This window comes from Methylophaga sp. OBS1, from assembly GCF_026319365.1.
Genome location: NZ_JAPDMS010000003.1, coordinates 115,344 through 173,014 on the forward strand (window position 1 = coordinate 115,344; position 57,671 = coordinate 173,014).

A 57,671-nucleotide genomic window follows, 5' to 3' on the forward strand; every position below is an offset into this window, starting at 1 on the left:
TTGTCACACTATTGATTTTGTCGTTGTCCTGGCCTATTCCTGCGCCACTCAATTGCGGCTCGCCACTCTGGGTGCCCATCGCTATAGTCATGGCTTTTGCCTCAGCATCATATTCGGCTTTGTTTTTAAGATCTAACAATGTCAGAGTCCCAGTCTCAAAGCTGTTATTTTCTTGCTGGATTGCTTCTTCAGTACTGGCTATCACGGCTCCAGTCAGACTAGTGTTTCCCTCTACCTCGACTTGAAAGCCTTTATCACCTGCTTTTATTCCACTTTGCTCTATAACACTCACATAATCTGATTCGATATCACTGGTGCCGAAATTTAAACTTCCTCCCATCCTCCCTGCACCCATGGAGATACTAACGCCGATGTTTTTTTGTTCACTTTGATACTGACTCGTGTCCTGCAAGCTCTGAATGGTCAGATCATCTCCTACATTAGCAGTAACTTGATCACCGCTAACTATCGCACCTTTAAGCACCGTGTCAGCACCTGATTCCAGAGCGACTTTTTCTCCGGCACTAACTGTGGTTTCTGTCCAGCTTCGATCCTGGCCATTTTCTTCTCCTTCGCCTTTGGACATTCCGGCGGTGAAAAGCAGACCATCCGTGCCGATACTGAAACCTATGCTGCCACTGCTGGAGTCGTTTTCAGATCGCAGTGTTCTGGTATTCTTGGCGGCGAGAAGCTTCACATCACCATCTGCCTCTAAACTTACAGAATCAGCGGCCTGAATCTCACTACCTTTGACTGTAAGATCTGAATTGTCACCCTCCCCAACAGCTGAAATAGTGATATCACCTCCCGCAGCCAGCTTACTGCTGTGAGCCTGTTTAATGGTCTCTTTGCGTTGACTGCTACTCTCACTTGAACCGATACTGATAGCCAGATTGATACCGCCCACATTGTCGGCCGCGTTAGCGTCACGACTACTGGGCTTGCCATTCGCATCCAGTGTCGGGATCTGGTTTGGTTTGCCATTAATTGTGGTGCCCTGACCTTCCAGTACCTTGTTATAGGCATTGTTTGCATTGAGTCCAATCGTAGCCGCTGCCAACGCTTTCATTCTGGGGTCGCTGGTTTCTCTGGCAGCTTCCACCATCTGGTCAGCCGCCTGAACCGCGCTGATGACCGGGTTGGTAATGGAGATACTCAAGCCGCTTTGACTGAATTCCGTGTTGTGTTCTCGATTCAGAATTTCAGTGCCTGATTCAATATCAACTTTTGCTGCAGTGATATTGATATCGCCCTGCACGGCTATCAGATCGCTGGCCCTTTGGACATAGTTCTGCCCTGCTGAGAGTGTGACATCGCCTTCCAGGCTACCCAGTTCACTGCTCATCTGCCGAGTCTGCCTGGCAATATCAGTCACATCGAGTTGTTGTGAGCCAATGGTAAAGCCTATCCCGCCACTACTCAGCAAACCGGATTCTTCCTCATTGACGTATTGCTCGTGTTCATAACGCTCTTCGGCAGCAGTGACATTAATATTATTTGCTGCCTCAAAAGAAAGTGCTTTATCCGCCACGAGCTGACTGCCGGTGATATTGATGTCGGATTGAGACTCAATTTGGATCGATTGACCACTCACTACCGAGGCGACGGCGGTGGATTCATTGAATATATCTCGCTGATCTTTGGATTTTGAACTGAAGGTGCCATCGCGCTCGGTATGCGTGGCGATATCTGACAAATAACTCGCGGTGGCATTTTTGATTTCAACCTGCTCCGCTTTGATTCCAATTTCGCCTTCCTGGCTGTTGATATTTGCACCGCTGAGCTCAAGCTGATTGCCTGCTGTTAGACTGATATCGCCATTTGTTGAGATACGTGTGCCGATATCTCTGCGCTCGCTGTGTTTATTAAAGTCCTTCGCATTCAGAATGCTGTTGTTAGTTTCGCTGGTTTTGACCGTGCCCAGCTCCAAATCATTTGCTGCAGTCAGAGTGACTTTCCCGTCTTCGCCTGTATGCCGGATGTCGGCAGCGGCAATGTTCATATTGCGTCCCGCAGTTACATTCAACTCAGCGCCTTCACCGCTCACATAAAGGCCCGCCACCCGTTTGATATTACTGCGACTGAAGTGGCTCTTACCTTCTCTACTCGATGTTTCAGATGTGATGCTGGCGATATTAATATTCTCCTCTACAGTAACGTTGAGAGCGTCGTCTGCCTGGATTTTACCGCCCGCAATCGCCACATTTCTGGCGTTGACCTCGACTCCTGCAGCCTGGATATGGCCACCATGCTGTACAAAGTCACTGTTAAGATTAACAACGTCACGACCTGCGATACTGCCGGTGTTGATAATGTCATCAGTGGTTTGAATATCCACCTGCTTACCTGCAAGCAGGCCCGTTTCAGGCTGGAAATCTTCAGGCCGGGCTTTGACATAGACTTTGGGAACCAGTGCTGACACGGTTTCACCACTCGCGAGTTTCACTTGCTGCTGTTCCAACCAGACAATATCGCTGGTCAGCATTGCCATCTGCTCTGCACTGAGCGAAACACCGGGCGTGAGCTCATGCGCCTCTGCAAAACTGACACCAGCATCCATCAACGCCATAAACTGGGCTTCATCATTTTCAAAACCGGATAAAAAGCGCTGCCCTGTGAGCTGTGCAATCTGTTCGTTCACAAGACGCTGCTCGACAAAACCATCTCCCAGTCTTTTCATGGTGAGGCTCGGATCCATCGCCAGCTTTTGCAGCATATAATCCGAGCCTAGCCAGTCTCTGTAGTCAGTAAAACGTGGATCGGTCTCGATATAAAAATGATCACTGGCGTTGGCTGGCTGCTGGAACCAGCTTGCAGATAACACCGGAATATCACCGCTGCTGTATAGGGTTTGCTGGCCGCTGGTGTCAGATTGGGATTCAACCTGCGTAGTGGCCAGGTTGAACTCTGTCACTTTCGCTGCCGGACTGTAAGCGGTCCAGGGATAGAAATCGAGTTCTTCATCATTACCTTCCCAGTCGCGAAACTGGCGTCTGCCCCGGTAACTGATGCGCTGCTGACCGACTGTGGTCTGATTGTTCAGGCTGCCACCAGTCACAGTTAAATTGCCGCCCGCCAGTATCTGGCTGTCTTCATTAAGAACATTACCATGAATGCTTAAATCGCCACCCGCGATAAGTTTGGCTGGTTTTGAAGAAATCAGATGCGTGCTTTCGGTAGTCGCGTAGTAATCGTAGTAAGTGTAATCTTCGAAATAGCGCGTGACTCTCCCTTGCGCATTCACATATGGCTGCCGCTCAACATAGTGATTATGAATTTTGGGAAAGCGGCTGACATCGTATTTTCTGGACCAGCCTTCCGGCTGTACTTCTATGATTCGTTTAACGCTGTCCTCTTGCCATTCCGTGATGACTTCTGCATTCAGATTTTGTAAGTCCAGTACAGCTAAATTGAGATTTCTCCCAGCCTCAATCAGGCCACCGGTATTGGTGAGTCGGGCCATATCTGCAGTTGGGTTTTCCTCATCTCCAAGATCACCGGCAATTGTCATATCTCCAGCACTGTAGATGACGGCCGCTTCGTCATTAGTCAAATTCTGTGCCGCCACTGCCATCGATTGCCGGGCTGCGATAGTTGGGGCCTCTAGCAATCCCTGGTCTGATAATTCTGACTGGTTATGAATATCCATGGCCTCAAGAACCATATCATCAGCATAAATGGCGCCCGTCGCTTTATTGTTGATACTGGCCGCTTTGATCAACGACTGTTGTCCATCGATCACGCCCTGATTAACGAGTTCGGCCTCAGCCGAGATAGCTAAATTATTCGCAGTGAGGGTAGCTCCGGACTGATGATTGAAACTGGCTACATTCGCTTCAAACTGTTCAGCTTCGACCACACTGTCCTGCTCGAAACTGAGATGACCTTGCGAATTCAGTGTCAGCGTCTGGGCTTGCATATCGCCTGCATGTCTGACGCCCACCCCATTCTCGGTTCCAATAAGGTGAATCGTGTCAGCATACATACCGCCCAGCTCAGCGATATCGATGCTAAGCGTGGGAGTTTGAGTTTTTTGTTCACTGTTAATCACCTGGTTGCTGCGACTAACCTGATTCAGCCCACTGGTGAAGTTGAGCTGATTAGCCCAGATATCAGCATTGATTTCGACGGTTCTGGCAATGATGTCGGAATAGGCTGTATCTCGGTCATCCATGCCTACACCGGAAATTGATATGTGCCCTTGATTGACGTCGAACCCGCTGAGATTGCCATTGTTAAATAACGGGTTACCGGTAGTTAAAGTGGAGCGATGCGCATTTATAAAACCACAGCCATCACAGCTGATTCCTGCTGGATTGGCCACGACCACCTGTGCCCGACTACCCGCTATTTCCATCGGGCCATGCAATAAGCTCGGGTTTTGTGAGTTCACTTCGTTAAGAATAATTTTGGCGGTTCCGCCTGCAAGCAGACTGTTGCCTTGTACCCACCCTCCCAGTTGCGTTTGTGTATGCTGGGCACTGTTATTGAGGATGACGCCGTCTTTATCAACATCAAACTGACGGTATTGATTACGAGAAACGCCCGCAGAATTAGGCGTTTGAATGTTCACCTGTGTGACACCATTCGCCGTCTCGGTAATGATGGGTTGTTGATGCTGGGGCGCTGCACCATCAGCCACTATGTCTGCTGCCAGGCTGTTCATTGAGGTGGCACTGATGAGCCCTGACACGTAGACGACACTTAACCGTCGTAGAAAATATTTCGCCTTTCGATCATCCATAATCGATTTCCTATTTTCCTAATATTGATAAGTCAGGCTGAAGCCCAGGTGCCTGCCTGATTCAAATCCTTCTGGTTTTTCCAGTGGTATACCCGCGAATAAATCATAAAACAGGCTCTTCCAATGGCCTTTAAGCCCCACTACCCAGCCAGCTAGCGTCTGTCCGAGCAGTAAATGAGCCGATTGACCACTGACATGGCCGACGTCAATACCGGTATAGAGTTGGTGTTGAGTTTGGCCCAGGCGCATGCTGAGCGTGTTCTGACTGAACCAGCCGCGTTCAGCCAGTAAAGTCATACCACCATCAAATCCTCTCACAGTGTAACGACCTGCTATCGACAAGCGATCCTGAGGCACCAGCGTGGTTTTATTCCACTGCGCTTCCCAGTAGCTGTTGAAGTTAAAGCCCTGTCCCAGAACGTCAAAGGGGTAGTTAAGATTGAGATTGGCCGTAATAATTTTAGGTCTTGAAGTGCCTTCATCAAATGCAGCTTCCGGCGCCGGCATAGCATCAAAGGCACCGGTACCACGCTGGTAAGCCAGGCCGATATCTAACGCAGCCTGTCTGATAAATAACTGATAGTTAAGTGATGCTATCCATCCAGACATGCGTCGATGCTGAACTTCAATTTCAGTGTCTTCAATAAAATTACGCGAGGATGTTTTATAGGCTTTCAGCCCTAGCTTCAGCCTGCTGCGGCTGTCTCTGTATACGACCCGGCTCAATCCAGCCTCAGTCCTTCGACTCTTACCACTGTATTCGTATGTCTGGTTCAAGCCTGCAACATTCTGTCTGTATTCAGACTCGCTCGTGTTTGCTGACAAGTGCCAGTAACCAAGCGGGACGGAATAATGAAATGAATAGCCCTCAGTCCCACCGTCGTTCTCAGCATCGCCAAGATCGGTATGAACACTGGCATAGAACAAATCACTCAAGCCAAGCGGGTTATCGAAAGATAACGTCGTCGCGCCCTGATAACGACCGGTAGCATCGTAACCACTGTCATTGACGCTCAAGGTGAGACGAACCGATTTTCGCTGTGAGTGATGAATAACAAGGTCGCTGAAGCCGGGCAGGGCTTTTTCATCTTCGGATGGGACAATGTCGACATCAGCTGAAACTGTCGGCACTCGCCGCATAGTCTCGACAGCTTGCTCTATATCTCTGATATTAAGCAGGGTGTCCTCCTCAAGCGGTAAAGCGGCACGTCCCGGTCTGGATAGCTCGGTGCTATCGCTAAACTGGATATTACTGACAATCCCAGGAATCACTGTTAGCTGCAATCTGCCGCCGGTCATATCCTGTGGCTGAATCAGTACTCTGGTCGTGACATAACCTGCCTTGATAATCTGATTCTGAACCTGTTTGATTACGGCATTAACACCATTCACCCCAAGACATCGACCGATTAAGCCGGTGTGTTGCTCTAAGACTGCCTGCAACGCAAAGTTGAACTTCCCAGCCTGCTCTCCCACCAGAACAAATTCATCGATCACAAAGCAAGGCTCTTCGTCCTCAATCAAGGGTGCTGACACATCAGGCGCTGGTTGCAACCTTAATCTGCTGTCCTTTTGCTGCTGTTGCTCCAAAAGCTCAAGTCGACGTTTTTCCTGCTGCTGATATTTTGAATCGAATTCTTCATTGGCCAATGGCGCTGCCTGACACAGATGAGAATAAGCCAAAGTTGAGAGCAAGCATGCCAGCAACATGAGCGGCAACTTTACACCGAGTCGCATGATGCTATCAGTGAGCTAGAGAGCGGAGTTTTTTCTGATCAGAGTGATCAGCAAGACAAGTCGATAAAAGTGAATGGTTAGAAACAAATAAATCCATGTAGCTATTGTCCTCCTTGACATTGCCGCATCCCCAGCGACCTGCTAACCCATAAAAACGCGCACGTTCCTGTGCACTGATTAACAAAAATAGAGGACTAAATTCACAATTACTACAGTTTCGTGACGTTTTTTATCAATAGTGTGAAACAGCTCACATCACTATCGCTTTAGCCATAAAGTTATGACGGAATGATGCTCGACTTCTCCTAAATGTGATGTTAACGCCACCAAAAATCTAAGCTCCGCTAGCCAGGGTTAGGTTGCTAGTTGGCGCTTTGAGTCAAAAGAATGTGTCAGGAACCGGGTTGATAAGCGACGACTTGGTTTCTGCCATTCGCTTTCGCCGTGTACAAGGCCCTGTCAGCTTCGTGAACAATTTCCCCGACAGATTTATCTGCTTCAAAGTCGGATACACCAATAGAAGCAGTAAAAGTTATCTCTTTGTCTTCGTATTGAGCGCGAAGCTGGCTTATTTCTTTACAGACTTTCTCCAGAATCGCCAACGCGCTGTCATGCCCCGTATCTGGCAGCAATATCAGAAACTCTTCTCCGCCATAGCGACTGACGCTGTCAGAGTGTCTGAATGCAGAAGATAAATAATCTGACAAGACTCTAAGCACCTGGTCACCAGCCTGGTGGCCGTAGTTATCATTGACCGATTTGAAGAAATCGATGTCCAGCATGGCAATGCTGTAAGGCGTGCGATGACGCATCGAGTATGAGTGATTCTTTTCGAGAATCAATCCGATAGACTTTCTGTTGATCAACCCCGTCAATGGATCAAAAGAATGTTGCTGATTGATCAAGTTATCACGCAAGGTGACCAGGGATTTCATTAATTTTTCTTGTTTGTGGGATACCCGTCGGTAGTCATCCAAATTCACTTCGCGAGTGCGTTTAAATGTCTCAACCAGCTTCCTGACTTCGTCATGCATGGTTTGATGCGTTGTCTCCAGCGTCTTGAACTCGGGATTGTCTCGAATCTCATCGCTGGAATGACTGTAAAACCAACAACCAAAATCGCACTTCCTGTGTGCATCCCCGGCCGTGATCGTGACCGGAAAATCCTGTTTACAAAGCAAGCCTTCATGGAGTTGAACATACCAGGCGCGATGGTTTTCAATTGCTCGTTCCATGATATTTAACGCCTCTTCAATTTCCTCTTGAGAGAAGTTATTGCGGTTAACTATCTGGTTAAAATCAAGCTCGCTGGTCATTGTTATTTTGCTATTACCTGTTTTTACCATTACAACAGAGTCCGGCAGGTAACGACAGTCATACAACTTACAATTTCTTTATTTCATTTTCCTTTAGCTGATTTTCGAGGCTCTTTAAATCACCCAGCACCCAAACGTCACAGATCCGCTCACCTTCAAAAGTGAACAGGGCGCAGCCAGTCCAGCTTACACGTTCATGCGAGGGTAAATAGCCCATCAATTGATCTCTGTGAATGCCGGTAAAGGTCATCTTGGCAAAAACCTTATCTCCCTCTTCGACGAGTTCTTCAATAATGCATTGGTAATCGCCCAATGCTTTGTGGACCATATCGACATAGTCAGAGAAACCCTGGTAGCCTTGTTTCTGCTGTCCCAAAGAGCCTCTGAAGGAGAAGTTCTCATGCAGGATCGAGGGCATGGCTGTCATATCATTAGCATCCCAGAGAACTTCATAAAATCTTCGGACTTGGTCTTTATGCATTAACTGCGCTCAAAATCATTACGCTTCATCCAGCCGACGCGTCAGCGGTCGCCTGAAGTGATTTGTCAGGCACTATCTCCATCTTGATTGTAGAACCATTTCTTACAACCACTCTAAATCCCAATTTTTCATAAAGACGTTTGGCCGGATTATCCACAAACGTTGTGAGTCTGATTAAAGTATGTTGATTTTGAGTCAGAAAATCAGTGAGAAGCTTTGTCCCAATACCTTGCCCCTGAAATTGAGCAGCAAGTTGAATGTTGTCGATATAGAGTGAATCTTTGTTGCTTACATGACTGAAGTATCCGACTGCTTTATCTCTAACGCTTATTATTTGAATATTGTCTACGACAAAGCCATTTCGGAATTCTGAGTCGAGCCAACCACCCCAGTGACGACAAAATAGGTCGTACATATTCTGTTTTGTGAGCTCGTAGCAAAATTCATAATCACCTTGATTCGCTCGTCGGAGGTCATATTTCATATGTTGAGCTTCCATGTCACAGTCTAACGCTGCCATGCACGCTCTTGTCGCGTGCATGGCTTTGTTAAAACTAGTTCTCCCCTTCATCTGAATCTTGATCAGGGGAAGGCAATTCCTTGGATTGAGAGTCCGGTGAGTAACCAATGCTCGAAGTAGTGCTGCCCACCTCTAGGCTCTTCTGAACTTCTGAGCCGACTGACTGAGTTTCTCCATTGATTGTAAGGGAGCTTTGTCCGCCGACTAACAGGTTTACGTCCTTTGCTATGTGTACTGCTGAGGCTCGGAGATGATCTTCAATTTCGTCTGTGTTTACTCCCTCGGCCTTTAGCCGGTTGGAAAAATCCATAACAGAGTTAAGAGCATCCAGCTTTTGTGGAACAACCCCGAGTTGCCCCTCTTTCGTGTAATTCCGATAAATAAATGACGCCGACGATCGAAGACAATCAACGATAAGTCTAATGACACGTGAATCTCCAAAAACTTCGGACCAAAGGCTGCCTGACTCCACTTTTTGTAGCCTGAGCGGTGCTTCAGTTAAATCAACGCCAATGATCTGAGCAAATTCTTCATATAACCTATGTATCGCAAGAAGACGTTTGGCAAACTGATCCAAAGGCATTGAGTCCGGCAGGTAGATCGTCAGGGTCTGCCCTTCATGCCCAGAAGGCCCGCCCTCAAGATTCACGTATGCCAGTTGCACGGCCAAATGGAATCCGTTTAGCAATTCCAAAAGCGTTCTTGCTTCGACAATCAAAGGGCCTGCCGACTGAGCTGTATAGTGCTTGATGTAGTGCTCATAATGTTTTGCAAAAGCATCAATGCGAGAAGACACCTGCTTGATAAGTCCCAAATCCTCAATTCGAAGATTGGTCGCAACTGAAAGTTCGCTTTGAAACTCTTCCATTGAGGCAAAAAACTTACGAGGGCTAATCGGAGATACCTCCTTACGAAGCTGATTCAGATGACCTCGCAAGTTGTTCGCCGCTTCGTTCCCCTTAGTACCAGACTCGCCAATCTTGCTCAGCAAATCGTTAAAGCCAGGAAATGACTCATTAATCAGTCTCAAACCTTCCCTGAAGTCCTGGGCTTTTTCATAAGCCCCAAGCAGGATTTTCAGTTCTTGTTTTAGCTGAAATGACAGCATTAGATTTATCTCCTGTAGACTTTAACGAAGCTTAGGGGCACCCTTGGACTAGAGGGGAAGCCGCAATGAAAAGGCAGTCCGGCGGCCGCGTACTTCAGCGACTTGTTAAAAAGAAGTCCTATTCCTCCGCACTTGCGGCGGCACATAGTTGGCGTCAGTGAAGGTGTTCTTGCATGACCTACAATTCCAAGTATTTCTGCCACCGCCCTGTAAGCGCACCAAGCGCTGTTCGACATCGTAGCACCGTTGGCAATATGGCCCATCGCGAAGCTCGCCATCTTCGAGCCAGTAATAAGGGTTTTCCCAAATTACTCTCTGTTTGAGCGCAAGCTGTTCATTGAGTGATGCGATCACATTGTCTTTTTCGATTAAGTCCGATTGAATCCCCGCAATTTCCAGCTTTGCCTCAGCTAGAGAGCTGATCAATTCCGCGATCTGAAGTTTTACTTCGGCCTGCTCGAGAGAAGAGCCACTGTCCTTGATAAGCTTGGCAATATCTGTAGCCGTTTTAAGGCTACCAAGTGCCGCCGCGATGGTTGCTATATCTGCCATAAACTCCTCTTTTTTAACGCTGCCAACACGCGCAGCTTTGTATTGTAGGCGCAGCCGCAACGGAAAAGCTGTCGCTGTGCGTGGCCTTGTTAGATGCTAGTACTCAGTGTAGCCAACGACAAATCCGTCAAGACCAACTGAATATTTATCTTGTCCTCTATCAATCGAGGAGTACTCTTTTAGCCGCTTGGAAATACTTTCAGAAAAGTCATATTCTTTGCTTCGGATTAATTCCGAAATTTCACGATCAAGTCCAATACTTAGCTTCCTCTTGGCCTGTTGTAAATCGAAGAAATCAACCTCAAGGCCATCAATCCGTTCTGTCCGGAATGGGCGATCCAGTATTTTATCGGCAAGCAAGAATGGCGAGTAGTAAGAGTCAATGAATTTTTCTCTGTTGATTTCGACTCTCTTGCCTTCATCGCTTGGTGGGTCTTCTAGGTATGTAAGTATTCGGTCGCGCCCAATATATGTGGCACAAGCACTGCCTGTTGAGGGCGCGACGCCATGAATAGTAGCAACTTGTTGAATCTGGTTCTTTGCCTCAGAGATTTTACCGTTAAGCTGGGATGTAGATGATGAAACACCCTTCGCCTCAAAAATATGCCAATTACCATCGGCGTCTTGCCCAACTAAGTCCGGCTCCTTCGGGCGAATATTGCCTGCTTGTTGAACAAAAGTTACCGCATTCTGCTTCTTAAGAAACTCAATGTGAACCAAGTTTGGTATATCTAGTAGCTTTTCAGAATACAGCTTAGCAAAAGCCATCCCCAAGTTGTAACTGACAATTCTTTTTTCATCAGAAACATAGGTATCAAATATTTGATGGCGCCTGATGCCAGACAAGTCTGATTGGATGTTGCTTGCAACAATGGCAACCTTTTTTAATATTGAGTCATAAAGTGCTCGTGCAAATCCATGATCGCGAATATTTTGAAGGGAAAAAAACGATGGATTCCCAACGGTGATAATGCTGCGGTACAAGTCAAGCTTTCTGCATCGTAGTGTAGTCTCACCAACTGTATTTATCGCAGAAAATGGAGGCGGATAATTCTTAACAACTCGATGAATATTTGGCATATATCTAGTGTCTATTTTTTATGGATAACTCGAGCATCTAACGCCCTGAATAAGCCGCCAATTTGGAGCGGCAGCGGAAAATTGGTCGGCTTGATTCACTTGTTATGAGCTACTTGTACTGAGCACCGTCGCATAACTATTCCAGTCGACTGCAGGCACGGTGCCCATTGACTGTAACTGTTGAAGCAAACGAAACACGAAATAAATAAGTGAATTTTCCCCATTCTTTAAAATTAGATCTCCGGAAAATGAGTCAAACGCCCCAGATATTAATCCAACCCCACAATCGATTGCCTCCTTATCCTTCAAGGCTTCAAGCGCACTGCGAAAAGCTTTAGCGTCGAGACCACCTCGCCAATCTACAGTTGGAGCGACAATACCAGCCACTATTGGGAAGTGGGCTTTCGAAGGGTATTCCCCTCCAGCATGTCGAATAGGTACTGACGTCCTACGCAAAGTTCGAACTGACTTAGCTTTGCCTGCTGCGTACTTTAGGTACGCCTTATCGATTTTCGGTTTTACTTCCAATACTGCGTACACAGCTTCGGCGGGTACGAACCTATGGTTTTTCTGGTCTAGTAAAGTAGGCGTATATTGGTTATCGAAGATTACGACATCTATTTGGTCACTAGTCTTGCCTTCACTATCAATCACAGTAGCGGAGTCGACTTCGTAACGTTTTGGAAGGTATCTTTTCAGCAAGTCAATGAAGTGCCTTTCATTTATGGAACCTGCCGTAGCACTATGCGGAATAGAAGATGCGGCTAAGCTGATTTCAAGTGAGAGGACTTGCTCTTCCGCTGCGAATGCCTTTCTTAGAAATGACGCGCCGTCAGCCATCGATTCTCTTTTAGCAGGATTGTTTGTCATTACCAAATAACCTGATCATATGTTGATTTTGCACGAGATAGTGCGGCTTGTTGTGCTATCGCTTGTTTTTGAGCCAAGTTAAGATCATCTGAGATGATATTATTTGTGTTTGCTGGATCGACGAATCGAGCACCCACGAAATTATCTCTTAAATAATCCAAGACCAGGCTCAAGTTGCTGGCGACATTTCCAACCCTAGCGTTACGGAGAGCCTCAATCACTGCTAATTCAAGATAGATGGAGGGGAATTCAACTCCATGGAGGCTACGCCATATTTTTACCGCGCGAATTTCTTCCGTTCGTCCGCTGTTGCTACTAGACCTATATGAGTACGAATATTGGTTTTTGTCCAAGTTTTTGACCGATCTTTCCATAAACTATGATCATTCCCGTTGGAGGATTGCCTGCGCCCTGGAACCAGGTCAATTTTATAGCCGTTTACGTTGGTCCCCAGAGATACGTTCTGCCGTTTTACTGGGTAGCCAGCCGATGCCACAGCAGTAGCGAGAGTATTGTAGATATTTTCAAGAGTGTCTGGAGTGGCAGAAGAAAGAGAAATGAAAATGTCCGCATCCGTACTAAGCGTAACCGCAGTCCCTTTGCATAACGAGCCGGAAAATTCAGCGCGGACCAAGAACTGTCCAGCCCAATGCTGAAATACGGGATATAAGAGGTTTCCTGCAGTTTCAGCACCCGAAACATTAACTGCGTATTTGGCGAGCACACCTCTTACATAATCATCTGCTGACATCCGTTCCTCTCAGACTAAGCTTGTCTTTGCTCATAACAGCCTGTTAATGAGGCCAACGGCCTCATAATATTTATTATCGGGCGGCCTTTTAATTTCATTGCCACCACATACACATAAGAAGCAATTTATTGTTTTATCAGTAAAAAATCAAACTATGGCTGATACGTTTAAACAAAAAAAAGCCGTTGAGATAAAGACAGCTTTATTTTTCAAGCTGGTTTTTCAACCCACTCTCCCGCTGATGCCGAGTGTGGATGGTATGTCTTAAAACCGGCTCGGTTGCCAGAATATTGAGTGTTTTTCTGGCACGGGTGATGGCGGTGTAGAGCAGTTCACGATTGAGAATCGGGCTGATTTCATCGGGCAACAATATGCTGATGGCATCAAACTCGGAGCCCTGGCTTTTGTGCACGGTCATGGCAAACACCGTTTCGTGCGCTGGCAGGCGGTTCAGGCCGACCCATCTGAGTTCTTCACCGAAATAGAAGCAGGCTTTGAGTTGACCGCTTTCATCTCTCAACATCACACCGATATCACCATTAAATAACTGCTGGCGATAGTCATTCTGAGTAATCATGATCGGTCTGCCGGGATAATAGGTCTGCGCGGTTCGCCAGCCTCGTTGGGCTAGGTAGCGGGTCATCATCCGGTTGATTGAGGTGACTGATTGCGGGCCTTGTTTTAGTGCCGCCAGGACGCGGAATTCATCAAAGGCCTGCAGAATGTCTTGCGGCTTGGCCTCATTTTCGACGGCATCAATAAAGCGCTGATAGCCATTCGAAACCGTGTTGAGCAAACTGCGTTCATCGGGTGGCAACCAGGTCGATTCGGGTTGTGCCTGTAGCAGACTGATAGCGTTGTCACTGTGACCGGCATTGACCTGCGCTGCCAGTTGACCGATCAGGCTGTCTTTGTCGAAACGGTAGCTATGTTGGAGGCGGACGAAGCTGTCAGTTAATACCGCTTCTGATCTGTTTTCTGCTGACGGGCTGCTGTCATCAGTTTCAGCCTGGTCGCTTTGTTGCGCTTCGGGACTGGATTGCTTCACTCTCGTTCGCAATGACTGGGAAGTAAGTTCGAACAAGGGAAACTGCTCAATGAATTTCTCAGAAAATTGGCCCTGCTCGGCTTCACTGAGGTTTGCCAGTACCGCGCCGGATTCCACTGAGGCAAGCTGCTGGCTATCACCCAGCAGAATCAACCTGGCTTTCTGCGGCATGGCCCGCATCAGCTTGGCCATCAGGCTGATATCAATCATCGAGGCTTCGTCGATGATGAGCACATCCAGTGGCAGTGTTCGCTCGGCGTTGTAACGACCCTGCTCATTGTGTTCGGTAATACCGAGCAGACGATGCAGGGTTTTGACTTCCAGATTCTGTTCACGGCTGATGGATTGTTGCAGCCGGGCAGCGGCTTTGCCGGTGGGGGCGGCCAGGCCGATGCGGAGTTTTTCACCCCCACCCTGACCCTCCCCCGTCGAGGGGGAGGGAGTGTTATGTTTATATTGGCTTTGCAAGCACTGCAGGATTTTTAGAACGATGGTGGTTTTGCCGGTGCCGGGGCCACCTGAAATGATGGCGATATGCCAGCTTAGGGCGATGGCAACAGCGACTTTTTGCCAGTCGACACCTTCAACCGGATTGTGCCAGTCGGCTAAATCCTTATTGAGTTGAAAAACATCCAGGTCTTCCACCTGATGTAAGCGCTGGCGGATGGCATCAGCCACATCACGTTCATCCAGCCAGTAACGATAGAGATACAGCAGTCCCTCATCAGTCAGAATCAGGGGTTTATATTCACCGGGCTCTCCAACCGACTTACCTGCCTTAAGTGCGGCTTGCCAGTCTTCAATGCTACCCGGCAACAAGTCAGTCATAGCTTGCAGGGTCTCCGGGATATGAGCCAGATTCAGGCAGACATGGCCCTGTGCCATCGCTTCGGTGAGCAAACCGGCCGTGAGACTGATAACAGGCTGTTCGCCCTGCTCTTTGCGGTCTATAAAAGCAGCAAACTGACAGGCCAGTTCACTGAAACCGTGTTGACGCAGCAGGTTCAATGGCTCAGTCATCGGCCACCTCAGTCATCGCTTTATCCAGCGCTTCCAGCAAGTCGGAGGACGGCCTGTCGTAATAGACACCGGCCTGTCCCCACTCTGGTTGCATGCCCCGGATAAACAGATAGTAAACACCGCCAAAGTGGTTTTCCGGATCGTAGTCCGGTAAACGGGTTTTGAGATAGCGATGCAAAGCCAGGCTGTAGATCAAATATTGCAGCGGATAACCGTGCATGACCATCGCTTCATCCAGTGCCGCCGGGTCATACTGCGCCGCTTTATCGCCCAACCAGTTGGATTTGTAGTCGGCCACATAGAAACGGCCCTCGTATTCAAACACCAAGTCGATAAAGCCCTTCATAAATCCCTGGATATCAGCAAAGCTGAGTTGTTTCAGCACGCGTTCCAGTACCGGCATTTTTTGGATGAAGGGTTGCAGAGCTCGTTTTAAAAGACTGACGGTGAGGTCATTGACCGGGAAGTAAAAGGCCATTTCGTCCAGGCGTTTGTTGGGGCTGATCATCTCCAGTGTGAGGGCAGGTTGGGATGGTTCATTCAGCTCGGGGCTGGATTGCTTCACCCCTGCAGGGGTTCGCAATGACATAGTGTTATTTTGGGTTCGCAATGACGAGACATTGTGAGGGGTTGGCGATGACGTGATGTCTTGAGGAGGTTGCGATGAGGGCTCCTCGTTTTGCAGATCCGGATCACGTAATGGTGTTTTCACCACTGCCTGTAGCCAGTCCATGACCACCGGCGTCCAGTCGCTATCGATACCGTATTGGTTCAGTGTTTTCTCTACCAGTTGCTGCCATTCGGGGCCGGTAGTCTGAAAGTCCCAGTGTTCAAACAGGCTGTGCAGATAGGTACCGGCATTGGCGCCCCGCGGGAAGCCGAAGCGATCCATTCTGTGCTCTGGTGTTTGCGCCCACTCAAGGGTGACTGTCTCGGCATCATAATCAGGTTGTTCGACGCTATGGCCGCGGGTGAGACCACTAAAGCTGCTGACCTGCCAGACTTTTTTAATCTCAGCGTCAAACTCTCTCGCCTGTAGCTGTGCACTGTTATCAGATTGAATCATGCGCTGTGCGGTCGTCGTTGCTTCTGATTTCTGAACACGGATGTTGTCCGAAGCCTCGGCTGCAAGCTGGCTGAGATCCTCCAGCATACCGGCGACATCAGGTTTGTCTTTATTACCATGCAACAGGCTGAACAAGGCCGTTTTCTGAACTTCCTTGGCGGCGCCCCAGTTGATGATGCACCGTTCACGGGCGCGGGTCAGCGCGACATAGAGCAGGCGCAAATCTTCTGCCTTTTCTTCCTGCTCGACCACCGGCTCTGCCAGAGTAAATCCGGGTTCACCAAAAGCGACACAGGCTTCATTATCTTCACCGCGATGGAAGGTCATGATCGCCGGCTTTTGCGGTGGTTTGCCGTAATGCCAGAGAAAAGGACAGAACACCACCGGATATTCCAGCCCTTTACTGGTGTGAATGGTGATGACTTTGACCAGTTGTTCGTCACTTTCCAACCGGATTTGAGCGGCATCCTGCGTCGCTGCAGTGGACTGACGCTGGGCAGCGAACCAGGTCAGGATCGCTTCGATACTGCTATTGCGTTTGCTGGCATAGGCCTGAATCAGTTCTGCGAGGTGCATCAGGTTGGTCAGTTGCCGCTCGCCATCAGGCTGCGCCAGTAAGCGCCGCTGTACATCCAGTTCCACTATCAGGGATCGCAGCATGACGATAAAGCCTTTCTGCCGCCAGCGCTCATGCAGCGTCACAAAGGCATCGGTCTCTGCCAGCCAGGCATTATCATCCTGTTGCAATTCGTATATCTGCAGGGCGGTTTTAGCAAACATTGGCGTCGCCAGTGCTGTCGCGATCAGGCTGTCGTTGCCGGGATTGGCGATGGCCATTAAAACCCGTTCCAACATCACTGCCTGTATCGACTGGAATACGTTATCGCGGGACTGCTGCACGCTGTTCACACCGCGAAGACGCAGCGCCTGCTGAATCGATGAGGCCTGAGTGTGACTGCGAACCAGCACGGCGATATCGCCGCCGTTAAGCGGACGGCTGTTGTCGTGTTTGTCAGTCAGCATGACCTTGCCCGCGTTCGACTGGGCGATGAGTTCGACGATTTGATCGGCCGTATTGGCGGCAGCCCAGGCATGCATATCGCCTTTGTTGACCGGGTCCTGCTCTGCGTCCAGCCAGACAAACTCCAGCGGTGCAGCGGCCTTGCCATCAATCGTCAGCGCTGGCTTATTGTCGCGGGAGGATTTAACCGGATGAAAAGGAATCTCATCATAGATAAAGGCCTTTTCAACCCGCTCGAACAGGCTGTTAACGGCTTCCACCAGCAGCGGATGCGAGCGCCAGTTGGTATCAAGATTAAACTCCTTCTCTGAAGCCCGCTTGGCATTCAGGTAAGTGAAGATGTCGGCACCGCGGAAGCTGTAAATCGCCTGCTTGGGGTCACCGACAAAAAACACCGGATGGCCGCTACCGTTGAACAGGCGATAAAAACAGTCGTACTGAATCGGGTCGGTGTCCTGAAATTCATCGATCAGGGCCGCACGAAACTGCTCGCGAATCCGGGCGGCCAGTTTATCGCTCTGACTGCCATGTAAGGCCTGCTGCAGGTTTAACAGCAGGTCATCAAAAGCCTGCATTTTATTCTGCAGTTTGCGTTTGGGCAGTTCCTGACACAGATACTCAGCGAGCTGACAGCGCAGGTGCTGAAGCTGCAATTCACGGCTGGCAATGAGCTTCTGATGCGATTCCAGAAAGCGCTGAGCATGGGACCAGAATGGATGGTCCGGTAGGGTCTGATTTTTCTTCAGCGCCGGTTCCAGCCGCTCCCGGGTGAAGCGATTCAGTTGCTCAAACACCTGATCCGGCAGGCGCTCCTGATTCAGCATCTCCACCAGCATTTGCAGCCAGTTCTGTACCCAGTCTGAGCGATAGCTGGTCGCTTTGAGCAGATTATTGTCAGTGATGATGGCGATGACTTCGGCACTGTAGTTGAGCCAGCACTGCTTTAATGACTCAAAGTCAGTTTCCGCCTGTAGCCGGGCATTGTCAGGGTCGATTTCAGGCAATGGCAAGTAATTGAGATAAGGTTTACCGGGCAGATTCCCGACGGCACTGAGCAGGGTTTCCGGCGTTTGTTTCTGACGCAGCAGGTAATGTGCGAACTCAGGGTCGGCAGTGCTGACCTCCCGCCGCCAGAAGTCGTCGGCAACCGCCTGTTTGATGGCTTCTTCATCGGTCACCATTTCCATATCAAAGAAATGACCGCTCTCGAATGCAAAGTCCTGCAAGGCGCGCTGGCAGAAGCCATGGATAGTGTAAATCGCCGCTTCATCAAAACTCTGAATAGCCAGTTTCAGTCGTTTCAGGGCCTTGGGCTCTGCCGCTTCCTGCTGACTGAGCTTGAGCCGCTCATCCACCAGCCGTTGACGTAACCTGCCGCGCAGTTCTTCGGTAGCGGCGCGGGTGTAGGTGACGACCAGGATTTGGCTGACTTCCAGTTCCTTTTCAATCACCAGCCGGCAATACAGTTCTGCCAGGGTAAAGGTTTTACCGGTGCCGGCACTGGCCTCAATCAGGTTGAGGCCCTCAAGCGCCACGGTATCTGCTGAAAACAGACTCACAGCTTGCCTCCTTCGATATGCTGAAGGATATCCTGATAAACCTGCTGGGCGATTTCGCCAAACTCCTCGTCAATCGGTGGCTCGGGGTAAAGCAGTTGATAGTATGGGTCATCCTGTTCGGCCATGGCCCGGTTGCTGTCCGGTGCCCAGGTCTTGGCAGCTCGCTTGAAGGCATCCTCCGGCTTCTTACTCTCAGTTGCCTTGAAGTATTCCAGACTGGTTTTATCAAAAAACTTGAGCGGCTGATGACAACCCGTCCAGTAGAGTTTGAGCAGCCCGGCCAGGATCTGCGTGGCACCAGCTACAGGCAGAAACAGCATTTCCGAGTCTTCGGTAATCAGTCGCGTTTCCAGCACCACCGCTTCCGGACGCAAAATATTCAGCAGCAGATGATCAATCCAGGCGGCGATAATATCTTTGCCTTTTTTTCGGGCAAGGCGATAGCGCAACAAGCCCTGGGGACTGATATTGTCGAGCTGACCACCCAGATAAAAACCATCAATACTGACATCTACCGGTATCGCAAACTGTTCACCCAGGGGCAGGTTGGCTTCGAGCTTATCGACAAACTCCTCCACCTTGTTGGCTTCCTGCTCATACCAGGCATCGCCGACATACCCCTGCGGCAGCATGCCGGTGGCATCAATCACCGGTTTCAGACCTCCATCACTGCGCTGACTCAGCTTGGCATCCAGCAGTAGCTGACGCAGTTGCCAGCTTTCCAGGCCATCAAGCTGGAAGGGTTCCCGGCTTTCCAGTTCCTCGTCTTCCATTTCCAGCCTGACACCCAACCGTTCACGTAACAAAAACCGGGCAGGGTGGGCAAAGAAACGGGCCAGTTGTGATGCAGTCAATTCGCGCCAGCTGTCATCGGCTTCGGGAAGAGGTGCATCGAACCAGGCCTGCTGCTGCCACTCGCTGTCATCCGGACACTGTGAATGCTTGTAGCTGAACAGCCCGGGGTGACTGCCATCAAAATAGCGACGACTGAATGGCTGCAACGGGTGATGCATTTTAATCTGGCCCAGAATGTCTTCGCCCGTTTCGGTTTCAAAACGCTCGTTAAGCAAATCCTGTAAATCACTGACCAGCACCGAGGGTGGAATGTCGCTGTTATCGACTATGCTGGCACCGACATAGCTGATGTAGAGCTGACGCCGCGCCGACAATAACGCTTCCAGGAACAAGTAGCGATCATCTTCGCGGCGGGAGCGATCGCCCTCACGGTGATCATGCGCCAGCAGGTCAAAACTGAGTGCTGGTTGCCGGCGAGGAAAAACCTCATCATTCATGCCGATAAGGCAAACGATATCAAAGGGAATACTACGCATCGGCACCATACCGCAGAAGGTAATGCCGTGCCCCATAAACCGGTGGGTGCTGTCGATGCTGTCGAGATGCGACTGCAACCAGCTCTGCACCAGGTCGACCGCGATATCGTCATTGAAACTAGCGTGTTCGCTGCTTTCCACCAGCCGTTCCAGTTGCCTTCGAATCGCGGTCACTTCCATATCAAATTGCGGGTCTTCGAGCCCGTCAGTCGCAAAAAAAGCATCCAGACACAGGTTAAGCTGCGACTGCCAGTCTGCGATATTCTGTCGTCTGGATAAGCTCTGACGCCAGTAATCCAACGTATCAATGAACTGACATAATGCGGCCACGATGCGGGCCCTTTCGCCGCTGATGCCGTCCATCGCCAGCTCACCATCAAACAGTCTGAGCGGTTGACCGGGCTCGTTTAATGGCATGGCAAAGCCCAGCATCAAGCGGTTGAGACCGGCGCGCCAGGTATTGGCATCACTGGCCGGCAAATCAAGCTGGCTTTTATCATTTTTATCGAGGCCCCAGCGGGTACGCGTTTCCCGGCACCATTCACGAATCCAGACCAGCGCGGCATCATCCAGCCGGAATCGTTGCTGCACGGCCGGACACTCGAGCAGGGCCAGCACCGTCTCGACATCAAAGCGAGACTGCGGCAGTTGTAACAGCGTGAAGAAGGTATTGATAAGCTGACTTTCCTGCTGACCACTGCTGTCAGCAATGCTGAAGGGAATACGCAGCTTTTCTTCGGCAGCGCCGAACACGGCTTCAATCCAGGGCGCATAGACATCAATATCCGGTGTCATCACGACGATATCGGTCGGTGACAAATCCGGCTCGCGCTCAAATAGTGCCAGCAATTGATCATGCAGCACTTCAATTTCACGCATCGGGCTGTGACAGACATGGATCGCTATCGAGTCATCCTCTTCTGCGACTGGCGCTTTTTCGCCCTGCACCAGTTCGAACATATCCGCCTGAATATCAGCGAGCATGAATCCGGTTGCAGGCTCGGCGAACACACTTTCTTCCTCGTGCTCGGTTTCCTGTAACTGGCGGAAAAACGACTGGCCCTGCTTGCCCAGACTCGCCAGCAATGGATGACCCGGTTCAGAATCTTCAACCTCGAAATCGAACTGAAGCTGCGCTTTTTGCAGTTGTTTCTGATCCCGGAGGTCACCCCAGTAATGTTCACTCGGCGACAGGTAATACAGCGTGATGTCGATAAATTTCGCCAGCAGCTCGAAGGTCTGCAGATACACCGGCGGCAAGGCAGAAATACCAAAGATGCTGATTCTGGGCGGCAGCCCTGGCGGTGGCGAGTCATTGTTTCTGAGCTGCTCATGCATTTTCTGTAACAGATAAGCACGGTGCTTGGGCTCATTGTCATGTTCAGTCAGCCAGTACCAGAGCTGACTCTGCCAATTATCGGTCTCGCCCCGCTCCCAGCGCTGCACCCAGTCCGGACGGTACATCAGGTATTGGTCAAAGGTATCGGCAATCCGCTCTGCTAATTGGTAGCGTTTGAGTTCATCTTTGTTGTCACCAAGATATGCCGCCACCAGTTCAAAACCGGGCGCTTCAACACAGCGTGGCAAAAGCGCGTAGATCCGCCATGCCAGAGACGACTTCGCATAGGGCGACTGCAGCGGGATTTCCGGCCAGAGTTCGCGAAATAAATCCCAGATATAGGCAGAAGGAAACGGAAACTGAAGATTAGCCGCGATGCCGTGACGGTTCGCCAGAAACAAGGAAAGCCAGCGCGATAATTCATTACTCTGAACCAGAATGGTTTCAGCCTCGAACGGCCCGAGCGGCGCGACGCGCTGTTGTTCGGCCAGGTGGTCAGCCATGAATCCCATATTGTTGCTGTAAACCACCTTGAGCATGCGTGCGCTTATCCCTTAAGTTTTATTGCTATCGATGCATTCTACAGTGAAACATTTGGCCTGTTCAGGCATCAATATGGTATCTGAAAACAAAGTCGGAATTGATTATGACTAACAGCTATAAAAAAGATGACTCAGCCATAGAGCAACTGGATCGCCTGCAATATCAGGTCACCCAGCAATGCGGCACGGAACCGCCCTTTAACAACGCCTTCTGGGATAACAAAGCGCCGGGACTGTATGTCGATATCGTCTCCGGTGAGCCTTTGTTTTCCTCTACCGATAAGTTTGATTCCGGTACCGGCTGGCCCAGCTTTACGCAACCGGTCGAGGCTGACAATGTCACCGATCATCAGGATGAAACTCACGGCATGAGCCGTACCGAAGTGCGTTCGCGTCACGGTGATTCGCATCTTGGGCATGTATTTCCCGATGGGCCTCAAGACCGTGGTGGCCTGCGTTACTGCATCAACTCAGCCAGTCTGCGTTTTATTCCGGCAGATAAACTGGAAGATGAAGGCTACGGCGAATATCAGCATTTATTTGAAGCTAAAAAAGCCGCCAACGAAGAGACGGCCCTGCTGGCGGGCGGCTGTTACTGGGGCATGGAAGAGCTGTTCCGCAAGCAGCCGGGCGTGCTCAGAACCCGGGTCGGCTTTACCGGTGGTCATGTACCGGATGTCAGCTACAGTGATGTCAAACAGGGCCATACCGGTCATGCCGAAGCGCTGGAAATTGTCTATGACCCACAAAAGACCAGTTATCGGGAGCTGCTGGAATTTTTCTTCATCATGCATGATCCCACCACCAAAAACCGTCAGGGCAATGATATCGGTGACAGCTACCGCTCAGCGATATTCTGTATGAATGAGGAACAGGCCAGAGTCGCCTCAGAGGTGATTAAAGACTTCGATGCCAGCGGCAAACTGCCGGGACCGATCGTGACAGAAGTGGTCAAAGCCGGACCGTTCTATGAAGCAGAACCCGAACATCAGGATTATCTACAGCACTACCCCACTGGCTACACCTGCCACTGGGTCAGAAAAGACTGGGCGCTGGACAAATAAGCTTGTGCCCGGCTAAGGCCGGGCACTATTTCAGCTTGCGGATATCGAATAAATCCAGAATCTTGCGCTCGAACCAGGGTTCGGTAATGCCACGCTTCATCTTGTAGAGGAAGTATTTCTCGAAAGCGATTTTGCTCCATTGCACCCAGTGGCCTTTTTTCATCCAGGCCACATTGCGTGGTGGAATCTGCGGTTCGGCGATAAAGGCAGCGCCGGTATGACCGAGATCGGCCAGGCAGATGGCATTCCAGCTGGCGCGACTTTTGAGTTCACGCCCCGCAATCGAGGCGGTGATGTTATCGACTGTGGCGCGGGTCATGCTCTCGATCATATAACCGGTTTTGGGTGCCCCGACCGGCAAGGCCGCGGCTTCCACCGGCGGTATCGCGATACAGACACCGATGCCGTAAATATTGGGATAAGCGACATTGCGCTGATACTCATCAACTTTCAGAAAACCACGCGGATTAACAGCATCTTCACCAAGCCCGGCGACACAATCAACGCCCCTGAAAGCGGGAATCATCATTGAATATTTAAACGGCAATTGATGGGTTTTGATGGTTTCGGCCTTATCATCGACCTCTTCCACCCGCATCTGGCCGGATTGAACCTGCTTCACCCGGGCATTGGTGATCCACTTGATATCGTTCTTGCGAAACTCGGATTCGAACAGGCCCTTGGAATCACCAACCCCGCCCAGGCCCATATGGCCGATATAGGGTTCCGGGGTGACAAAGGTCATCGGCACACGGTCACGAACTTTGGCTTTTCGCAGCGCCCGATTCATGATCATCGCAAACTCGTAAGCCGGTCCGAAGCAGGATGCACCCTGCACCGCCCCCACCACGACAGGTCCCGGATCTTTGATGAACTGACGCCAGTTGTCGTAGGCATCCTCAGCATGATCGACCGTGCAGATAGATTCGGTAAAGCCTTTGGGACCAAAACCCTCGATTTCATCAAAAGCGAGTTTGGGCCCCGTCGCTACCACCAGGTAGTCATAAGTCAGATGGTTGCCATCAGAGAGCGTCAGCCGGTTGTACTGCGCTTCAATTTCACTGACGCCGCTATCGTAAAAATCGATGCCTTTATTGTGCAGTGCAGGCGCCAGTTCAAAACTGATATGACGACGTTGTCGCCAGCCGACCGCCACCCATGGGTTGCTGGGAACAAAATGGAAAATCGGGGTGTTGGAGACCACCGACACACGGTGGTTATTGCCCAATGATTCCTTCAGTTCGTAGGCGGCGGGCAAACCACCCGTGCTTGCGCCTATGATGACTACATGCGCCATAAAGATTCCCGGCTCTCAGACAGAAAGGCTCAAACTAAAACTTTTTGCCGCTACTGACAATCAATGCAAGGTGTCCGGGTCACTGGCCGGAGAGACTGCATCAGTGAAAATTTCGGCGACATCGACCTTATCGAAATGATAATGTTCATTACAGAATTCGCAGGCGACTTCGATCCCGCCTTCGGCATCAAGGATATCTTCCGCCTCTTCCTGCCCCAGCATGCTGATGGTTTCCGCTACCCGTTCACGCGAACAGGTGCAGGCGAAGCTCAGTGATGCCGGGTCAAAAATTCGTACAGTCTCTTCATGGAACAGGCGATGCAGCAGGGTTTCCATTTCCAGTGTCAGCAGTTCTTCATCGGTAATTGTCGAGGCCAGTTGGCTGATGCGTGACCAGTCCTCTTCTGCTTTTTCCATATCCACCTCTTCACTCGGCAATTGTTGCAGAAACAGGCCGGCGACGTTGTGATCGTTGGCATAAAGCCAGATTTTGGTCGCCAGTTGCTCAGAATGGGCAAAATAGGTTTCCAGCGTGTCAGCAATGGTATCGCCCTGCACACTGACCACACCCTGGTAAGGCTGCTTGGCTCCCTCCACTTCGATGGTAATCGCCAGCGTGCCTTCACCCGTTAGCTCACTCAGTCCCTGGTTTTCATCGATATCGCCTTCCCACTGGGCAAAGGCTCTCAGCGTATTGGCACTGGTACACTCCACCATCAGCAGGCTGACCGGGCCTTCCGAGCGAATTTGCAGCACCAGCCGGCCTTTGATTTTAACCGTGGAAGTCAGTAAGGCGGCAGCGCCCATCATCTCGCCCAATATGCGGCGGATGGCGGCAGGGTATTCACGCCGGTTGAGCACTTCCTGCCAGGTTTCCTGCAGGTTGACCCACTCGCCGCGGATCGCTGCATTATCAAAAAGAAAACGTTGTAAACAATCTGACTTCACGTTGAAACACCTATTGTGGTGAGGCGGAATAAAACAAAAAGGCCGGACATCGCTGTCCGGCCCATTCTATCGCATCAGGGTCTGAGTTCTAAGCAATCTTGAGCAGAATCTCGTTGATGCGTTTGACGTAGGTCGCCGGATCTTCCAGCTGGCCACCTTCTGCCAGCAGCGCCTGATCGAAAATAATCGAGGTCCAGTCGCTGAAGCGAGATTCATCCGACTCGTCTTTCAATTTCACGACCATCGGGTGCTCCGGATTCAGTTCCAGAATAGGCTTGCTGCCAGGCACTTCCTGACCGGCCGCTTTCAGCATCCGCTCCAGGTTCTGACTCATATCATAATGATCGGCGACCAGGCAGGCCGGAGAGTCGGTCAAACGGTGGGTAATGCGCACATCTTTGACTTTGTCATCGAGGTTTTTCTTGACCCGTTCAACCAGGTCTTCGAAGTTCTTGTCGGTTTCCTCGTGCGCTTTTTTCTCTTCCTCGTCTTCCAGCTCGCCCAGATCCAGATCGCCTTTAGCGACAGACTGCATGTGTTTGCCGTCAAACTCGGTCAACGAATTCACCAGCCACTCGTCGACGCGATCGGTCAGCAGCAACACTTCGATGCCTTTCTTGCGGAAGACTTCCAGGTGCGGGCTGTTTTTCGCCGCGGCGTAGTTTTCAGCGGTGATGTAATAAATCTTGTCCTGCTTGTCTTTCATGCGGCCGACATAGTCTTCCAGCGACACGGTCTGTTCGGCACTGCCGGACTCGGTGGTGGCAAAACGCAGCAGCTTGGCCAGGGTTTCCTTGTTGGCGAAGTCTTCACCCGGTCCTTCCTTGATGACCTGGCCGAACTCTTTCCAGAACTCGGCATATTGTTCGGGCTCATTGGTCGCCATCTTGCTGAGTTCGCTCAGTACCTTTTTCACTGAAGCGGCGCGGATGGTGTCGATGGTTTTGCTGCTTTGCAGGATTTCACGTGATACGTTCAGCGGCAGATCATTGGTATCAATCACACCGCGGATAAAGCGCAGGTATCGTGGCATCAGCTGATCGCTGTCTTCCATGATAAACACGCGTTTTACATACAGCTTGATGCCGTGCATGCGATCACGATCCCAGAGATCGAATGGTGCCTTGGACGGAATATACAGCAGCGAGGTGTATTCGATATTCCCTTCGACCTTGTTGTGGGTCCAGGTCATCGGGTCCTGGAAGTCGTGGGCAATCTGCTTGTAGAACTCTTTATATTCCTCGTCGGAAATATCGTTCTTGGACAGGGTCCAGAGGGCAGTCGCCTTGTTGACGGTCTCTTCGCCCTGATCGGCTTCATCAATTTCACCGTCCTCATTCGGCACCGCCTCTTTTTTCATGACGATAGGCAGATTGATATGGTCGGAGTATTTGCTGATGATGTTGCGCAGACGCCAGCCGTTGAGGAATTCGTCTTCACCTTCACGCAGGTGCAGGGTGATTTCGGTGCCGCGATCCGCTTTTTCGATGGTTTCGATCGTGAACTCGCCCTCACCGGCTGATTCCCACTGCACGCCATGCTCGGCACCGACACCGGCGCGGCGGGTTTTCAGCGTGACTTTGTCAGCGACAATAAAAGCAGAATAGAAACCGACACCAAACTGGCCGATCAATTGAGAATCCTTGGATTCGTCTCCGGTCAGGCTGTCGAAGAATTTACGGGTGCCACTGCGGGCAATGGTGCCGATATTGTCGATGACTTCCTCACGGTTCATGCCGATGCCGTTGTCGCTGATAGTGACAGTGCGGGCGTCGGCATCGAAGTCGACCCGGATTTTGAGATCCACGTCTTCTTCATAGAGTGCATCGTCCGACAGGGCCTGGAAACGGAGCTTGTCTGCTGCGTCGGCCGCATTGGAAATCAGTTCACGCAGAAAAATCTCCTTGTTCGAATACAAGGAGTGGATCATCAGGTTCAGTAACTGTTTGACTTCAGTCTGGAAACCCATGGTTTCCTTATGTGCATCAACGCCCATTGAAATAATGCCTCCATCTGGCTGTTGGTTGGAATATGCACAGCAAATGGGGACGGCGGATCACAAAATCAAGTCATTGAGGCAAATTTGACTGAACTTGGTTTTTTGTCACCTGATCACCATAATAGACAGGTATCACTTAGGCTACTTCAGGCGCCACCGGACTGTTCTCTACATGTCGAATAACGAGCTTCGCATTCTGACCTACAACCTGCACAAGGGTTTTAATACAAGCAACCGGCAGTTCACCCTGCACCCGATTCGGGATGCGCTGGTCGAAACCAACGCCGATATCATGCTGCTGCAGGAAATTCAGGGTGAACACAGTCAGCATGGTCTGGTGCATCATCAGTGGCCCAGCGAACCCCACTTTGAATTCTTGGCGCAGGATGTCTGGCCGCATTATGCCTATGCCAAGAATGCCGTCTATAGTGTGGGGCACCACGGCAATGCGATCTTGAGCAAATACCCGCTGACTAACTGGGAAAACATCAATGTCTCGCCCTTCACCTGGGCCAGCCGCAGTCTGCTCCATGGTGAAATCAAACTGCCCTGGCACGACGAGGTGTTGCATATTATCTGCATTCATCTGGGCCTGATTGGCATGGAAAGACGGCGTCAGTTCGTGACGCTATGCGAACGCATTGAAGAACATGTGCCCCATAATGCACCGCTGATTGTGGCCGGTGATTTCAATGACTGGGCCGGTCAGGCAGAAAAAAGGCTGTCGCAGCACCTGGAACTGAAAGAAGCCTATCGCACCCTGCATAATCGCTATGCCCGCACCTGGCCCTCATGGATGCCGGTGCTGAAAATGGACCGGATTTATTACCGGGGCATGGAACCGACGCTGTGCGAAAGACCGCCCCATTCATCCTGGAACCGCCTGTCGGATCATGCACCCCTGGTCGCTTCGTTTGAGTTCTGATGGCGCTCAGCCATGGCTCTGAAACAGCGTTTATCGAACTGGGCAAACACACTCAAACAACATATCACTGCGATTTACCTGGTTTACCGCGACCCTGAGACACCGCTTCTGACTCGCTGGTTGGCGTTGCTGGTGGTCGCTTACGCACTGAGCCCGATTGATTTGATTCCGGATTTTATTCCGGTGATTGGTTATCTGGATGACCTGATTTTATTACCTTTAGGATGCTGGCTGGTCATTCACAGCATGCCTGATGCAGTCTGGCAGCGAAGTCTCCAGGAGGCGGGAAATTATGTTGCGTTACCCCGCTTTAAATGGATGACGTTTGTGGTCGTTATAATCTGGCTTTTGATTACGCTGATGATCGCCTTCTGGCTGCTTAGCTGAAGGCAGTCTCTGAAATTTCCCCAATTTGTGCTTAAATTGCGCGAATTGCAAAACGCTGGAGCCGAAAATGCCTGATATTGTCGTCATGTTTTTCCTGCTGGGTTTGATAGCTGGCCTGGTCAAATCCGATTTGGAGATGCCTAAAGCCGCCTATGACGTGCTCAGTCTGTTGCTGATGCTGACCATTGGCCTCAAAGGCGGCATGGCATTACATGGCAATACGGGCTGGCATCTGTTGCCCGAACTGCTCAGCGTTGCCGCATTAGGCTTTCTGATCCCGGCCGTGCTCTACCCCCTGCTACGAAAACTGGTTGGCCTGAATGTGGCCGACAGCGCCAGTTTTGCCGCCCACTACGGCTCGGTCAGTGCCGGTAGCTTTGCCGTGGCACTGGCTTATGCTGAAACTCACGACATGGCTATTGGCGGGCAGGTCACACTCTACCTGGTTTTGCTCGAGCTGCCGGCGATTCTGTTCGGGCTGTTGATTTTCAATAAACGTTCTGGTGAAAAAGCCGCCCGCAGCCAATCTCATATTCTGCATGAAGCCTTTACCAACCGCGGCGTTATGCTGCTGGTCGGGGGTGTCATTATTGGCTGGATGTATGGTCCCTCCAAAGGTGCAGAGGTGACGGACCTCTATACTGTGATGTTCAAGGGGGTGCTGGCCCTGTTCCTGCTGGAGATGGGGCTGGTCGCTTCCGAAGCGCTCAAGCGGGTGTCTCTGGATAAAATCCGGGTGGTCCTGTTTGCTCTCATCGCGCCATCGCTGCTGGCTGTTTTCGGTGTAGTGACAGGCCAGTGGCTGGGACTGCCAGCGGGATCCGTGCTGATTCTGGCCACGCTGACCGCCAGTGCTTCCTATATCGCCGCACCGGTTGCCATTCGCTCGGCAATCCCCAAAGCGGACATCGGTCTGGCCATGCTGGCCTCTCTGGGCCTGACTTTCCCATTCAATGTGCTGGTTGGTATCCCGCTTTACCATAGCTGGATTCAATAACCATTGCTTCATCGCTTTATTTGAGAGACGCCGCTAATGAGTGAACAAAAAATCGATAATCCCCTCACGGTCACGCTGGGTCACGAGCAATTGATCATTCGACGCCGCTATGAGGTATTAAGCATCCTCAACGATTTCATGGTGGCACTCTGGTTCCTCGCTGGCAGTATCCTGTTTCTGTGGCCTATGCAGGAGACGCTGGCAAAATGGTTTTTTGTGATTGGCAGCGCGCAGTTCCTTGTCCGCCCACTGATTCGCCTGTTCTCTTATATTCACATCAAGCGATTACCGGAAAGTCACTGGCAACAATAAGCGTTAAACTGAGTCCATAGATGAGTTCAAATACACAGCAGGAGGGAGTATGGATTTGCAACTGACAGGAAAACTGGCGCTGGTCACCGGCAGCACGGCTGGCATTGGCTATGCCATCGCCCAAGCCCTCGCGGCTGAAGGTGCGGATGTCATTATCAACGGCCGCAGTCAGGCATCAGTGGATGAAGCGGTGGCATCACTCACCGCTGACGCGACCGGCCGTCTGTTCGGATTCGCCGGTGATGTCGCTACTGCCGAGGTCGCTGACAGACTGCACGCCGCCTATCCCGACGTGGAGATTTTGATTAACAACGTCGGTATTTTCGAACCGGTCGCGTTTGAGGACATCACCGATAGCGACTGGAGACGTTTTTTCGAGGTCAACGTCCTGAGCGGTGTCCGTCTGGCAAGACATTATCTGCCCGTCATGAAACAGAAAGACTGGGGCCGTATCATTTTTATTTCCAGCGAGAGCGGTATCCAGATACCGGCGGAAATGATCCATTATGGTATGACCAAATCTGCCCAGATTTCGGTAGCGCGGGGACTGGCTGAGGATGTCGCCGGCACCGGTATCACTGTCAACAGTGTGCTACCGGGCCCGACACGCTCTCGTGGCGTGGGTGACTTTGTCGAAGACATGGCCCGGCAACAGGGGCAGACACTGACACAGTTCGAAGCGGATTTTTTCGAGCATGTGCGACCGACCTCTCTGATTCAACGCTTCGCCAGTACCGAAGAAGTCGCCTCAATGGTCTGTTATCTCGTCAGCCCGCTGGCTTCGGCGACGACCGGTGCAGCAGTTCGAGTGGATGGCGGCGTGGTCAAAAGTGCTTTCTGAGAAGCAACGCTGCCGATGATTAGCCCCCTGTCGAGACATCACCAATATTAAAGCAGCCATGCCGGTGCCTCTGTTTCAGTTTCTTTTGACTTTTAGTCTGCTGAGCCTGGTCTTGCCGGCTATGGCTGACCAAGACAAGCTGCCAATGATTGAGATTGGCCAGCTTGAACAGCAAGCTGTGCGAGCGCCAGCACAATACCTTGTCACCGCTCCCTCAGCTTCGCTGTCAACGCTGACGGACGCGGACTTCCGACCACTCGGGGATACTGACATCAACCAGGGTATCTCTGCGCAGGCGTTCTGGATCCGTTTTTTGCTCAAAAACACGGCTGATCAGCCCATTGATTGGATCCTGAGCCACAAAACCGCTTACCTCGATCATATTGAAGTCTTTCTGCAGGACAGTGATGCCTCGACGCAATTTATTCATCTTTCAGATCGGGAAATCTTCAGCAGTCGCCTGCTTCCCTACCGGACACTGGCCGTACCGCATACTACTGCCGCCGGCGGCACGACTGAGGTCTATCTCAAACTTTACTTTGACAAGGCTGACAGTGTCACACTGGATTTTGAACTCAGTGAAGCCTCAGAATTTATTCAGCAACAACACAGCGAATATCTGCTTTATGGTCTGTTCTACGGTGCCATGATCCTGTTGATTGCCATTTCTTTTCTGGGCGCGGTTTTACTGCGCCAGTGGCTGTACCTGCTGTATACCGGTTTTCTTGTCAGTAGCAGCCTGATGTGGGCATTACTCAACGGTTTTGCCTACCAGTTCCTCTGGCCTAACTCGGTGTTCTGGCACAACGAAGGTTTTCATATTGTTTATCTACTGGTCGCAGCAACCGCCATCCTGTTTTCACGCCAGTTTTTGATGACCCGCCTGCAGTTTCCTCGTCTCGACAAGTTACTCAAATGGCTGCCGGCAGTCTTTCTGGGTGGTATTGTGCTGCGTTTTGCCGGCCTCTATGAGCCGGTACTTTATCTTGCCATGATCAGTATCATCAGCCTGGTATTGCTGAGCGTGCTGGGTCTCAAGGCGTATCTGCAGGGGCTGGTGTATGCCCGCTGGTATGCACTGGCCTGGCTGGTGTACGGATGCGGCCTTGCCCTGAGTGTCACCGCCGCTTCGACCTCTCTCCTGCCCTGGGGCATGAACTCACTAGTCTATGCGCAACTGGGCGCCATCCTTGAAGCGATCATGCTGATGATGGCACTGGCTGACAGAGTCCGACACTGGGAACGCGATCATCAGCACGTACTGCAACTGGTGCAACAGGATCCACTCACCGGTCTGGGCAACCGCAGAATGATGCCAGAGGCTATTGGAACGCTGCATCATGCCCATGCAGATAACGGTAAACCGGTTTATATGGCCTTGCTGGATCTGGATGAATTCAAGCAAATCAACGACCGTTATGGTCATGAAGCTGGTGATGATGTCATTAAAAGACTGGCATCGCTGATGCAAAACTTCTCCCGCAGTGAAGACATCTGTATACGTCAGGGTGGTGATGAGTTTCTGCTTCTGTTCCAGGCCGGCAGTGAACTGAAAGCGATACATAAAATTGACAGGCTTCGTCAGTTTTTTTCTGAACAGCGTTTCCAACTTGAACACGCAAGCTTCTCTACCAGCCTTAGTGCAGGTATCAGTGTCCTGTTCAGCGCCGACAAGTCCTTATCCGAACAAACCGCTTTCCGTCTGGCAGATCAGGCGCTTTACCGTGCCAAGCAGAACGGTGGCAATCAGTGTCTGGTTTCCCGGCCTGGTGGCACTGACAGCGCAGACGCTGAATATTTGAATCAATCCAGCTCACACTCGCAGCCATCATGACCCATACTCAATACACTGGCCGTTATGCTCCCTCCCCTACTGGCCCGTTACATTTCGGTTCTCTGGTAGCGGCGGTGGCCAGTTATCTTGACGCCAGAACAAATCAGGGCAGATGGTTGCTGCGAATGGAGGACCTGGATAAACCGCGTGAAATGCCGGGGGCAGCTGACGACATTTTACGTACCCTGGAGGCTTACGGTTTTGAATGGGATGGCGAGGTGCTATTCCAGAGCCAGCGGGGAGAGATCTATCAGGCAACGCTGGATCAGTTGATTGCCGAGAATAAAGTCTATCGCTGTAATTGCAGCCGTCGCGAAGTCGCAGACATTGCGCATGCGGGTATCGAGGGTCCGGTCTATCCCGGTCTGTGTCGAAACGGTTTGAGCAGGGAACGTGAAACCATTGCCTGGCGTTTTAAAACCGACGTCGAACATTTGCTATTCAATGATCGTATCCAGGGTCAGATTGATCATGCCATGCGGCGGGATATAGGTGACTTTATCCTGAAACGCGCTGATGGTCAGTTTGCTTATCAACTCGCGGTCGTGGTTGATGATGCCGAACAGCAGATCAATCATGTTGTTCGCGGCGCAGACTTACTGAACTCCACCAGTCGCCAGATTCTGCTGCAATACAGTCTGCATCTTCACTCACCGGTTTATGCTCACATTCCCATCGTCACGAATGCGGAGGGAGAAAAGCTCAGTAAACAGACGCACGCCCAAGCACTTCAGCCCGGTAATGCTTCACGGATGCTAACGCAGGCATTGGCATTTCTCGGCCTGAACCCACCGACTGAGCTTGCTCAATACACACTCAAGGAAATTTGGCACTGGGCTGGCGAGCACTGGCAGTTGGTGAAAGTCCCCTGCCAGAACCAATTAAATAGTGGACAACAAGATGGAAAAATCGATTAATGAAAGCTCTATCTAAGCCGACACACTGTCTATATCGGTTCACTACATATAACAACAACGATCAAGGATTCACCGCATGCTGAGCAAGCTGACCGTCAGAAAAAAACTCATTCTCGTCGCCTTCATGGTGGCAGTCACACTCATTGTCATTATGGGACTGGAACGCTTTGCAATGAGTAAAGTGGTAGCACTCGAAAGCCTGGCTGTTGAAGCACAACAGGCTGAGGTGGAGATGCTGACACTCAGACGACATGAAAAGGACTTTCTGGCAAGACTGGATCCCAAATACATTGAGAGTTTCCAGCAAACACAGGCTTCCCTTATCAGCCGTGCTGATAAAATGGTGATTAACCTAGAGAGTCATGGCGTTAACAGCGAGGCGGCCAGGGATCTGGGATTTTATGTCAGTGAATACGCCATCAATTTCAGTAATATTTATGCATTGCAAAAAGTGATTGGTCTGACACCGACCGATGGCCTCTACGGTGCACTGCGGAGTTCGGTTCATAACATTGAAGAGCGACTGAATACTTTCAATGAAGACGCACTACTCAAGCACATGCTGATGCTGAGACGTTATGAAAAAGATTTTATGTTGCGCCTTGACATGAAATATATCTCCCGCTTCAACGATCAGGTTCAGACTTTTAAAGCAGCGCTGAACGACAGCTTCCTGCCGGCTGGCACGCAAGCTGAAATCAGGGGACTGCTGGATAGTTACCAACAGGATTTTCTGGCACTGGCTGAAAGCTATCAGAAAAAAGGCCTGGATAGTGACAGCGGCCTGTTAGGTGAAATGCGGACAACAATTCATCAGAGTCAGGAGTCACTTGATAAGCTGGATGAACTGATGCAATCCGCCATTCCAGCCACAGTTCAGCAATATCAACTCTGGATTCTTGCCATCTCCATTGTTTTGGGCACCACAATCATCTGGTTGATTATGGCTATCAGCCGCAGCATCATCCAACCGCTGCAAAAGCTGTCAGATGTTATGCATGAAGTTGAAGATACAAAAAATCTCAGTATCCGGGTGCCGGTCACCGGCAAGGATGAAATCAGTGAGATGGCTGAATCATTCAACGGCATGACGGGGACTTTTCAAAAACTGATTGAAGATGTGCTGACATCGGCGCAAACAGTGAGTGCCGCTGCTGAGCAACTAGCGGTAGTCTCGCAGCAGAGTCGTGAAGGCGTCATCAACCAGCAAAGCAGTAGTGAACAGGTCGCAACCGCGATGAACGAAATGACCGCCACCGTGCAGGAAGTGGCACGTTATGCCGCCCAGGCAGCCAGTGCCTCCAAAACCTCCGATGAAGAAACTGTTAAAGGTAAAACAGTGGTGCAGAAAACGGTGGCTGGTATTAAACAACTGGCAGTACAGAGCAGCAACAATGCTGAAGCAATCAAAAACCTGCAGGTGGAGAGCGACAACATCGGCACAGTCCTGACCGTGATTCAGGAAATCGCCGAACAGACTAATCTGCTGGCTTTGAATGCGGCGATTGAAGCAGCACGTGCTGGTGAGTCCGGACGCGGGTTTGCCGTAGTCGCTGATGAAGTTCGGACCCTGGCCCAGCGCAGTCAGCAGTCAACTGAAGAAATTAAAACCATCATTGATCGCCTGCAGAGTGGTGCGAATCATTGCGTGGAAGCCATGCTGAGCGGAAAAGAACAAGTCGAGTCCACTGTGTCCCAGGTTGAAGAAGCCGGTGAGTCTCTGGATGTCATTGCTGACAAGGTCAGATCCATCCTCGATATGAACACACATATCGCCAGCGCGGCGGAAGAACAAAGCGCGGTGGCTGAGGATATCAATCGGAATATTACCCATATCGCTCAGGTTGCAGAGGAAAATGCTGACAGCACCTCGCAAACAACTGAAACCAGTCAGAGTCTCGCCAAACTGGCCGCGGATCTGCAAAGACTGATAAGCCAGTTCAAGGTCTAACAGCAGTTATTAATCGGTTTCGTGAGTTGGTTATTGTCAGACAATGACCAGTTCGCGCTATCATCAAATCTGGAACTCTTATCAGGATGATGAGCTATGCACCGCTTGAGCTGTTCGATATTCAGTCTGTGTCTGTTACTTTCTGTCGCCGCATGTGATCAAACTGCTTCAGAAACCAGTGATAGCCAGGCACTGCTCATCAGCGGTGTGATTGATACTGTCGGCAAAATAAACGGTAAAAGTGGCAGTAGTCTGACGCTGAGACTGGAAAATTTGACGGCACTGCCTGACGGCAATGCCATGATTGTCGAGAAAGAAACAGCACTGGAAAAACCGCAACAACCTGTTCCTTTCAAGCTCCGGGTTTTCCGCGATCAGTTGCAGATAGGCACGCCGTATATTCTGCGCATTATTTATCAGGATGCCGAAGGCCATCGCTGGACAAACAGTCAGCTCTATTCGGTCAACCGCGCCACCAAAGAATCCCGGCTCGGTAAAGCATTACTACAACCCGTGCTATCTCTCAAGAAGAATAAACCTCAGCTTTTCCTGTGCGGCAACAAAACCCTGAAGTTAGTTGAACAGGGGCAATCCGCCCAGCTACATATCCACGATGATGCCTACCATTTGATACCGGTTATTTCAGCTTCAGGCGCCAAATACCAGTCAGCTGACGGCAAAGTCGTATTCTGGAACAAGGGCATTGAAGCCAAATTATCCATGGCGGACTTTGAATGGCCGACCTGTGCCAGGGTCAGCGAGGATATTCTGGCTTTATTCCCTTTTCGTGCGCATGGCAATGAACCTGGCTGGACTTTGTCGGCCAATGTGGATGAAGTGGTGCTGGACTGGAATTATGGTCAACAGCATCTGGTCATGCCCTACCCGGAACTCAATCTCACTCACAGCGGTTTTGTGCTTCACTCTGAAGCCAACGTGCCGCTACTCAAAGTGAATGTGCTGAGCAGCTTATGCCGCGACAGTATGAGCGGCCGCCCCTATCCCCAGCATGTGGAGCTTCATTATGGTGAACTGCATCTCACGGGCTGTGGTGGTGATAGCTATGCCCTACTGACAGGCAAAGAATGGGTTGTCGAGGATATTGATGGCCAGGGACTGATTGATTTCAGCCGGGTCACCATGCAGTTTGACAGCGAAGGACGCTTGTCCGGCCATGCCAGTTGTAATCAGTACACCACCGCTTATGAGTTCAGTGAACAACTGGATATCGCTGATCCTATCGCTACCCGCAAAAGCTGTGCACCGGCACTGATGAAACAGGAACAGCGTTTTCTGGCTTTATTGAGTGAAGTGAAACGACTGGATTTCGACCCTACCGGGGCATTGTTATTATCAACGGTGGGCGGCCATACTTTGACCGCCCGCCGCTGAGAGCCGTTTACTACTGCATCACCACATGACTGTGGTAACGGCGGTTACCTTCCAGCTTACGCAATAGCACGTAAAAAATCGGGGTAAAGAACAGGCCGAAGAAAGTCACCCCGAGCATGCCTGAAAACACAGTAATACCGATATCATTACGCATTTCGGAACCGGCACCGGTCGACAGCACCATCGGCACCACGCCCATAATGAAGGCGAACGAAGTCATCAGAATCGGACGCAGACGCATACGACTGGCTTTGATTGCCGCCTTGACCGTCTGCATGCCGTTGATTTCCAGCTCCCGTGCGAATTCCACGATCAGAATCGCATTCTTGCTCGCCAGCCCCGCCAATACAAAGAAACTGATCTGAGTAAAGATATTACTGTCCCCATCAGTGACCCAGACGCCGAAAACAGCGGCCAAAATTGATAACGGCACAATGGTAATGACCACCAGCGGTAAAATCAGACTTTCATATTGCGCCGCCAGTACCAGGAACACCAGCAACAGACACAGCGGGAAGATATACATCGCGGTGTTACCGCTCAACACCTGCTGATAAGTCAGATCGGTCCATTCGAATACCATGCCCGGGGGCAGTGTCTCTTCGAGGATCTCGCTGATCGCATCCTGCGCCTGACCACTGGAGTAGCCCGGTGCTGCGTTACCATTGAGGTCAGCAGCGAGATACCCGTTATAGTGCGCCGCACTCTCGGGACCATAGCTCTCCTTCATATCAATCACGCTGCCCAGTGGCACCATCTCACCCTGGGTATTACGCACCTTGAGATTAAGTGCATCATCCGGGCTGTTACGATAAGGCGCATCCGCCTGCGCGATCACCTGATAGGTTCGACCAAACTGATTGAAATCGTTGATATACAGCGAGCCCAGGTAAATCTGCATGGTGTCGAAGATTTCCTTGACGTTCAGCCCCAGTTGCTTGGCCTTGGTGCGATCCAGATCAGCATAAAGCTGCGGTACATTGATTTCGTAGTTGGAATAGACACTGGTCAGCGCCGGGCTCTGCCAGGCCTGTTGCAGCGTCTGATCTACCGCTTCGGCCAGTTTTTCATAACCCAGATCGGCACGGTCCTCTATCTGCAATTTGAAACCACCGGTAGTCCCCAGCCCCCGCACGGGTGGTGGTGGGAAAATCGCAATAAAGGCTTCCTCAATCTGCGCAAACTTGGCCTGCAGCCGACCGGCGATGGCGCCCGCCGACAGGCTCGGATCAGTCCGCTCATCAAAGGAGTCCAGTGGTACAAACACGATGCCGGCACTGGGACTATTGGTAAAGCCATTGACCGACAGACCGGGGAACTGCACTGCATTGGCAACCCCCGGTTCTTCGAGCGCAATACGTCCCATTTCACGAATCACTTCCTCGGTTCGTGCCAGAGAGGCACCATCCGGTAATTGTGCAAAGCTGATGAGATACTGCTTGTCCTGTGCCGGCACAAAGCCCTTCGGCAAAGCATTGAGGCCATAAGCGGTAAAGCCGAGCAGAACGGCATAAATCACCACGGAAATGGTTTTATGGCGCAACAGACCGGCCACGGAATTGGAATAGCCATGCGAGGCCCGTTTGAATCCGCGGTTGAACAGTTTAAAGAACCAGCCGAAAAGAAAATCGATAACCCGGGTGAGCCGATCCTTGGGTGCATCATGCCCCCGTAATAACAAAGCTGATAAGGCCGGGCTCAACGTCAGCGAGTTTATCGCTGAAATGACCGTGGATATCGCAATAGTCATCGCAAACTGCTGATAGAACTGGCCGGTCAGGCCGCTGACAAAGGCAATCGGCACAAACACCGCTACCAGGGTCAGGGAAATCGCGATAATCGGTCCGCTGACTTCACGCATGGCCTGGTAACTGGCTTCCAACGGTGACAGCCCCGATTCGATATTACGCTCAACGTTTTCCACCACCACGATCGCATCATCGACCACGATACCGATCGCCAGTACCAGACCAAACAGGGACAGCGTGTTAATCGAAAAGCCGAACAGGTGCATCACCGCAAAGGTACCGATAATCGACACCGGTACCGCCAGCAGTGGAATCAATGAGGCACGCCAGGTTTGCAGGAATACCACCACGACAATGACAACGAGCAACAGTGCTTCCAGCAGGGTTTTGATCACCGCACGAATTGACTCTTTAACGAATACCGTCGGGTCATAGACGACTTCGTAATCAACACCCTCAGGGAAACGTTGCTTAAGGTCAGCCATCGTGGCACGTACGTTATCAGAAATCTGAATCGCATTAGCGCCTGGTGACTGAAAGATCGGGATCGCCACCGCCGGCTGATTATTGAGCATGGAATTGAGACTATGCTCGGACGCTTCCAGCTCGACCCGGGCGACATCCTTGAGTCGGGTGATCTGACCCGCGTCACCGGCACGGATAATGATTTCCTCGAACTCTTCGGGGGTTTCCAGTCGGCCCTTGGCATTGATCGGCAATTGTAATTCAACCGCATCATCCATTGGTGCCCCACCAATCAGCCCCGCCGCGACCTGGACGTTCTGTTCACGGATAGCATTAACCACATCGGTCGCTGTCAGCCCTCTTTCCGCGACTTTCTCCGGGTTGAGCCAGATCCGCATCGCATAGTCACCGGAACCGAACAGGCGTACCTGTCCTACCCCTTCGACTTTGGCCAGTTCATCCTTGACGTGCATCAGCGCATAGTTACGCAGATACAGCTCATCATAGCGCTTATCCGGCGAGATCAAATGCACCACCATGGTCAGATCGGGGGAGCTCTTGACCACGGTCACACCTAACTGGCGGGTCACTTCCGGCAGACGCGGCGTGGCCTGGGTCACCCGGTTTTGCACCATCTGCTGGGCCAGGTCCGGGTCGGTGCCGATCTTGAAGGTCACAGTCAGCGTCATGCGGCCATCTGAAGTCGCCTGTGAGAACATATAGAGCATGTTCTCCACACCGCTCAGTTGCTCTTCCAGCGGCCGGGCGACTGTCTCGGCAATGACTTTGGGATTGGCACCGGGGAACGAGGCATTGACGACGACTGACGGTGGTGCCACTTCGGGATATTCCGAGATAGGCAGCTGGAACATTGAGATAAGTCCAGCAATAAAAATGAGCATGGACAGAACACCGGCAAAGATCGGACGGTCCACAAAAAACTTGGAAATATTCATCGCGTTCCTTCGTTCAGAAAGCTAATTGCGCTGTCGGTGCTTATTCAGTAGCAGCGACTTGCTGAGTATCGGCTGGTTTGGCTGTGACCTTGCTGTCAGGGCGAATATGCGACAGACCATTAACGACAACACGGTCGCCGCTTTGCAAACCTGACAGCACAATACGACTGCCCTCATGATGGGCGCCAAGCGTGACCTGGTGATAACTCACGACGTCATCATCATTAATGACATAGACGAATTTTTTGTCCTGGTTGGTGCCAACCGCACGTTCCGGTACCAGCATGACCGATTGTGGCTCTGCAGTACCAAGGCGCACATTGGCATACATACCCGGCGTCAACGCACCATCACTATTTTCAAAAATCGCTCTGGCGCGAATAGTGCCGCTGCTGGTGTCGAGTTGATTATCAAAAGAGTGGATCTGCCCCTGGTAAGTCACACTGCTATCCGCTGCCAGTGTCATCGCCACCGGCATGACTTTGTCACCCTGACTACGGCGCACTGTTCTGAGATAGGTCTGCTCATCAACATCAAACTCGGCATAGAGCTTGTCATTGGCGACCAGCGTAGTCAGCACCGGCGCGTTAGGTGAGGTTTCGATAATGTTACCCACCGTCAGTTCAGCACGACTGACCTGACCGCTGAAGGGCGCGCGGATAAAACAGTAATCCAGATTCAGTTTGGCCTGTGCCAATGCGCTGCTGGCCTCTTCAATAGAAGCAGTCGCAACTTGAAACTCGTTTTTCGCTGCATCAAACACACTTTCCGATACCAGTTTCTTTTTAACCAGTTGTTCACTGCGCTTAAGTTCATCTTCAGCCAACTTGGCGCGGGAGCGGGCTGACGTCAGTTGGGCTTCAGCACGTTTGACCGCTGCCTGGTAAGGGCGCGGGTCAATCACAAACAACAGATCGCCTTTTTCTACCTGTTGCGCGTCTTCAAACAAGACCTGTTGAAGTTCGCCGCCTACCAGTGGCTTTATTTCAGCCATATCCACCGCACTCAGTCGACCGGAAAAACCCGTCCAGATCCGAACGTCCTGTGGCGCAACGGTGATAAACTCCGCCACGGGAGGGGGCGGCGCAGCTGCAGCCGTATCCTCGGTCTGTTCACTATTGGCGATATTGAAATAAACGGCAGCTGCGGCAATAGAGAGCATTAGCAGCAGGCTCAGTTTGAACCAGCCGCGAGACTGACGTTTAGATGATGTATTTGACATGCTTTATCTCCCACCGCCTTGTCGGCAGTGCTGACCATCCTTGAAACCATTCCGAAGCGGAATGCAGAAGCGAAAGCTTACATACCGGTCGGTATGCACGTCAAGTCAAGCCGTGTTTTGTGCGCTAAACACGAACCTCAATAACAGATATGTTATTGATTTAAAATAAGACTGTTATCAGAAGGCAGTTATTTTAAGTATCCCGCCGCTGCGCAAAAATATATAACAAAATGATGACATTTTCCTTGCCACACAAACCGTATGGTATTTATACTGGGCATCAACTTTTCATGTAGCGAACAAGATGTCTGTTGTAGAAACTAAAGAAAAATTGCTGGAAACGGCACTGGCGCTGATCTGGCAAAGCAATTACAGCGTGGTAGGCGTCAATGAGATCTGCAAACAGGCCGGTGTGACTAAGGGCGCGTTTTATCATCACTTCGAGTCCAAAGCTAACCTTTTCTGTGAAGCCACCACTTTTTACTGGCAAGTTATCAAGAAAGACCTCGACAACATATTCTCCCCCGTCAACAGCCCGCTGGAACAATTGGAAAACCTGATTCAGTTCCTGTTCCGCTCCAAACTCAGTGATAATAGTGTTCGCGGCTGTCCATTTTTCAATGCCGGCGCCCAGATCGGTACCGACGATCAAAAAGTGCTGGAAGCATTGAAAAATCTGTCGCAAATGGCCATCACCTACAACCTCGCTCTGATAAAGTCACTGGATGCCGGTGGTTATCTGGAACGCACCGGTGATATGGAACAGCAGGCGCGGCTGGTTTATCACTATATTCATGGTGTGATGAGCTATGCCTACGTGCAGCCCGATATCTGCACTATTAAGAAAGATCTGCCTGAAGGGCTCTACCGATTACTTGGCGTTAAACAGGAATTTTGGTTCAGTACTTCACCAACCTGGGAAGCCGAACCCGCCATTTTTCAGCACCGTGGCTAACTAGTTCAACCGCAAGGGCCACTTTTCAAGCACCTGATATTTGACGCCCTGCCCCGTCGATACCGACTCGACCAGAACAAAATGATCAGCGCAGAAATTAATCGGCTGAAACTTTATCCTCGGACGCTTCTGTGCTTTACGTGCCAGGGTGATATGCGCACGGTAATGACGTCTTTCCACCAGGCTGACCGGGTAAGCTTCAACCATTCTGCTCAAAGCATTCACCAATGTGTAGAGCGGTTTCGGTTGCCGCCGACAGGTCAGACACAACACCCGCGGTCGTTGCCAGAAGTCGAGTTCATCAAACTGTAATCGTATCGGACGGCCCTGGATATCAGCTGCTTCGCGCCGCAAAGCGTCCGCAGTCGCATCATCGACATTTCCCAGAAATACCAGGGTCATGTGCAGGTTCTCGGGTACCAATCTGCGACCTGGCTGTTCAATCGACTGATTGAGCGCGTCAATTTCAGCACGAGTCTGCTCATCTGGCCATAAAGCAAAAAACAAACGTTTCATGACACTAAAAACTGATGGTCTGGTTACGCCCGCTGTGTTTGGCTTGATAGAGCGCCTGATCTGCACGTTTTATACAGTCTTCAATCATCTCATCATCGCGGAAATCGGTGACACCAAAACTGGCGGTAATGACCATGTCATCAGCACCAAAATCGGTCTGAGCAATCAGTTTCCGCAGCTGCTCTGCCAGTGACCTGGCACCCTGTAGATCGGTTTCCGGACAGAGGATGAGAAACTCTTCGCCTCCCCAACGACCCGCAATATCGCTGCCACGTACATTTTCTGACAACAAATCCGCCATTGTTTTCAAAACCTCATCACCGAAAACATGTCCGAAAGCATCATTAATCCGTTTGAAATGGTCAATATCCATTAGCAGTAATGCGAAAACATGCCCGTAACGGTGATAGCGTTCCAGTTCGTATTCGAACGCCTGTTGCAAATAGAGGCGATTGGGCATGCCTGTCAGGTGATCGTGTTGAGAGATACGTTCCAGTTTTCTGTTGGCCTGCTGTAACTGTCGGTTAGCTCGTCTTATCGTGTAGTAGTGGAAGAAAAACAGGCTGGACAAAAGCACAACACCGGCCAGAAGCTGCCAGATCCGTGTTGGATTCATTTTGTAGTCAAACTCCAGCGACAGCCAGTTATTCAGAATCTGCTGTCGGTCCACCTCATGTGTCTCGGCTATTGCCTTGTTATAGATTGACAACAGCAACGGCAGGTCTCGTCGCACCCCGACCGACATCGAATATTGCTTATCCAGTACACCACTGATTTTGATGTGAGAAATACCGTGCTTGAGCGTTTGAAAGTTAATACTGGGAACCGTGTCGATAAAACCGTAGACCTGCCCTTTCTCTACCAGTTTGAGTCCGGCTTGGGCAGAGTCAACCAGCATCAGGCTGATTTGCGGGTAGGTCTCACGCATCATTTCGACAGCGGCATAGCCTCTGACCATGGCGAAGGTTTTGTCCCTAATTGGCAGCATATTGATAATAAACTGCTGGTCAGGCTGGGTAGCAATGGCAAAAGGGTATTTGATAAAGGGTCGGGTGACCCGCAAGTAACCACGACGACTGGGGACATCCTGAGCGCTGGATAAAACATCACATTTTTTCTGCTGCATGAATTCCAGTGCCTGATCCCAACTGTCAGTCCGTTGAATCTCTACCGGCTTACCTATCATCTCCGCCCACAGCGCATGGAAGCCGGACATAATGCCAACATGCTGCCCTGCTTCGTCAATAGCCTCATAGGGCATCCAGTCAGGATCGCTGCAGAGACGGATAACCTCTACATTTTCTAGCCATTTTTTCTCATTGCTGGTCAGAGACAATCGCTCATCCGCGCCCAGAACCGGAAAAGCCGCTGCCAGCAACATCATGACTAGCAGCGGTTTATTGATCCATTGTCTCTTCCATGAAAACATCGGCATAACTTAGTCATTATTCATGGTCACGAATAAACACCCAGTCGTCCCCTTTTGACATCTCATCACTGAAGCGATATCCATCGTAATCGAAGCGTTTAATCGACTCCGGATCAGATAACTGATGATCGATAATATAACGACTCATCAACCCACGGGCTTTCTTGGCGTAGAAGCTGATCATTTTATACTGGCCGTTTTTCCAGTCCTTGAATACCGGGGTAATAATCCGGGCATCCAGTTTTTTGGCCTGTATCGCCTTGAAGTATTCATTAGAAGCAAGATTAATCAACACACCATCTTTTAGTCCTGCTTCCTGTTGTAAGGATTCACGCAGCTTCCCGTCCCAGAAGGCATACAAGTCCTTGCCAGCCTCATTATCCAGTCTGGTCCCCATTTCCAGCCGGTAAGGCTGAATCAGATCCAGTGGCTTAAGCACGCCATAAAGACCGGAAAGAATCCGGAGATGCTGTTGCGCATAGTCAAAACCCGCTTTATCCAGGCTTTCCGCATCCAGTCCGGTGTAGACATCACCTTTGAATGCCAGCACGGCCTGTTTGGCATTGTCGGCGTTGAACGGCGTATGCCAGGACTCATAACGAGCCGCATTGAGGCCGGCAAGTTTATCGCTGAGCTTCATCAGACTGGCGATGTCAGCGGTGCTCATCTTCCTCAGTCTGTCTATAAGCCTGGCCGAGTCATCCAGAAAGCGAGGCTGACTGGCGTCTTTGGTGACAGGGTCGGTGTCGAAGTCCAGCGTCTTTGCGGGGGAAATCACCATCAACATGGGTTGCTTATATCCTTTGTTTATCGTTTATTTCTGATTGGGATCACTGCGTTTATCACCACCGGGCTGACCGGTATCGCCCATGTTTTCTACTGACTGTGAATAATCGTCATCATCGTCCTCAGCACTGTCGTCTTCCTGTTCCCAGTTATCAAACGGAAAAGGACGGCGATCATCGGTATAGGTCAGAAACGCTACAATCCGGTAGACATATTTAGACAGATCGTCGGCAAAATCCCCGATATCGTCATTGGGTTTGCCCGTAAACAGCGCAAACAGCAACTGAACAATCACCACCACCGTAACCAGCATCATCACCAGATAGAGAATGACGGCAAACAGAAGCATGTATAGAATCCGCAGCCACTGATTTTTGTTACTGACATTCTTTTTGACCGTTTCGTTATCCATTGCTTTTCTCCATGTAGAATCCTGAGCTTACTTTACCACTTCACTGGCCCTAGAGCTTGAAGCCGGATTGTGGGACACTTAGCCGATTGTAATCAAGATTAATGAATTTGAAATGAAATTATCGGCGGCCTGCCTGATTGCAGGTATAGACAGATTCACCGAGACCACCGGTAAAGCCGTGTCCTGGCTGGTATTGGCCATGGTTTTACTCATCTGTTATGACGTAGCCATGCGCTATTTGTTCCAGCAGGGATCAGTGGCGCTGCAGGAACTGGAATGGCATCTGTTCGCTCTGATGTTTCTGCTCGGTGGTGCCTACACCATGAAACATGATGACCACGTGCGTGTCGACATTCTTTATCAGAGCCGCTTCGTTTCAGACCGTGGTCGCGCCTGGATCAGCATTCTAGGCACCTGTCTGTTCCTGTTTCCATTCTGCTTTTTAATTCTTTTCACCACCTGGCCTTTTGTTGAAAACGCCTTCAATTATCGAGAAGGCTCGCCCGATCCCGGCGGCCTGCCCCACCGATTCATACTGAAAGGTGCCATCCTGGTTGCTTTTGTCATGCTGATGCTGCAGGGCTTGGCTGAACTGCTGAAGCAGGTCGAAGTGTTACGTCACAAGGAGAGCCGCTGATGGAATACTGGGCTCTCGCCATGTTCGCCGTGCTGTTCCTGCTGTTACTGGCAGGCTACCCGGTGGCCTTTACTTTGGGCGCTATCGCCCTCGCTTTTGGCAGCATTTTCCTGGGCATGGGCTTCTTCGAGCTGCTGCCATTCCGCATCTGGGGCATTATGACCAACTTCACGTTGCTGGCAGTGCCACTGTTCGTATTTATGGGCGTGCTGCTGGAGAAGTCGGGAATTGCTGAAGAACTCCTCGATACCATGGGGCGGCTATTTGGCAAGGTTCGCGGGGGCTTGGCCATTTCCGTGGTTGTGGTCGGCGCGTTGCTCGCGGCCACCACGGGTGTTGTGGGCGCCTCGGTCGTCACCATGGCAGTCATTGCCTTACCGGTGATGCTTAAGCGCGGTTACGCGCCCTCGCTGGCCAGTGGCACCATTGCCGCTTCCGGGACACTGGGACAGATTATTCCGCCCAGTATCATTCTGATTCTGCTGGGTGATGTGATTGGGGTGCCGGTCGGTGAACTGTTTATTGCCGCGACCATTCCTGGAGCCCTGTTGATCGCAGGTTATATTCTCTATATCGTCTGGATTGCCTGGCGTAAGCCTGAGCTGGCACCGGCCATGAATGCGACTGAAGAATTTGATACCGGTCTGGCGCTGGCCGTGATTAAAAGTCTGTTGCCCCCATTATTTCTAATTATCGCGGTACTGGGCTCTATTTTCTTCGGCGTGGCCTCTCCCACCGAATCCGCGGCAGTGGGTGCATTGGGCGCCATGATCCTGGCAGCACTGCATAAGCGTCTTAATCTCGGTAATCTGCGCGAGGCCATGCAGAAAACCACGCGACTGACCAGCATGGTGTTCATCATCTTTATCGGCGCCACGGCTTTCGGTCTGGTGTTTGTGGGCATGGGCGGTGACAGGCTGATCCTGGATATCTTCAGCGGCCTGCCGGGTGGTAAGTGGACCTTTCTGATTCTGAGCATGCTGCTGATATTCCTGCTCGGTTTCTTCCTCGACTTTATTGAAATCTGCTTTATCGTGGTACCGGTGATCGCCCCGGTTGCCGTTCATATGGGACTGGATCCACTGTGGTTTGCCCTGCTAATCGCCCTTAATCTGCAGACCTCGTTTTTAACGCCGCCATTTGGCTTTTCCCTGTTCTACCTTAAAGCCAGTGCGCCCCCCACGCTTAAACTGCAGTCGATTTATCAAGGCATCATACCGTTTGTGGTGCTACAGATCATCGTACTGGCTCTGATGATTGCCTTCCCGCAAATCAGCTTATGGCTGCCAGGACTGATGCAGGACTAAAACAGACTTGCCCGCCCACATGGACGGGCAGTCATGTCCAGCCTCTACAAAGGCGGAATGATATCGATGTCAGGCAATGCCTTATCCTGTTTGAGCCGCTGGAACTCCTGCTTGACCTGTTCATCAATATAGCTCGACTCTTCCCGCAACAAGGCGGTGCACTCTTCGGCTGCCATCAGAAAAGCTTCCAGTGCTTTTTCGTTTTCCGGTGTCTGATCACCGGTCTGGATGAGACCGCCTTCATGCGCCAGAGAATCACGATGATTATTGACCAGTCTCAGCTTTTGAATCAGTGACTCATTTCGACTGAAGGGTTTGAACAGTTCAATCAAGCGGGGCATGGCGGCTTCATCAATGCTTTTCAGTGGCGCTTCATAGGCCAGAGCGGATGAAACTCGCAGGTGAATAAAAGTCTGGCAGCGGTACAGACAAAACCTCAGCCCTTCTTCCAGGTACTGGTAATTCACCATGCAGTTGGCTAGTTTTTCCGGGTAAGGCGCGAGTTGCTTAACCATTGCTTAACTCCTCTTCTGCTGTAAATGTTTTCTTAACGTACTGACTAGTCAGTCCACGTTAAGGATATAAACGTTCAGTCGGATAGCGGGACAGCATGGTCTTCGGTGGGGTTGGAAGGAAACAGCCAGACAGTCAGCAGGTACAAAAGCAATGCCACAGCAATCAGCACGCGAAAGCCGAACTGTATCGCGATCAAGGTCGCCAGGATGGGACTCATTACCGAGGCAAAGCCATTAATTCCCCAGGCCCAGGGAATCATCTCATCATGCTCACGTCCGAGCATGCTCATCGCAGCCGGGAATGGGACCCCCATGCAAAAGCCCAGTGGCAGAATCATCAGAATCGCCAGCAGATAACGCAGAATATCCGACTGGGCAAGCAGAAACTGGGCAATGGCCGCATAATGGGTCAAATACACTGCACTTAGGACAATCATGACCATTACCGCCGCTATCACCTGACTGCGTGGCTGAACCTGGCTGAGTCGACCGGACAGGTAACTGCCTAGCCCTGCCGCCAGCAGAAAACCGGCAATCACGGTGGTCACTGCATAGACCGGATGGTGCAGAATCAGTACAAACTTCTGAATAAAGGCGATTTCGACAAATAAAAAGGCCAGTCCCAGCGCAAAGAAATAGGCCAGTACCCGTTTATGCAGCGGCTGAGCCTGTTCACGATCTCTGCGTCGACGACGCCACAGCCACAGTGGCAGTAATAACAGGACAAAACTCGCGAGCATGGCCTGAACCAGAGCTGCCAGCAACAGCAAATAACCGCTTTCCAGCAGGAAAATGCTACCGGCATCGAGCAGTGACAGAATTTCCGGCAACGTTTCCCATTTGAAGAATTGCGAAAAATAGGGTTGATTGTCGGTAGCAGGGGCAATGTTAAATTTATAGTCATCCACAAAGCCATCCCGGTCGCCGGTTAACAGGGCTGTCGCCGCCTGATAGAAATAAGGCGCTTTCAACTGATGGAAACGGTTGGCCACTGGTTCAGTCATGCCGGGATAATAGGCAATATCAAAATTAAACTGCTGGCTGAATGCCTTAAGCTGGCCGATTTCCTCAGCATTGATACGACCGTTTTTAATGACCAGGGTGGTTGTTTGCCAGCTTCTTATCAGCATCAGGCTCTGTGACGGCGTCAGTGTCTCTGTATCCAGCGCTGCGGACACTGTGGCGATCAGCTTGGGCACCACCCGCGGTGGCAGGGTCGCCGGCTGGGTGATACTGAGATATCCGCCTGGCCTGAGATGTGACAACGTGTCACATATCGACTCGACGGTAAACAGGTAATTTTCACTCATCGAATACAAACCGCCTGTCGTCCCCGCCCCACTCAGAAAGGACATGGTGATCAAATCGTATTGCCGCTCAGTGTTGGTGATGTAGGCCCGGGCCTCTGATTGATGCACCTCGACCTGAGGTAGATTGTAGAGATTGCCTGCATAAGCCGCGTAATCATCCTGAACCAGTTCGATCATCTGTGGATTGGCTTCGACTGCATCAATATGCGGGCTCTGAAACAGCAGGGCCTGCAAAACATCACTGCCAGTCCCGGCACCAAGCACCAGCACATCATCCATGGCTCTGAATTGATAAGGCAGCGCGGAACTGGTCTGCCCCAGGAAGCTGAGCGCTTCGATATCGCCGTCAAAACGAGTGATCGCCGTCATCGCATCGGCATCACTGAACACCGCCAATTGTTCGGGCAACTGGCTGTCACTGAGGATACTGAGTCCCGGCGCGAAGCGCAGTGGCACCTGTCTGGATTCCACCACACTCAGTACCCCAAGCGGGCTGGATTTTCGTTGCAACACCCGTGTTTCCGGCACAGTCAGTAATTGACTCAGTCCCTTATAAGAGGACAGATTGAGCTGCATCGCGCCGGGGAGTGTCAATACCGTTCCCGTTGCAACCACCAGCAAACCGGCTTGCCAGATTCTTCTTTCGGTCCCCACCCAGAGCGGCGACCGACTGAGCAGAAGCAGGCCGGCCAGTAACACCAGCAAGGGTAAAACCCAAAGGACAAGCTCAACATCAATCACAAACAACAGGGCAATAATAGCCACGCTACCCAGCGCGGCGCCCAACAGGTCAGCGGCGTAGAGCGTCGGGATGCCAGTGCGGAATTGATACAGAGACAATCCGATAATATTGGCTGCAAAAAAGAAAGGTAAGGCCAGGATGAGATAGACGCCCAACCAGTAGACCAGCTGCCAGGGATCCCATAATAATTGAGCCGGATTGAATGGTATTGCCTGTGCCAGCAGGAAACATACTGGCATGGCCATACCCAGCAACAGGATATTAGCGAGAATAACTCTCGGAAAATGGCGGCTCACGCCCTGCCGGGCCAACGCCAGAAATACCCCGCTCACACCATACCCCAGCAAGGCAAGGCTGATCACCATAAAGGCAAAGTGATGCCACTGGATCAGCGAAAACAGGCGCAGTAACAGCACTTCATAGGCCAGTGTCGCGCCTGATATAACAGCGATTGTCAGCAGATAGCCAGCACCGGGATGCATGACCGTACTAGTGTTCGCCGGTCAGTGGCACGAATTTTACCGGCAGCAACTGTTCGGTGATAATGTCACCGTCTTCTGTCTTATTTACCAGCACCAGATGCTGCACCATAAAGCGACTGCCCACCGGGATAACCATTCTGCCGCCCGGCTTCAACTGCTTGAGCAGTCTGGGCGGTATATGGTCAGCAGCGGCGGTCACGATAATCGCATCAAATGGTGCCTGCTCCTCCCAGCCATAGTAACCATCGCCCTCACGGGTAATCACGTTGTCATAGCCGGTCCGCTTCAGATCCTGCGCCGCTCTCCCGGCCAGTTCCGGCACAATTTCGATGCTGTAGACCCGGTCAATCAGTTCTGCCAGCACGGCAGCCTGGTAACCGGAACCAGTGCCGATTTCCAGCGCTTTATCTGTGGACTCAAGCTCAAGCAGGTTGGTCATCAGTGCCACAATAGCCGGCTGCGAAATGGTCTGACCATAGCCAATAGGCAAGGGACGGTTTCGGTAGGACTGATGCCTGTGTTTCTGCGGCACGAATTCATGACGGGGCACACTACGCATGGCTTCCAATACCTTGGGGTCAAGCTCGGATTCCTTGATGATCGCATCGGTGCTTTGCAGATCCTGAGCAATCTCTTCGACCAGTGCTTCGCGCTGTTGTTTGAAGTCATCTTGTGCCTGGGCCGGTAGCAGCCAGCCCGCCAGCAGCAGGCTCACGAAGACCAGACAATGCGCACGCTGCGTTTTTATCATTTCTTGCCTCCAACGGATTGTTTTTGGAAAGAAGTTACCGCTCTACAATACTATGGGATTATGGCGGATGCGAACTGGGAGGCATTCAATACCGGCACCGTGGCTGGCTTCAGAGTTTGCTCAGCGTCATAAATAGCATGTCGTCGCTGGACTGTTCATCAATCGGCACAAAGCCCATTTTCTGGTAAAGGTACTGCGCTTTGGCATTGTCCCTCAGCACATTGAGCGTGATGGTCTCAGGCTGATGACGCTCTGTCGCTTCAATTATCAGTAATTGAATCAGCGCCTTGCCCAGCCCCTGCCCGCGATAGAGCGGGTTAATAATCACCCGCCCCAGATGTACGGTCTCGGCATCACAGGGCCAGAACTGACCAAAGCCCATCAGTGACTCATCTGCGTCGGTCAGTGAATAACTCTGGCTATCTGTCATCTGTAGCAGTTTAGGCAAGGCTTCTGCAGAAAAGGGAAAACCGAAGTCGGGCCCCGCCCAGTGGACACAGGATCGGGCATCGGTAATCCAGGATGACAGCGCCCGGTAATGGCTGGCTCGCGGCTCTGCGAGAGAGAGTTTCATTGTCAGGGAATATTCAGGAGTCATGCCCCTATTATGGCCGACAGATACTGTGACAACAAACCGGCGACTAATCAGCAGGCAGGTGTTCAGGTGCTAATCCGTCACAGACCGCCGTCGACCAGCATAAATGCTTAACAGCGTGACCGTGACCAGAATTAAAGTCATGCCGATAATCTGAACCTCGCTGAGGGATTGATTTAACACGGCGACACCGAACAATGAAGCTGTGACCGGCTCAACCATGGCCACCACCGCGGCGACCGAGGGCACCGTATATTTCAGCCCCACAATATAGAGGATGAATGACAGCCCACCGCCAAAGATCCCCAGCAATGCAAATAATGGCCAGCTCGTGGAGCCATGCACAGCCAGCATCTGTTCAACATCAATCAGCCAGATCAAGCTGCCCACCAGCACAGCCAGAGCGATGGTCAGGATCGCCTGGGGACTGCCATGTGGCGCGGCATATTTAAAACCGAAGATAAACACCGCATAGGACAAACCGGATAACAGCCCTGCAATAATGCCCAGCTTGGTGGTGGACACTGCATCCTGGGCGTAGATACCGGTCAGCAAAATCACCCCGGCCATCACCACTGTCATGGCAAGCCATTTTTGCCATGTCGGTTTTTCCAGCCGGCAGGCAAAAGCAATGAGATAAACAAATACCGGCGCGCAGTACATCAGGGTGGCAGCGACGGCGACACTGCCCTCGTTGATACTCAGAAAGTAGAAAGAAAAGTTACCGGCAACACCTATGCCGGCAAGGGCTGACCAGGTCCATAGACGCCATTGGCTGAGACCACTGCGGCGGGGTCGAAGTGCCAGCCAGACCAGGACAAACATCAGCCCAATCGCGCCACGATAAAATGACACCACCAGCGCATCCCAGCCAAAAGCCATGAGTAACGCCGCAACACCACCGGAAAGTCCCCAGAACAGCGCAGCAAGCACAACAAAGAGCGTGCTCAATTTAGCCAGTTGTACTACGTTAACGGGCATGAATCACTCAAAATTCAATAATAATCAGGCTGCCTGAATTCGGTTACGCCCGGCCTGCTTGGCCTGATACAAGGCCTGGTCGACACGGTCGACAAAATCTCTCAGTTCGTCTTTGTGTGAAGGCACGATAGTGCCAGTGCCAATGCTGATAGTCAGCAACTGAGACACTTCAGACTGTGCATGCGGGATCTGTTGTTTGAAAATAAACTGCTGGCAACGCTCAGCCATTTTCTGCGCCGCTTCAGCATCAGTCTCCGGCAGCACCATGACAAACTCCTCGCCCCCGAAACGGGCAAAGAAATCTTTTGAACGGGTGGCGACGTCTGACAACACCTGTGCCACCTTAATCAGGCAATCATCGCCCTGCATATGACCGTAAAAGTCGTTGTATTGTTTGAAAAAATCGATATCAATCAGCAGCAGTGACAGGGGCTGATGTTCGCGTCGGGCCCGGACCCATTCTTCTTCCAGCACCGAGTCAAGCATGCGTCGGTTAGATACGCCCGTGAGGCCATCTTTGAAAGACAGCTCCTCCAATTCTTTTTGCAGATCCAGCAGCTTCTGCTCGGTTTCCTTACGCTCGCTGATATCGAACATAAAACCGATAAGGGCGGTCACTTCACCATTCTCGTCGCGGGCCACATGGACCACATCCCGGATCCAGACATAGTGACCATCTTTGGTCAGTGCACGGTAATCGGCCTCGTGATCGCTACCGGACTGGGACTGGGAGACACAGAAATCGACGACCCATTTTTGATCATCAGGATGCATACGTTCGGCCCAGTCATTGACCGACACCCAGCTTGATGGCGCCCAGCCCAGCAGTTCCTCGATTTGCGGGCCGATATAGACAAACTGCATAGTCTGCCAGTCGAGCTTCCAGGGAATGGCTCGGGTCGACTCCAGCAGCGTTTTGTAGAGGTCGTTATCCGGTTCAACAGTCTGTGAATGATCATCCATTTTTGCAGAGTCCTTATGGCTAAGCGTTCCCTGGCGATAATGTCATTCCGTGACCGATTTCACAGGATTATCGCTTAACTTTGCTCAAAACCAAAGCTGACCACCTCACTAATGGTGGTTTTTTCAGCCAGCAACAGCATCAGACGGTCCAGGCCCAGGGCGACACCGGTACAGGGCGGCAACCCCTGCTCTACCGCTGCCAACAGCCGGTTATCGATGGGCATGAGCGCTTTATTCTGCTCTGCTCGCCGTCTGTTATCGGTCACAAAACGACGGCGCAGTTCGCCCGCATCAAGACATTCATCGTAACCATTAGCCAATTCCATTCCACCGGCGTATAACTCAAACCGGGCCGCGACCTCGATACCTTGCGGGTTTTGATAAACTTTTGCCAACTGCGCCTGTGATGCGGGGAAGTCATAAATGATGACCGGCTTGTCGAGAGCTTTAAGTTCGGTTTCAATCACCTCACTCATCAGCATCTCCAGCCAGCCGTCATAATCCGTCTGCCAGTCTGCTGGCAGATGGCTGATTGCCGCATGCGCAGCCTGTTTCAGGGTCTTGCTGTCCTGCTGTTCAATATCCATCTGCAGATACTGCTGAAATGCCTGGTGGTATGACATTTTGATTGCCGCCGGGGTATTTGCCACCTGCTGCAGCAGCTGATCCACTTCCTGCATCAGGCCGGCATAATCCAATGCCGGACGATACCACTCCAGCATCGTGAATTCCGGATTATGCCACCGACCCAGCTCACCATGACGAAAGACTTTGGCGATTTGATAAATGTCACCACTGCCCCCAGCGAGCAGACGTTTCATCGCGAACTCGGGCGAAGTCTGCAGATAGTAAGAAACCGGCTGACTGCCGGCTGGCTGGTAATACGTTTCGAAGCTGTCGAGATAAGTTGCTGTTGGCGCGGCCTGCGACAGCACCGGGGTATCAACTTCCAGAACATGACGCTCGGCAAAAAAACGGCGGACATCAGCCAGAAGCTGAGCCCGCCGTTTTAGGGTGTCGATGGTGGCTGAGGGTTGCCAGACTGTTTCTGTCATCAATCCTTGGCGCGTTCGACGTAGGATGAAGTCCGGGTATCGACTTTCAGCACTTCACCGATTTCGATAAACAGCGGCACACGCACAACGGCACCGGTTTCCAGCGTGGCCGGTTTACCACCACCGCTTGAGGTATCGCCACGCACACCCGGATCAGTTTCAACCACCGCGAGATTGACGAAATTCGGCGGAGATACCAGCAAAGGTGCGCCATTCCAGAGTGTCACGGTGTAAGTATATTGTTCTTTGAGCCAGTCTTTGGATTCCGCAATCGCATTGGCATCAGCGGCATACTGTTCAAAGGACGTCGGGTCCATAAAGTACCAGAACTCACTGTCGTTGTAGGAGTACTCCAGATCGATTTCGATGACGTCAGCACCTTCCACGGTATCACCGGATTTGAATGTGCGTTCATTGACGCGGCCGGTTTTCAGGTTACGGAATTTAACGCGATTAAAGGCCTGACCTTTACCGGGTTTAACGAACTCATTTTCGATAATGCTGCATGGGTCGCCATCCAGCATGAATTTGAGACCCGATTTGAATTCATTTGTACTATAGCTTGCCATCTTGACCTCTTTTAGGGGACGATCTTCGCCTGCCTGAGAATAAAAGTGACTATGATACCGCAATCCCCGCCCTTAAAGACAAAACAAAGCTGGCAACAGGCCCTGGCGGAAGCCGTGTCTGATGCCGATGAATTATTGGCACAACTGGGCCTGAGCGGCGCTCTCAAGACCATCGACAAGGCTAAAATTCGCCAGTTTCCTCTGCGCGTGCCGCAAAGCTATATCAACAAGATGCGCTATGGTGATAAGCAGGACCCCCTGTTAAAACAGGTGTTGCCGCTGATTGATGAAAGTCTGGAAATAGCGGGCTTCGGCCGTGATCCGGTAGGCGATCAATTGGCCGTCACCGGCCCCGGAATTTTACAGAAATATCAGGGTCGGGCCTTACTGGTGACCACCGGTGCCTGCGCGATTCACTGTCGTTACTGTTTCCGTCGTCATTTTCCCTATTCTGACAGCAACCCTCTGGCCAGCCAGTTCAATGAGACACTGGCACAGTTACAGGCTGACACCCACATCAATGAAGTTATCTTAAGCGGTGGCGATCCGCTCTCCCTCAGTGATGACAAACTGTCGAGGCTGGTGGCGGAGCTGGAACAGATCCCGCATCTGAAACGATTACGAATCCATACCCGGCTACCGGTCGTCTTGCCTGAGCGCATTGATGCCAACTTACTCAAATGGATTAGCGACTGTGAACTCAAGGTTGTGATGGTTATCCATGCCAATCATGCCAATGAAATTGATGAGGACGCGGAGCTCGCACTGTTGAAATTACAGCAGGCAGGCTGTCAGTTACTGAACCAGACTGTGTTACTGAGGGGGATAAACGATTCGGTCGATGCCCTGGTGAATCTGAGTGAGCGCCTGAATGACGTCAATGTCATGCCCTATTATCTGCATCTTCTGGATAAAGTGGCCGGTGCGGCACACTTTGATGTGACAGAAGCCAGCGCCATCGGACTGCTGGATAAAATCAGAACACAGTTGCCGGGCTACCTGGTGCCGAGACTGGTACGGGAAATTCAGGGCGAAGCGAGCAAAACCATTATTCGCTGACTAGCCCAGACACAAAAAAGCCCTCTCCCCGGCAGGAAGAGGGCCTGTGTCAGCTTAGTGAAATTAGCCGCGCTGGTTCATCGGCACATATTCACGCATTTCGCTACCGACATAAATCTGAGTCGGACGATAAATGCGGTTGTTGGCAATCTGCTCACGCCAGTGTGCCAGCCAGCCAGCGCTACGGGCGACGGCAAACAACGCCGTGAACTGATCTTCAGGAATGCCCATTTCTGAATACAGAATACCGGAGTAGAAATCCACATTCGGATAGACGCCTTTATGACCCAGGCGATCCGCGCAGACTTCTTCCAGTTTCAATGCGGTGTCGAACATATCATCCAGTGCGCCGCCCCGCTCCTCAACCAGTTTTTCCACCAGTTTGTGCAGGATGGTGGCACGCGGGTCTTTGACCTTGTATTCGCGGTGGCCCATACCCCAGATGACTTCCTTGTTTTTCAGTTTGCCATCAACCCAGGCTTCAACATTATCCGGTGACCCGATCTCCTGCAGCATGCCGACAACGCGCTGATTGGCACCGCCATGTAATGGGCCGGACAAGGTGCCAATCGCGGCAGAAATGACGCTGTAAGGGGATGCCAGGGTGGAACCGGCAACCAGCGCGGCAAAAGTGGAAGCGTTGAGCGTGTGTTCCGCGTGCAGGATCAGGCAGACATCCATGATTTTGGCCAGCAGTGGATCCGGCTCTTCTCCGTTAAACATGTAGAGCAGGTTTTCGGCGACCGACAGATCCGAGCGTGGTTGAATCGGGTCCCAGCCGTAGCGGATGTGCTGCCACATCGCAACCAATGGTGACATCTGCGCGATGATATTCACGGTCATGTTGCGCACGTAGTCCAGATCTTCACAGGTATCGGCGCCGGTCAGACACTCAGTGCCCGGGTAGAACATGCCCAGACTGGATACCGCTGTCTGCAGCATATCCATCGGATGGCCGTCATGCGGGAAGTGACGCATCATTTCACGAATGTGATATTTGATGCGGTAGTTCTGACGTAATTCCTGTTTGAAGTCGTCGAGTGCTTTCTGGGTTGGCAGTTCGCCATTGAGCAACAACAGCGTGGATTCTTCAAAACTGCTGTTTTCTGCCAGGGTTTCCAGCGGGTAGCCGCGGTAACTCAGTATACCTTTCTCACCATCGATGTAAGAAATGGCGGACTTCGTTGCCGGGACACCTTCCAGGCCGGGTAAAAAATCACTCATCTACAACCTCATAAAATAACTTGATGGCGGAGACTTGGTACGC

General features: G+C 51.2%; 45 protein-coding genes (1 of these 45 only partly in view). 14 read left to right on the top strand and 31 right to left on the bottom strand.

Going from position 1 to position 57,671, the window contains the following annotated elements; translation table 11 throughout:
• The 13 genes from OMQ46_RS09915 to recC form a co-directional block, all read right to left on the bottom strand.
• Window positions 1–4,744 carry the 5' portion of a hemagglutinin repeat-containing protein gene (locus tag OMQ46_RS09915; protein WP_266236625.1) on the bottom strand. Its footprint begins 1,040 nt before the window's first position, so 4,744 of the gene's 5,784 nt are visible here — the first part of the coding sequence; it begins with the start codon at window positions 4,742–4,744; its stop codon lies off the left edge, out of view.
• An 18-nt stretch (window positions 4,745–4,762) separates the two neighbouring features.
• Entirely contained in the window at window positions 4,763–6,481 is a 1,719-nt protein-coding gene (locus tag OMQ46_RS09920) for a ShlB/FhaC/HecB family hemolysin secretion/activation protein (protein WP_266236626.1), read from the bottom strand.
• Window positions 6,482–6,873: 392 nt separating this feature from the next.
• Window positions 6,874–7,827 carry a diguanylate cyclase gene (locus OMQ46_RS09925; protein ID WP_266236627.1) on the bottom strand — a complete coding sequence of 318 codons (954 nt, stop codon included), beginning with the start codon at window positions 7,825–7,827 and terminating at the stop codon, window positions 6,874–6,876.
• Between the two features lie 37 nt (window positions 7,828–7,864).
• Complete coding sequence (locus OMQ46_RS09930; protein ID WP_266236628.1) at window positions 7,865–8,278, bottom strand: ester cyclase; 414 nt, start codon at window positions 8,276–8,278, stop codon at window positions 7,865–7,867.
• Between the two features lie 25 nt (window positions 8,279–8,303).
• The gene (locus tag OMQ46_RS09935; RefSeq protein WP_266236630.1) at window positions 8,304–8,798 is read right to left on the bottom strand and encodes a GNAT family N-acetyltransferase; all 495 of its coding nucleotides are present in this window, start codon (window positions 8,796–8,798) and stop codon (window positions 8,304–8,306) included.
• 34 nt (window positions 8,799–8,832) lie between these two features.
• Window positions 8,833–9,906 carry a hypothetical protein gene (locus tag OMQ46_RS09940; protein WP_266236631.1) on the bottom strand — a complete coding sequence of 358 codons (1,074 nt, stop codon included), beginning with the start codon at window positions 9,904–9,906 and terminating at the stop codon, window positions 8,833–8,835.
• Between the two features lie 105 nt (window positions 9,907–10,011).
• Complete coding sequence (locus tag OMQ46_RS09945) at window positions 10,012–10,458, bottom strand: hypothetical protein (RefSeq protein WP_266236632.1); 447 nt, start codon at window positions 10,456–10,458, stop codon at window positions 10,012–10,014.
• A 96-nt stretch (window positions 10,459–10,554) separates the two neighbouring features.
• Window positions 10,555–11,442, bottom strand: a complete 888-nt coding sequence (locus tag OMQ46_RS09950) for a hypothetical protein (RefSeq protein WP_266236634.1) — start codon at window positions 11,440–11,442, stop codon at window positions 10,555–10,557.
• Between the two features lie 198 nt (window positions 11,443–11,640).
• On the bottom strand, window positions 11,641–12,408 hold the full coding sequence (locus OMQ46_RS09955; RefSeq protein WP_266236635.1) for a DUF6602 domain-containing protein: 768 nt from the start codon (window positions 12,406–12,408) through the stop codon (window positions 11,641–11,643).
• A 277-nt stretch (window positions 12,409–12,685) separates the two neighbouring features.
• A complete protein-coding gene (locus OMQ46_RS09960) occupies window positions 12,686–13,159 on the bottom strand; it encodes a hypothetical protein (protein ID WP_266236636.1) in 474 nt (157 codons plus the stop codon).
• Window positions 13,160–13,361: 202 nt separating this feature from the next.
• Window positions 13,362–15,227, bottom strand: coding sequence for an exodeoxyribonuclease V subunit alpha (gene recD, locus OMQ46_RS09965; RefSeq protein ID WP_266236637.1), 1,866 nt, complete (start codon window positions 15,225–15,227; stop codon window positions 13,362–13,364).
• Window positions 15,220–18,873 (bottom strand): exodeoxyribonuclease V subunit beta, encoded by a 3,654-nt coding sequence (gene recB, locus OMQ46_RS09970; RefSeq protein ID WP_266236638.1) that lies wholly within the window; start codon window positions 18,871–18,873, stop codon window positions 15,220–15,222. Before recB ends, recD begins: the two co-directional genes overlap by 8 nt.
• On the bottom strand, window positions 18,870–22,082 hold the full coding sequence (gene recC, locus OMQ46_RS09975; RefSeq protein WP_266236639.1) for an exodeoxyribonuclease V subunit gamma: 3,213 nt from the start codon (window positions 22,080–22,082) through the stop codon (window positions 18,870–18,872). Before recC ends, recB begins: the two co-directional genes overlap by 4 nt.
• A gap of 107 nt (window positions 22,083–22,189) precedes the next feature.
• Here recC and OMQ46_RS09980 point away from each other — a divergent pair, with 107 nt between their 5' ends.
• Window positions 22,190–23,149 carry a bifunctional methionine sulfoxide reductase B/A protein gene (locus tag OMQ46_RS09980; protein ID WP_266236640.1) on the top strand — a complete coding sequence of 320 codons (960 nt, stop codon included), beginning with the start codon at window positions 22,190–22,192 and terminating at the stop codon, window positions 23,147–23,149.
• Between the two features lie 25 nt (window positions 23,150–23,174).
• On the opposite strand, the gene OMQ46_RS09985 is transcribed toward OMQ46_RS09980, so the two are convergent.
• The 3 genes from OMQ46_RS09985 to htpG all read right to left on the bottom strand — a co-directional run bounded on the left by OMQ46_RS09985 (window position 23,175) and on the right by htpG (window position 27,390).
• Complete coding sequence (locus tag OMQ46_RS09985; protein ID WP_266236641.1) at window positions 23,175–24,446, bottom strand: NAD(P)/FAD-dependent oxidoreductase; 1,272 nt, start codon at window positions 24,444–24,446, stop codon at window positions 23,175–23,177.
• Window positions 24,447–24,506: 60 nt separating this feature from the next.
• Window positions 24,507–25,394, bottom strand: a complete 888-nt coding sequence (gene hslO, locus OMQ46_RS09990; protein ID WP_266236642.1) for an Hsp33 family molecular chaperone HslO — start codon at window positions 25,392–25,394, stop codon at window positions 24,507–24,509.
• Between the two features lie 88 nt (window positions 25,395–25,482).
• Window positions 25,483–27,390 (bottom strand): molecular chaperone HtpG, encoded by a 1,908-nt coding sequence (gene htpG, locus OMQ46_RS09995; protein ID WP_266236643.1) that lies wholly within the window; start codon window positions 27,388–27,390, stop codon window positions 25,483–25,485.
• A gap of 175 nt (window positions 27,391–27,565) precedes the next feature.
• Here htpG and OMQ46_RS10000 point away from each other — a divergent pair, with 175 nt between their 5' ends.
• The 9 genes from OMQ46_RS10000 (at window position 27,566) to OMQ46_RS10040 (ending at window position 36,949) form a co-directional block, all read left to right on the top strand.
• On the top strand, window positions 27,566–28,318 hold the full coding sequence (locus OMQ46_RS10000) for an endonuclease/exonuclease/phosphatase family protein (protein ID WP_266236644.1): 753 nt from the start codon (window positions 27,566–27,568) through the stop codon (window positions 28,316–28,318).
• A gap of 12 nt (window positions 28,319–28,330) precedes the next feature.
• Entirely contained in the window at window positions 28,331–28,705 is a 375-nt protein-coding gene (locus tag OMQ46_RS10005) for a YkvA family protein (RefSeq protein ID WP_266236645.1), read from the top strand.
• Between the two features lie 67 nt (window positions 28,706–28,772).
• Window positions 28,773–29,702 (top strand): sodium-dependent bicarbonate transport family permease, encoded by a 930-nt coding sequence (locus OMQ46_RS10010; RefSeq protein WP_266236646.1) that lies wholly within the window; start codon window positions 28,773–28,775, stop codon window positions 29,700–29,702.
• A 36-nt stretch (window positions 29,703–29,738) separates the two neighbouring features.
• Window positions 29,739–30,014, top strand: a complete 276-nt coding sequence (locus tag OMQ46_RS10015) for a YrhK family protein (RefSeq protein WP_266236647.1) — start codon at window positions 29,739–29,741, stop codon at window positions 30,012–30,014.
• Between the two features lie 49 nt (window positions 30,015–30,063).
• On the top strand, window positions 30,064–30,855 hold the full coding sequence (locus OMQ46_RS10020; RefSeq protein ID WP_266236649.1) for an SDR family NAD(P)-dependent oxidoreductase: 792 nt from the start codon (window positions 30,064–30,066) through the stop codon (window positions 30,853–30,855).
• A gap of 121 nt (window positions 30,856–30,976) precedes the next feature.
• Window positions 30,977–32,689, top strand: coding sequence for a diguanylate cyclase (locus OMQ46_RS10025; RefSeq protein WP_266236650.1), 1,713 nt, complete (start codon window positions 30,977–30,979; stop codon window positions 32,687–32,689).
• The gene (gene gluQRS / locus OMQ46_RS10030) at window positions 32,686–33,606 is read left to right on the top strand and encodes a tRNA glutamyl-Q(34) synthetase GluQRS (protein ID WP_266236652.1); all 921 of its coding nucleotides are present in this window, start codon (window positions 32,686–32,688) and stop codon (window positions 33,604–33,606) included. The genes OMQ46_RS10025 and gluQRS overlap by 4 nt, the downstream gene beginning before the upstream one ends.
• Window positions 33,607–33,682: 76 nt before the next feature.
• Window positions 33,683–35,557 (top strand): methyl-accepting chemotaxis protein, encoded by a 1,875-nt coding sequence (locus OMQ46_RS10035; RefSeq protein ID WP_266236653.1) that lies wholly within the window; start codon window positions 33,683–33,685, stop codon window positions 35,555–35,557.
• Window positions 35,558–35,653: 96 nt separating this feature from the next.
• Window positions 35,654–36,949, top strand: a complete 1,296-nt coding sequence (locus tag OMQ46_RS10040; protein WP_266236654.1) for an META domain-containing protein — start codon at window positions 35,654–35,656, stop codon at window positions 36,947–36,949.
• Between the two features lie 10 nt (window positions 36,950–36,959).
• Here the strand turns inward: OMQ46_RS10040 and OMQ46_RS10045 are convergent, their stop codons facing one another.
• The gene (locus OMQ46_RS10045) at window positions 36,960–40,118 is read right to left on the bottom strand and encodes an efflux RND transporter permease subunit (RefSeq protein ID WP_266236655.1); all 3,159 of its coding nucleotides are present in this window, start codon (window positions 40,116–40,118) and stop codon (window positions 36,960–36,962) included.
• A gap of 40 nt (window positions 40,119–40,158) precedes the next feature.
• On the bottom strand, window positions 40,159–41,340 hold the full coding sequence (locus tag OMQ46_RS10050; RefSeq protein WP_266236656.1) for an efflux RND transporter periplasmic adaptor subunit: 1,182 nt from the start codon (window positions 41,338–41,340) through the stop codon (window positions 40,159–40,161).
• Window positions 41,341–41,644: 304 nt separating this feature from the next.
• On the opposite strand from OMQ46_RS10050, the gene OMQ46_RS10055 reads away from it, so the two are divergent.
• Window positions 41,645–42,295 (top strand): TetR/AcrR family transcriptional regulator, encoded by a 651-nt coding sequence (locus OMQ46_RS10055; protein WP_266236659.1) that lies wholly within the window; start codon window positions 41,645–41,647, stop codon window positions 42,293–42,295.
• On the opposite strand, the gene thpR is transcribed toward OMQ46_RS10055, so the two are convergent.
• Genes thpR through OMQ46_RS10075 form a run of 4 tightly spaced genes read right to left on the bottom strand, consistent with a single transcriptional unit; the run spans window position 42,296 to window position 45,438 of the window.
• Window positions 42,296–42,811, bottom strand: coding sequence for an RNA 2',3'-cyclic phosphodiesterase (thpR, locus tag OMQ46_RS10060; RefSeq protein ID WP_266236661.1), 516 nt, complete (start codon window positions 42,809–42,811; stop codon window positions 42,296–42,298).
• A 4-nt stretch (window positions 42,812–42,815) separates the two neighbouring features.
• The gene (locus OMQ46_RS10065; protein ID WP_266236662.1) at window positions 42,816–44,246 is read right to left on the bottom strand and encodes a diguanylate cyclase; all 1,431 of its coding nucleotides are present in this window, start codon (window positions 44,244–44,246) and stop codon (window positions 42,816–42,818) included.
• Window positions 44,247–44,256: 10 nt separating this feature from the next.
• On the bottom strand, window positions 44,257–45,027 hold the full coding sequence (gene yaaA / locus OMQ46_RS10070) for a peroxide stress protein YaaA (protein ID WP_266236663.1): 771 nt from the start codon (window positions 45,025–45,027) through the stop codon (window positions 44,257–44,259).
• A 27-nt stretch (window positions 45,028–45,054) separates the two neighbouring features.
• The gene (locus tag OMQ46_RS10075; protein ID WP_266236664.1) at window positions 45,055–45,438 is read right to left on the bottom strand and encodes a DUF4389 domain-containing protein; all 384 of its coding nucleotides are present in this window, start codon (window positions 45,436–45,438) and stop codon (window positions 45,055–45,057) included.
• Window positions 45,439–45,550: 112 nt separating this feature from the next.
• Between OMQ46_RS10075 and OMQ46_RS10080 the strand changes: the two genes are divergently transcribed.
• Window positions 45,551–46,075 (top strand): TRAP transporter small permease subunit, encoded by a 525-nt coding sequence (locus OMQ46_RS10080; protein WP_266236665.1) that lies wholly within the window; start codon window positions 45,551–45,553, stop codon window positions 46,073–46,075.
• Entirely contained in the window at window positions 46,075–47,382 is a 1,308-nt protein-coding gene (locus tag OMQ46_RS10085; protein ID WP_266236666.1) for a TRAP transporter large permease, read from the top strand. The genes OMQ46_RS10080 and OMQ46_RS10085 overlap by 1 nt, the downstream gene beginning before the upstream one ends.
• Before the next feature lie 44 nt (window positions 47,383–47,426).
• On the opposite strand, the gene OMQ46_RS10090 is transcribed toward OMQ46_RS10085, so the two are convergent.
• From OMQ46_RS10090 to efp, 8 genes are all read right to left on the bottom strand, one after another.
• Window positions 47,427–47,897, bottom strand: a complete 471-nt coding sequence (locus OMQ46_RS10090) for a hypothetical protein (RefSeq protein ID WP_266236667.1) — start codon at window positions 47,895–47,897, stop codon at window positions 47,427–47,429.
• 74 nt (window positions 47,898–47,971) lie between these two features.
• Window positions 47,972–50,431 carry an SAM-dependent methyltransferase gene (locus tag OMQ46_RS10095; protein ID WP_266236669.1) on the bottom strand — a complete coding sequence of 820 codons (2,460 nt, stop codon included), beginning with the start codon at window positions 50,429–50,431 and terminating at the stop codon, window positions 47,972–47,974.
• Window positions 50,432–50,438: 7 nt separating this feature from the next.
• The gene (locus tag OMQ46_RS10100) at window positions 50,439–51,182 is read right to left on the bottom strand and encodes a protein-L-isoaspartate(D-aspartate) O-methyltransferase (RefSeq protein ID WP_266236670.1); all 744 of its coding nucleotides are present in this window, start codon (window positions 51,180–51,182) and stop codon (window positions 50,439–50,441) included.
• 109 nt (window positions 51,183–51,291) lie between these two features.
• Window positions 51,292–51,756 (bottom strand): GNAT family N-acetyltransferase, encoded by a 465-nt coding sequence (locus OMQ46_RS10105; protein WP_266236671.1) that lies wholly within the window; start codon window positions 51,754–51,756, stop codon window positions 51,292–51,294.
• A gap of 93 nt (window positions 51,757–51,849) precedes the next feature.
• Entirely contained in the window at window positions 51,850–52,758 is a 909-nt protein-coding gene (locus OMQ46_RS10110; RefSeq protein WP_266236672.1) for a DMT family transporter, read from the bottom strand.
• A gap of 24 nt (window positions 52,759–52,782) precedes the next feature.
• Window positions 52,783–53,721, bottom strand: a complete 939-nt coding sequence (locus OMQ46_RS10115; RefSeq protein WP_266236673.1) for a sensor domain-containing diguanylate cyclase — start codon at window positions 53,719–53,721, stop codon at window positions 52,783–52,785.
• Window positions 53,722–53,795: 74 nt separating this feature from the next.
• Window positions 53,796–54,776, bottom strand: a complete 981-nt coding sequence (gene epmA / locus OMQ46_RS10120; protein WP_266236674.1) for an EF-P lysine aminoacylase EpmA — start codon at window positions 54,774–54,776, stop codon at window positions 53,796–53,798.
• Window positions 54,776–55,345 carry an elongation factor P gene (efp, locus tag OMQ46_RS10125; RefSeq protein ID WP_266236675.1) on the bottom strand — a complete coding sequence of 190 codons (570 nt, stop codon included), beginning with the start codon at window positions 55,343–55,345 and terminating at the stop codon, window positions 54,776–54,778. The genes epmA and efp overlap by 1 nt, the downstream gene beginning before the upstream one ends.
• 51 nt (window positions 55,346–55,396) lie before the next feature.
• Here efp and epmB point away from each other — a divergent pair, with 51 nt between their 5' ends.
• On the top strand, window positions 55,397–56,404 hold the full coding sequence (epmB, locus tag OMQ46_RS10130; RefSeq protein ID WP_266237042.1) for an EF-P beta-lysylation protein EpmB: 1,008 nt from the start codon (window positions 55,397–55,399) through the stop codon (window positions 56,402–56,404).
• 63 nt (window positions 56,405–56,467) lie between these two features.
• On the opposite strand, the gene OMQ46_RS10135 is transcribed toward epmB, so the two are convergent.
• Window positions 56,468–57,628: a citrate synthase gene (locus tag OMQ46_RS10135; protein WP_266236677.1), complete on the bottom strand. Its 1,161-nt coding sequence runs from the start codon at window positions 57,626–57,628 to the stop codon at window positions 56,468–56,470.
• Window positions 57,629–57,671 lie beyond the last annotated feature (43 nt).

Bases quoted from the DNA above. Each gene is read 5' to 3' on its own strand.
- OMQ46_RS09920 (WP_266236626.1), bottom strand. From the start codon at position 6,481: ATGCGACTCGGTGTAAAGTTGCCGCTCATGTTGCTGGCATGCTTGCTC.
- OMQ46_RS09925 (WP_266236627.1), bottom strand. From the start codon at position 7,827: ATGGTAAAAACAGGTAATAGCAAAATAACAATGACCAGCGAGCTTGAT.
- OMQ46_RS09930 (WP_266236628.1), bottom strand. From the start codon at position 8,278: ATGCATAAAGACCAAGTCCGAAGATTTTATGAAGTTCTCTGGGATGCT.
- OMQ46_RS09935 (WP_266236630.1), bottom strand. From the start codon at position 8,798: ATGGCAGCGTTAGACTGTGACATGGAAGCTCAACATATGAAATATGAC.
- OMQ46_RS09940 (WP_266236631.1), bottom strand. From the start codon at position 9,906: ATGCTGTCATTTCAGCTAAAACAAGAACTGAAAATCCTGCTTGGGGCT.
- OMQ46_RS09945 (WP_266236632.1), bottom strand. From the start codon at position 10,458: ATGGCAGATATAGCAACCATCGCGGCGGCACTTGGTAGCCTTAAAACG.
- OMQ46_RS09955 (WP_266236635.1), bottom strand. From the start codon at position 12,408: ATGACAAACAATCCTGCTAAAAGAGAATCGATGGCTGACGGCGCGTCA.
- OMQ46_RS09960 (WP_266236636.1), bottom strand. From the start codon at position 13,159: ATGTCAGCAGATGATTATGTAAGAGGTGTGCTCGCCAAATACGCAGTT.
- recD (WP_266236637.1), bottom strand. From the start codon at position 15,227: ATGACTGAGCCATTGAACCTGCTGCGTCAACACGGTTTCAGTGAACTG.
- recC (WP_266236639.1), bottom strand. From the start codon at position 22,082: ATGCTCAAGGTGGTTTACAGCAACAATATGGGATTCATGGCTGACCAC.
- OMQ46_RS09980 (WP_266236640.1), top strand. From the start codon at position 22,190: ATGACTAACAGCTATAAAAAAGATGACTCAGCCATAGAGCAACTGGAT.
- OMQ46_RS09985 (WP_266236641.1), bottom strand. From the start codon at position 24,446: ATGGCGCATGTAGTCATCATAGGCGCAAGCACGGGTGGTTTGCCCGCC.
- htpG (WP_266236643.1), bottom strand. From the start codon at position 27,390: ATGGGCGTTGATGCACATAAGGAAACCATGGGTTTCCAGACTGAAGTC.
- OMQ46_RS10000 (WP_266236644.1), top strand. From the start codon at position 27,566: ATGTCGAATAACGAGCTTCGCATTCTGACCTACAACCTGCACAAGGGT.
- OMQ46_RS10005 (WP_266236645.1), top strand. From the start codon at position 28,331: ATGGCTCTGAAACAGCGTTTATCGAACTGGGCAAACACACTCAAACAA.
- OMQ46_RS10010 (WP_266236646.1), top strand. From the start codon at position 28,773: ATGCCTGATATTGTCGTCATGTTTTTCCTGCTGGGTTTGATAGCTGGC.
- OMQ46_RS10015 (WP_266236647.1), top strand. From the start codon at position 29,739: ATGAGTGAACAAAAAATCGATAATCCCCTCACGGTCACGCTGGGTCAC.
- OMQ46_RS10020 (WP_266236649.1), top strand. From the start codon at position 30,064: ATGGATTTGCAACTGACAGGAAAACTGGCGCTGGTCACCGGCAGCACG.
- OMQ46_RS10025 (WP_266236650.1), top strand. From the start codon at position 30,977: ATGGCTGACCAAGACAAGCTGCCAATGATTGAGATTGGCCAGCTTGAA.
- gluQRS (WP_266236652.1), top strand. From the start codon at position 32,686: ATGACCCATACTCAATACACTGGCCGTTATGCTCCCTCCCCTACTGGC.
- OMQ46_RS10035 (WP_266236653.1), top strand. From the start codon at position 33,683: ATGCTGAGCAAGCTGACCGTCAGAAAAAAACTCATTCTCGTCGCCTTC.
- OMQ46_RS10040 (WP_266236654.1), top strand. From the start codon at position 35,654: ATGCACCGCTTGAGCTGTTCGATATTCAGTCTGTGTCTGTTACTTTCT.
- OMQ46_RS10045 (WP_266236655.1), bottom strand. From the start codon at position 40,118: ATGAATATTTCCAAGTTTTTTGTGGACCGTCCGATCTTTGCCGGTGTT.
- OMQ46_RS10050 (WP_266236656.1), bottom strand. From the start codon at position 41,340: ATGTCAAATACATCATCTAAACGTCAGTCTCGCGGCTGGTTCAAACTG.
- OMQ46_RS10055 (WP_266236659.1), top strand. From the start codon at position 41,645: ATGTCTGTTGTAGAAACTAAAGAAAAATTGCTGGAAACGGCACTGGCG.
- thpR (WP_266236661.1), bottom strand. From the start codon at position 42,811: ATGAAACGTTTGTTTTTTGCTTTATGGCCAGATGAGCAGACTCGTGCT.
- OMQ46_RS10065 (WP_266236662.1), bottom strand. From the start codon at position 44,246: ATGCCGATGTTTTCATGGAAGAGACAATGGATCAATAAACCGCTGCTA.
- yaaA (WP_266236663.1), bottom strand. From the start codon at position 45,027: ATGTTGATGGTGATTTCCCCCGCAAAGACGCTGGACTTCGACACCGAC.
- OMQ46_RS10075 (WP_266236664.1), bottom strand. From the start codon at position 45,438: ATGGATAACGAAACGGTCAAAAAGAATGTCAGTAACAAAAATCAGTGG.
- OMQ46_RS10080 (WP_266236665.1), top strand. From the start codon at position 45,551: ATGAAATTATCGGCGGCCTGCCTGATTGCAGGTATAGACAGATTCACC.
- OMQ46_RS10085 (WP_266236666.1), top strand. From the start codon at position 46,075: ATGGAATACTGGGCTCTCGCCATGTTCGCCGTGCTGTTCCTGCTGTTA.
- OMQ46_RS10090 (WP_266236667.1), bottom strand. From the start codon at position 47,897: ATGGTTAAGCAACTCGCGCCTTACCCGGAAAAACTAGCCAACTGCATG.
- OMQ46_RS10095 (WP_266236669.1), bottom strand. From the start codon at position 50,431: ATGCATCCCGGTGCTGGCTATCTGCTGACAATCGCTGTTATATCAGGC.
- OMQ46_RS10100 (WP_266236670.1), bottom strand. From the start codon at position 51,182: ATGATAAAAACGCAGCGTGCGCATTGTCTGGTCTTCGTGAGCCTGCTG.
- OMQ46_RS10105 (WP_266236671.1), bottom strand. From the start codon at position 51,756: ATGAAACTCTCTCTCGCAGAGCCGCGAGCCAGCCATTACCGGGCGCTG.
- OMQ46_RS10110 (WP_266236672.1), bottom strand. From the start codon at position 52,758: ATGCCCGTTAACGTAGTACAACTGGCTAAATTGAGCACGCTCTTTGTT.
- OMQ46_RS10115 (WP_266236673.1), bottom strand. From the start codon at position 53,721: ATGGATGATCATTCACAGACTGTTGAACCGGATAACGACCTCTACAAA.
- epmA (WP_266236674.1), bottom strand. From the start codon at position 54,776: ATGACAGAAACAGTCTGGCAACCCTCAGCCACCATCGACACCCTAAAA.
- efp (WP_266236675.1), bottom strand. From the start codon at position 55,345: ATGGCAAGCTATAGTACAAATGAATTCAAATCGGGTCTCAAATTCATG.
- epmB (WP_266237042.1), top strand. From the start codon at position 55,397: ATGATACCGCAATCCCCGCCCTTAAAGACAAAACAAAGCTGGCAACAG.
- OMQ46_RS10135 (WP_266236677.1), bottom strand. From the start codon at position 57,628: ATGAGTGATTTTTTACCCGGCCTGGAAGGTGTCCCGGCAACGAAGTCC.